This is a genomic window from Streptomyces sp. NPDC014676 (genome assembly GCF_043084105.1).
In the GTDB taxonomy this organism is placed as follows: Bacteria; Actinomycetota; Actinomycetes; order Streptomycetales; family Streptomycetaceae; genus Streptomyces.
The window spans coordinates 1-56718 of the sequence record NZ_JBIBZI010000018.1; the positions used below are offsets into that span (position 1 = coordinate 1).

Sequence of the window (56718 nt, forward strand, 5' to 3'; positions counted from 1 at the left end):
GGTCCGAACGAGGCGGAGGGCAACTGCTGCCACGTGCAGCCCGAGGTCGCCACGAACACGATCGCGGCCAGCACTTCGCGGTCACCGTGCCGACGTCGGCCACCGCCCTGAGGCCGCGATGGCGCCTCCGGCACTACACGCTGGAACAACTCCCACAACTCGTCCGGCACCAGCCGCTCAACAATCCCTGCCACGACCGGCAGCTTACCCAGCCAAATGAGATGACTTCTTAGGGCCACGCACGGAAGCGTGTGAGTATCCGCCCGTGGAGTGCGATGTATATGGAAGGCCGATGTGGCGATGGCCGGTGCAGCCGGCTGTGCTGCAAGAGGAGATCTGGTCCTGTTCCTGGTGCCATGCCGTCACGCATGTGGGTGGCGAGTGGTTCGAGATCTCGCGGCCGCCGTACTTGCCCGTGGGGATGCGCTGGGAGAGGGCCGTCGCGGACGGCCTTCCCGCCGATGTCTCCCACGCCTTCGGCGTCTTCGACAGGACGTTGTGCGGAATCCAGATAGCCGGTATGTCGCCTTCGGATCACTGGTGGCTGCCGGAGTGGGGGAACGCCTGTAGTGCCTGCCGGGAGGCGGCGGGTGTCATTGATGACCGCTGGCCGCAGGAAATGAGGGGCGAGGACGCGCGGGTCAGCGTGGCCCGGCGGCTATGAGTCCTTCCAGTTCGGAGTCGATTCTCGTGTGAGCCTGCGGCTCATCAGGTCGATCATCGCGATGCGGATCATTGCTTCGGAGCGGTGTGGGTGGGTTTCGTAGTCGCGGGCGAGGCGGCGGTGGTTCATGAGCCAGCCGAAGGTCCGCTCGACGACCCAGCGCCGTGGGATGACCTTGAAGCCTTTCTGGCCCGGGTCGCGGGGGGACCTCGACGTCGATGCCGAGGATGGTGCCGTGTTCGATGGCCTTGGTCCGATAGCCGGTGTCGGCCCAGGCTTTGGTGATCGTGGGGTGGTCCTTGGCGATGTGGGAGAGCAGGTGGATGCCGCCGGCGTTGTCGGAGACGCTGGCCGCGGTGACCCAGACCGCGAGGAGGAGGCCGAGGGTGTCGACGCCGATATGGCGCTTGCGTCCGGCGATCTTCTTGCCCGCGTCGATGCCTTGCCCGGCGGTCGGGACGTTGGCAGAGGTCTTGACGCTCTGGGCGTCCAGCACGCACGCGCTCGGTTCGGCATCCCGGCCCGCGGCCTCCCGAGCTAGTCGGCGAAGTTAGACGTTGTCTCATTTGGGTTCGTAATCTTGAGGCATGACGATCGTGGAGCGGCTGGTCCCGGACGGGTTGTGGGAGTTGTTCCAGCGGGTGGTGCCACCTGTTCCGACACGGCCGCAGGGTGGTGGGCGGCGCCGGTACGGCGACCGTGAGGTGTTGGCGGCGATCATCTTTGTGGCCACCTCCGGCTGCACCTGGCGGCAGTTGCCGCCGGTCTTCGGTCCGTCGGGGCCGACCGCGCACCGGCGTTTCACCGAGTGGAGTGCCGCCCGGGTCTGGGCGAAGCTGCACCGTCTGGTCCTGGACGAGCTGGGCTCACGCGGTGAGTTGGACTGGTCGCGGTGTGCGATCGACTCGGTGAACATGCGGGCCTTGAAAGGGGGGACCTGACAGGTCCGAATCCGGTGGACCGGGGCAAGAAAGGCTCGAAGGTCCACTTGATCACCGAGCGGACCGGTCTACCCCTTTCCGTCGGCATCTCCGGTGCGAACCTCCACGACAGCCAGGCCCTGAAACCGCTGGTACGGGGTATCCCGCCGATCCGGTCCCGCCGCGGCCCGCGCAGGCGCCGGCCCGCCAAACTCCACGGCGACAAGGGCTACGACTACGACGACCTGCGACGATGGCTGCGCAAGCGGGGCATCCGGCACCGCATCGCCCGCAGGGGCATCGAGTCCTCCACCCGGCTCGGCCGCCACCGCTGGACCATCGAACGGACGATGTCCTGGCTGGCCGGCTGCCGCCGCCTGCACCGCCGCTATGAACGCAAGGCCGAACACTTCCTCGCCATCGCCTGCACCCTCATCTGCCACCGCAGACTCACCAAATGAGACAACGTCTAAGCCGTTGAGCTGGTCGAACACGCCGTCCTTCTGCCAGGCGGCGAAGTATCCGTAGACGGTTTTCCACGGCGCGAAGTCGTGGGGAAGGTAGCGCCAGGGGATCCCTGTCCGGTCCACATACAAGACCGCGTCCATGATCCGACGCAGGTCGTGCTCGGGTGGCCGCCCGATGTCCAGGCCCTTCCCTCTCCGCTCGGCCCGCCAGGTCGACAGAATGGGCTCAAGCAGTTCCCATCGGGCATCGGACAGGTCACTCGGGTACGGCCGCTGTCGGGACACGTTTTGATAGTCCCGTCAGCAGACACGCAGCCACAGGGCGCAAACAGGGGTGACTGGGGGCGCCTTGGGATCAGACAGGAGCGAACGGGCGGAAACGTCTCCGGCAATCGAGTCAGCCGTCTCTCACGTCACGGATAGCGATCCTAGCCTCAGCCTCCCAGCCCGCTCGGCCACGCATACCGGAACCAGGCACCCCGACGGGACAAAAAGCTCTTTCAGGTCACTAGTATTCCAGCTGTAGATCGCGATCGAGGCGGAGAGCAGTTCGCCCCGGGACTTGAGGTCCAACCAGCAAGATTGCGATCTACAGCTGGAGTATTAAAAGCCCACGGTCAGTGTCTTCGCGATACTGTCCGCAGCGTTCCCCATCTCCTCTGACAAGCCCGGCACAGTCCACGACATGAGCAGCATCACCGCAGACTCGGCACCGGTCGGCACAACCCCGTATGTTAGTGATTCCATGAGGATTCCCGGGCTGCGACGTGAACGGGTATCTGCGGCAAAGTTCTGCCTGATGCGCACAGCGGGGCCGATCGGCAGGTCAGTGTGGGAGATCTCCGAGGGACCGAAATCGTCGGCGCTGAAGGTCTCTGCCAGCCAGTCGAGAGTGATCTCCGGGACTGTGTCGTCGGGATGGATTAGGTCGACTTCCAGGATCGCAAGGGCAAAGTCGAAACCGTTGGGGTAAAGAGCAAAGGCGTAGAAGGGTTCGCGGCTTCGACTGTCCTCGGCCCGGGACCGCAAATCCTTCCGCAGAGTCGCCCTGTCGAGGTCATAACCTGCTGCCTTGCTTCGATCCCGGAGTTCCGCCGCAGTGGCCTTGGACCAGCCTCGGACATCGTCCGACGGCTCAATCGGGAGTGGCACCCAGTCGTTTGGGACCACGATGCCGCATTCGCTGATGTCACTCACCGGTGCCATCACCGTCCATCCATGTCAGCGACCCTGCCACAGCGTCGAAGAGCTCAACCATGGCGTCGGCGATCTGTACCAGCGGCGTGGAGAAAGTCATGAGCAAGTGAGCCCCAGTTCCTGGCACCGGCAGTTGGTAGTCAAGCGTGACCGAAGGCAGCGCTTCCTCAGCTTTCCCCGGCAGGCCGGCCGGCGGCGCCTGATCGGGCCCACCTGTTGCTCGGCGAACGCGTATGGCTGTTCCCGCGGCAAGCTCGACGACCTCAGCCTCCGCCTGCCCGTCGGACGCCAGCCGAGTGGCGACATCCTCAAGGCTCGGGGTGGTTCCGCTGGACGAGGCCGGCAAGAAGGTGATCAGGAGGGAGGCCGGAATCGTCAGGGGTCCTGCTTGCTGCAAGCTGAGGTACAGCTCGATCCCGCCCTCGCGGAACGCAGCGGCTGCCTGTGCCAGCAAGTCCTGCCTCAATTGCCGTTTGATGTGCGGCACATGGTCCATGCCCTCGAAGCGACGGTTCACCAGGGCATCGACCGAACGTTCACGTCGCTCGGGGTCGATGTCCAGACGAAACCATCCCTCGGGCATGAGCAGGCGGTAATCAGAGGGCGGCGCCATGTGGCTGTCTGGGGGCATGGTCACTGGTGCTCCGTTGTCGTCAACTCGTATCACGTCTTGCCCTACTCCGCCTCAAGCGTTCTGTCGTACGAGATGCGGCTGACCAGCGCGCTCGCCGTGGCCGGTCCCAGCGACAGCATGATGGTCAGAGTGGACAGCAGACCGGCGAGAAACATTGACACCTCGTCGCTCATGAGCCCGACCAGCAGCAGTCCGCTGAAGAACGGGAGAACCAAGGGTTCGTTTGCACCGACGACCGAGCTGTACCAGCCGATTTGCTTACGAGCTACTTTGCCTTCCATCGGTGACATCTTGCGTGCGTCCCCCGCGAGTTCGTGACCCCGCCACCACGGTTGCGCAGCTTTTGACTGCTGACACTTCTCGTCCGAGAACGGCACTCCCAGCGCTGTTACCAATGCCGCACAGCCATCACTTCCCTGCGAGCCCGCGAACCAGGAACACCAGGGCAGTAGTGCCCGCGCTTCGCCCGTTTCATCCCTTACCTCGACACCGAGTGGCTCCCCAGTCGTGGTGTCGACCAACCGCACCAGCCGCGCCACTCCATGCTTGCCGGTGCGCCCGAGCCAGCGCTCCTCACCGAGCGCATTGGTCAGGATTAGGTCATGGGGGAGCACACGCACAGATGCTGTGCGCAAGAATCGCCGCGTCACTCCGCTTCCTGCTGCCGGAGACGGCCTGATCTCCGCCTTTTCGACAAGAAGGCCATGCTGTCTGTTGCGGTACCAAGCCCGAACGCGTACCACCGCATCAGCTGCTGGGAGGAGGAAGAGTGCCCCCGCAGCAACCGTCATGGCCCAGCTGAGGTCGGCAACAAAGCCGATCACGAGAGCGATGAACCACCCGACAAGGCCAACGCCTCTGACCCAGGTGTGCCATCGAGGCAATCCGGCATAGAGCACCCGATACGGCCTGTATTCCCGGCCGTCTGGCACTCCCAGGGCAGTGAGGGGCTGCGGGCTCTCCTCCAGGGGAATGCCGAGTGTTTCAACGAGCTCCCTAAGCCCAGTGCGGCTTAGGCATTTATGCGGCCGCAGATCCATGGCACCGATACTCCCCGCCTCTGGAAGCCACCCCGCGAGGGGCACGTGCAGGAGGTCCCGCCCGTTCTCCCCTTCGAAGACTAGGACACCCCAGCGGTCGGTCGGGCGCTTCTGTACGATTCCCCACACCTCTTGGGGCGTATAGAAGACCGCGCGTCGAATGCCGTCGGCACCAACGGCGTACCTACGCTCTCGGCATCGGGCGTCGCGTACGACCAAGTTCGGCCCGTCGGCGTACAGCCGAGCCCGGCGTACCACGTGAATGCTGTGCGGTGGCATGCCCGCTGGTCGTACCACCGGCTCGCCCGGCTGCCGCAGTACACCATTTCGGCCTGGTTGCTCAGACATCAGTCGCCCACTCGCCCATGGCTTGCCTCACTCACCCATCACTCGTCGTCGTGGCGTCCTTGACCCCCGTGGCCGACCAGACTCCGTCATCCAGCCCTTGTATCCCGGTGTGATCGCCCATCCAACCGGTGATCTCCCCCTTGTCGAGAGCGTCGGTGGTCGACGCGACGGCAGTCGAGCCGGCCCAGATCCGAGTCTGCGTCTGGAGCACGTCTGCCGCTCCCGTGACCGCACTCTCAGCCCGCAGAGCATCGGACATCTGATCGATACCTTTGGCCGCGTCGTTGATGCCTGGGTCACCCAGCTTGGCCCCTGCCCATGTATCAGATTGTCCGAGCTTCCGAACGTTGCTCCAACTCAAGTCCTTTACGCCCTTGAGGCTGTCGATCGAATCACGGTAAATCAACTTCGGATTGAAGGCGTCCGCCACCCGTTGAGCACCGGGGAACCACCCCTTCGGCGCCTTGGCGACAGCCTCGGCGGCAGCCTTTCCGCGCACACCGCCGCCACTGACAGCATTTGCCTTCTTCCATGCCTGATTGACGGCCTTGTTATAGGCAGCCGTGCCGGGCTTCGCCTTGACCCCCTGCATGAATCCCTTGTAGGCGGCCGAACGCCCAACGCTCTGCGCCGCGGCCGACGCTCCCTTCGCTCCCGCGAGGGCAGCCCGACCAATGCCGAGCGTCGCAAGGCCAACGACGTCGAGAGCGACATCGAACCAACTGCCCTTACCAGCCAGAGCCAGAAGGGTGTGCCCCACAAGCGACACCAGGGTGGCGGCCAGGGCGATGGTGCCGAGGATTCCTGCAAGCGCCTGACCGATGACCGGGATCCAACCGACCATGAGCGCCAAGGTGCCACAGAGGGTAGAGACCCAACCTGATACCTTGAGAACCTTCTCTATCCAGCCGGCGTTATCGTTCACCCAGTCCTTGAACTTGTCCCAGGTGCCGTCCTTCAACCCATCGTTCTCGATGGCGTAGCTAATGGACTCACGGGCCTTCTTGGCAGCCGCATCCCGGACATCCTTGGCGGCCTCAAGCGCCTTCCTGGCTCGCTCCATGGCTGAAGTCGCCTCTTCCTGGCGCTTTTTCAGCTTCTTGCGCTCAGGATCGTCGTCAGCCGTATCCTCGGGCAGCCTGTCAATGGCGCCACCGCTCGCCTTGTGCTCACGGTCGGCGTCCTGAGCATCACGCAACGCCTTGTCGGCCATTTTCTGTGCGCGATGAAGTTCCGAGGCGTACTCGGTGAAGGATCCGCCTTCCATCACCTTCTCGCCCAGGGCATCAGCAGCGGTGTCGTAACGCTTGTACGCCTTGCGTAGCTTGCCCTCGGCTTCTTCGGCCTGCTCGCGGAATTCCTTGGCTGCTTTGCTTTTCCACGCCTCAACCGACGAGAGCGCTTTGATCTCGTCCGCTTGCTTTCTGATGGATTCTGCCGTTTTTCGCAGATCTTTGCCGAGTCTGGCGACTTCCTCTGGGTCACCGGGGATCGGATCCCCGGACTCTCCTATGACTGCCCACTCGTCAGCTCTAGGACGCGTCACTTGGTTCCCCCGTCGGCACTGGGCTTCTTCTTGTCGGTTCCCCGGAGAGCCTCGGCAAGTTGGTGATCAATGTCCTCGTAAGCTTTGGCTGCCGTGGAGAGGATTTTCGACAGCTTCTCCAGTTCCTCCATGAGACGCTCACGGTGGATCTTCCAGTTGTCGCCAAAGTCGTCAAAGACCTTGACCAGGCTCTGGTCACCCAACGTGCTCACGCCCAGACCTTCCGCCGGGTTCGCCCGGTTCTTGAAGTCGCGGTGAATCTTGGAAAGAGCGCTGCCGCTCTCCTTGATACGCGTGAGGTCGGCAGTCTGATCCGACATTGGCCCCCCTATGACACACAATCATATCCGGTTGAGATACGGCTTCTCATACTGCCCTCAGAGACCACTGACCGAGGGGACGTGGCCTTCCACGCGGTGCTCACCGGCTCGGCCAGCGACCACTGCTCGCCAGGTGACGACAGAATGTCGATGTACTTACATACCGGCTCCCGAGTCAACCACCCAGCCTCAGCAGTCCCTTTGACGCTAAGTTGCGACGTCGAACGCCACCGTACTCGTCGGCCGAATTGCCATCGTCCTTGAACTATCGGTGAACGTAGTAATGGGACTTCGGAGCAAGGGGCGACATGCCCGAGCGCGGTGGGCCACTGCATGAAGCCCACCACGCTCGGACGGCTTAGTGGCCGCAGCCGACACCACTAGCCCTTGGCGGTCTTCGCCAGCTGCTGGTCCAGGTCCTCGTACGCCTTCTTGGCGTTGGTGAGGAACTTAGACAAACCCTCCAGGCCCTTGACTGTCTTGGCCGCACCCTTGGTGAAGTCCTTGATGGACTCGTCGTAGGCACCGGAGGCCTTCTGCGTGGTGAAGCCGTTGGTGACGAGTTCCTCGACGCCCTTCTCGATGGCCTTCAGCATGTCTTCCATCTCGCCCATCGCCTTGATGAGGTCGGTGGCCTTCTTCTCCATCTCGGCATAAGTAAGGTCTGCATCCTTGGCCATGGCAGCTCTCCCTCCCGTCGCCGCAGGGCCTTCCCCCGTGGCTTGACTGGCGCGGACCACCCGGTTGTCCACCGGCCGTCCGCATGAGCAAAGATCTTACGGGCGGGGCTCTTGGGGCGACAGGGATACCTAACAGCGGAAGCGTGAACCGGTGCACATCCCGGACCTGTGAAGGCGGTGTGCATCCCGTTGCACAAGGGCAAGGTACGGCGGCTAAGGTCACTCCACTGTGTTCAGCGTTCCGGGGGCGGCCTCAGCCCAGCGAGGAGGACGAACGTGCGCCTGAGTCTGACCGTCGTCGACCCGATCGGCGGAACCAGCGCCGATGTGGTGCTCGACGCCGATCCAGAGTCGTCGGTCGGCGACATCACTCGGGAGCTGGCTCGCCATGTCGGTGTTGCCGGTGGTGCAGAGATCATCCCCATCGGCGGGCGTCCCGGCCCCGGCGGCACACCGCAGGCCTTCGTCGACAACTACGCCCTCGATCCCGACGCCAACATCGTCGGCTCACCGCTGCGCGAGGGAGCTGTGGTCAGTCTGCACGATCCGGCCGGTTGCGTTCCCGGTGAACCGACCGGTGTCGTGGAGTTCCGCGTGGCCGGCGGTCCCGCCGCCGGTGCCGTGCACCGGCTGGGCGTCGGTCGGTACGACATCGGCAGCGGCCCCGCCGCACACATCCGCATTGACGATCCCGAACTCGCCCCACGCGCCGTCACTTTGTCCATAGCCATGGACGGCACTTGCGACGTTGCCCTTCACGGCGTCGAGAAGAAGAACACCGGGGTCAAGGAGGAGGAGGAGGAGAAAAAGAAGAAGCAGAAGGGGGAGGAGAAGGGGGAAAAGGAGGAGAAGGAGCACGACAGCAATCGTCCCCGGCTCGACGGTGATGACTTCGACGGCGGATCCTGGCCCCTCGGCTCCCAACTCGCCCTCGGCAACACACTCCTGGAGATTGACGGCTACACCCCTCCCGACGCCGCCCTGAAGTGGTCGGAAGACGGAGCAGGGCTCGACTACAACCGGCCTCCCCGGCTGCGCCCGGCAGAGCGCAAGACTCACTTCCGGCTGCCTTCTCCGCCTAATGAGTACGAAGCCCGGCCGCTGCCGTGGCTGATGGCTCTGTTCCCGCTGGTCGGCGCGGTCGTGTCCGTCATGATCTTCGGGCGCTGGTACTACATGATCATGGCTCTGCTGAGCCCGGTCATGCTCTTCGGCAACTACTTCATGGACAAGAAGCACGGACGCAAGTCCCACGCGAAGCAGGTCAAGGAGTACAAGGAGACCAAGGAGCGGATCGAGAAGGACGCTCAGGACGCCCTGCGGCTGGAGCGGTTCGACCGACGCAGCGCCATTCCCGATCCCGCCTCTGTGCTCGCCTTCGGCACCGGTCCCCGTACTCGACTGTGGGAGAGGCGACGCACAGACGCCGACCATCTGCTCCTTCGGGTCGGCACCGGCCGTGTGCCGTCCGAAGTCGTTCTCGACGACCCAGAGCAGGACGAGCACAAGCGTCAAGTCACCTGGGAGATCGAGGACTCGCCCGTCGCACTGCCTCTGAAGGACCTAGGCGTCATCGGTATCGCGGGGCCCGGCGACTCGGCACAGGCGCTAGCAAGATGGGCCGTGGCGCAGACCGTGGTGCTACACAGCCCGATGGATGTTCAGTTCTACGTGCTCACGGAAAACCACGCACAGCCGCGCTGGGACTGGATCCGCTGGCTCCCGCACGTCCGCCCTGCGAACGGCCAGGACGTCAACGTGTTGATCGGGACAGACTCCGAAACCGTGAGCGCCCGGGTCGGTGAGCTGACGCAATTGCTCGACGCCAGGCAGAAGGCTCTGAAGGAGAACAACCGGAGTGGCGCCGGTCCTGCCTTCTCCGACCCGGACATCGTCGTCGTATGGGACGGGTCGCGTCGGCTGAGGTCGCTGCCGGGCGTCGTACGACTCCTGCGGGAAGGGCCGGCGGTCGCCATGTACGCGATCTGCCTGGACGAGGAAGAGCGCTTCCTGCCCGGCGAGTGCCAGGCCTTCGTCGTCGCCGAACCGCTGCACCAGACCGACCCCGTCGCCGCTCGGCCCGGCAACTCCCCTCAGGCCGCCGCCGGTGGCTTCCCCTCCTTCCATGCCTGGTACCAAGGCTCCCCACAGCTCCAGCAGGCCGCCGAACGGGCCCTCAAACTGCGACTGCGCGTCGAGCAGACCGGCACCCGGCGCAGGTCCGGTGTGCGGCCCGACCTCGTCTCCCCTGCTTGGTGTGCCCGGCTGTCCCGGGCGCTGTCCCCCCTGCGTGACATCAGTGGCGAGACCGAGGACTCCGCGCTCCCGTCCTCGAGCCGACTCCTCGATGTGCTCCAGCTGGAGCCCCCGACACGCGACGACGTCGCCGCGCGCTGGCGCATGGGCGGACAGTCCACCATGGCGGTCATCGGTGAGTCGTACGACGGTCCCTTCGGCATCGACATCCGACGCGACGGCCCGCACGGACTCATCGCCGGTACGACCGGTTCAGGTAAGTCGGAGCTGCTCCAGACCATCGTGGCCGCGCTCGCCGTCGCCAACACTCCCGAGAACATGACGTTCGTCCTCGTCGACTACAAGGGCGGTTCCGCCTTCAAGGACTGCGTCAAACTCCCGCACACCGTCGGCATGGTCACCGACCTCGACGCCCACCTCGTCGAACGCGCCCTGGAGTCGCTGGGCGCGGAGCTGAAGCGCCGCGAGCACATCCTCGCCGCCACCGATGCCAAAGACATCGAGGACTACCAGGACCTGGTGCGCCGGGATCCGTCCCACGCACCCGTGCCCCGACTGCTCATCGTCATCGACGAGTTCGCGTCCATGGTCCGCGATCTGCCCGACTTTGTGACGGGTCTCGTCAACATCGCCCAGCGAGGCCGCTCTCTCGGCATCCATCTCCTGCTCGCCACACAGCGGCCGAGTGGTGTCGTATCGCCCGAGATCCGCGCCAACACCAACCTGCGGATCGCGCTGCGCGTGACCGACGCCGGTGAGTCGACCGATGTCATCGACGCTCCCGATGCCGGTCACATCGCCAAAAGCACACCGGGCCGCGCGTACGTCCGTCTCGGCCACGCCTCCCTCATCCCTTTCCAGTCCGGCCGCGTCGGTGGGCGGCGGCCGGGCGCCGCCGATCCGGCGGCGCTCGCCCCATGGGCCGGAGAGCTCTCCTGGCAGGAACTGGGACGGGCCGGGCTCACCAAGCCCAAGTCCAAAGTACGGGAGGACGACGAGCTCACTGATCTCAAGGTCCTGGTGGACGCCATCCGGGAGGCCAACGAGGCCCTCGGCATTCCGGCCCAACACTCTCCGTGGCTGCCCGCTCTGGACGAGTCGTTGCTGTTGGACGACATTCCGGAGGTGCACAGCCAGGGGACGCTTCCGGCGGCTCCGTACGGCATCGCGGACCTGCCGGCCGACCAGGCCCGCCGTCCGGTCGTCGTCGACTTCGCCACCTTCGGACACCTGCTCATCGCCGGTGGCCCGCGCAGCGGCCGCTCACAGGTACTGCGCACCATCGCGGGCTCCCTGGCCCGCACCCTGTCGAGCGCCGACGTCCATCTGTACGGCATCGACTGCGGCAACGGCGCGCTGAACGCACTGACTCGGCTGCCCCACTGCGGCGCGGTCGTCAGCCGTAATCAGCAGGAGCGGGTCATCCGGCTCTTCAATCGGCTCACTGGAGAACTCACCCGGCGACAGGATCTGCTGGCGGAGAAGGGTTATGCCGACATAGGGGAGCAGCGAGCCGCCGCGGCCGAGGACGAGCGACTGCCCCACCTCGTGGTCTTCCTCGACCGCTGGGAAGGCTGGCTGCCCACGCTCGGCGAGTACAACCACGGCGACCTCACCGACCAGGTGATGGCGATGATGCGCGAGGGCGCGAGCGTCGGCCTGCACCTGGTGATCACCGGTGACCGTCAACTGCTGGCGGGACGGATCTCCTCCCTCACCGAGGACAAGTACGGTCTGCGCCTCGCGGACCGCGGCGACTTCTCGTTGCTGGACATCAACGCGCGCAAGATCCCCGAGGAGATCCCGCCCGGCCGCGGCTTCGCAAGCGGGACGGCGACCGAGACCCAGTTCGCCCTGCTCGCCGAGGACACCACCGGTCAGGGTCAGGCCGCCGCGCTCGTCGCGATCGGCGAGGCGGCGACCGCCCGGGACGCTGGGCTGCCGCGCTCCCGCCGCCCGTTCCGCGTCGACGTCCTGCCCAGCCGGATCTCCTTCGCCGATGCCTGGGCCATGCGCGACCCGGCGGCGAGCACCTCCCTGCTGTGGGCGCTGGTGGGTGTCGGCGGCGACGAGCTCACTGCCTTCGGCCCCGACCTCGCCCAGGGTGTTCCGGCATTCGTGATCGGCGGTCCCGCGAAGTCCGGGCGCAGCACGGTACTGCTGAACGTCGCGCGCTCCTACCTCACCCAGGGCGTACGGCTCATTGTGGCGGCTCCTCGCCCGTCCCCACTACGCGAATTGGAGGGGACGGGAGGCGTCCTGAAGGTCTTCACCGGCCGGGACATCGACGAGGACGAGATGGAGGAGCTCATCGAGTCGGCCAGCCCCGAGCAGCCGATCGTCGTCCTGGTCGACGACGCAGAGGTGCACGACGACTGTGACGCCGAGGACATCTTCAAGCGCATCGTCGAACGCGGTGTGGAGGACGGCCTGGCCGTCGTCATCGCCGGTGACGAGGAGGAGATCTGCGACGGCTTCTCCGGTTGGCAGGTCGACATGAAGAAGGCTCGCCGTGGCATCCTGCTGTCGCCACAGGACAGCTCCGCGGGAGAGCTGATCGGCATCCGCACGAACCGGAGCATGGTCGGCGGCCAGGTCACTCCGGGCAAGGGCATGCTGCACCTCGGCAGCGGGGAGCATCTGACGGTCACCACGCCGATGTGATGGGCCCCGGCCGCCCGTCGTCCTCGCTACACCGCTGGCGGCACGTAAATCTCGTGGCTGTGCGTCGCCAGCAGCCGGTTGCCCGAGGGGGTGGTCTGCCACAACTCGCCGACAGCCTTGCTGTCGCTGTAGGTCCAACGGAGCTAGCCGGTCCGGGCCGGTGCCGGGCCGGGTGCTGGTGGCGTCTGCCATGGCGGTCCGAAGCAGCTGGTAGACCACGAGCAGGGTGCAGATTTCCTGGTCGATACCTTCGGGAGTGCGGGCGCGCAGGACACGGCCGCCGAGGATGGTGGACTTCAGCTCCAGGTAGGCGGCCCCGATCTCCCACCGCTGGTGGCAGGGGGTGGCCAGTTCGGCTGCTGGGTGGCGGCGGTGGTCGAGCAGGGTGGTGGCGAGCCGGTAAAAAGGCCTGTGTGCTGTCCCGCCGTTGTTCTGACAGTGATCTCGCAGTCGATGACGCGCACGGGTACCGGACCGAGGGTGTAGATGTAGGAGCCGTTCCGGTAGCGGGCCAGCACCGGCATGCGGCGGCCGTTCTTGAGCCTGACCAAGACCTCGGATCCAGCGTCTGCAATGTCTTTGACCAGTTTCTGGGCGGCGGAGTTGCGGTCGGCCAGCAAAATCATCTCGGGCTGTCGGCTGCGCGACATGCGCGGGACGTAGGTGGTCTCGCCCGAGGTGGTGGGTCCGAAGACGGCGTCGATGAGGGCGCGGGTGCTACAGGCCACCAGAGCCAGCAGGCGGACCTGCGGGTAGCCGGTCCCGCCGTGGTTACCTTCCTGCTTGGCGAACCCGGTCAGGACCGCGGGGCTGTCGGACACAGTCATGGTGGTGCCGTCCAGCGCGACCACCAGCAGCCCGCGCCGTCGTGCCCCGGTGTCCGCGGACCGGCCACGGATCCTTTCAACAGGTCGAACAGTCATTTCAGTGGTGCGGCGCCGATACGGCTGCGGGCCTGGGCCAATGCGCTCGCCGACGGCGTGGCGAGAGACAGACCGGCCAGCGCGCCGGTGAGCTTGCGTCACACCAGGAACGCGGCCAGCAGCAGGCAGACGACCACGCGGGACGGCAGATCCCGCAACCTCGACTGGACCCGACCGGTGGCTTTCAGTGCCTCGTCGACCATCTCGAAAGGTATGAGCCGGGTGAGCTCACCGATGTGGCCAGGGGCGAAGCGGGCCCCGGCCACCGCCCGCGACTGCCGTCGCCTTGTTGTCCATGGGGCGAGACCGTCTAACCGTCAGCCCCGTTCTGTCCCACTTCCTCCAACGGCATCTGAGGGGCGAATGCGCGCAGAGCGTTCACGAGACGTTCACGGTCAAGGGTCCACAGATTGATGTGCCTGCTCGCCAGGAACAGGTCATGATCAATGTGCGGTGCGAGCCGGGCCGTCTGGTCTCGGCTGAGCGATGCGTTCGGCCCAGGAAGCGCCGGAGCCCCCGGCCGACGACGCAGCCCCACGTAGCGCATGGGGGTCAGCGCGGCCGTTTCTTGCTGCCAGAGAACCACGGCGGAGACGTCGTGCCACGGTACGAACGCGGTCTGGTCGGCATGGCGTGCGGGCGCTCCGCCCAAGGTGACGCCCCGGTCGTCGACGCGGAACGCGACAAGTCGCCCCGTCCAGGCTCCGCCGAGGAGTTGAAAAGGTGTCCAGGGGTATCGGACTTCGTACACGGAGGATTCAGGTCCGGGCATGCGGCGATCGCCTCTCTTTACGATGGTCTTCTCCGCCTTTCATCACGGTATGCACCACGTCCTCAGACGGCGGGCAGAGCGTAGATCTCCGGTCCGTGGGTGGCCAGCAGCCGGTTGCCGGAGAGGGTCACCTGCCACGGTTCGCCGTTGTCCTTGGTGTCGTCGTAGACCCAGCGGACCTTGCCGGTCCGGGCTTCCAGTGCGACGACGCCGCCGCCGGACAGGCCGCCGGTCGCCCCGTACAAGGAGGAGCCGGCGCGCAGGAACGTCTCAGGTCCGTCGGCTTCCAGGTCGTCGCAGAGCCAGGTCCGCTTGCCCGTCTTGACGTCCACCGCCCAGACGCCGTCGTCGTGGTCGCTGACGTACAGCACGCCGTCGATCACCGAGGGGTTGCGGAAGGCCCGGCGGCCGTTGGAGGACAGGGTCCAGCGGGTGTCGCCCGTGTCGGCGTCGAGGGCCGTGAGCTCGTCGCCCGGCAGGAAGACGAGGCCGCCCGCGACCGTGGGCTGCCAGGTCCAGTCCTCACCGATCTTCCTGGTCCACAGCTGCGCACCCGTGGCGGTGTCCCGCACCGTGAGGTTGTGGTTGGAGTCGGCGTACACCAGGTGCTTGCCGGAGACACTGCCCTGGACGTCGTAGTCCTTGGTGCCCCAGTCCCGTCTCTGCAGCCACGTCTTCCTGCCGGTGGTGTGGCTGACGGCGGCCACGGCCGTGCGGTATTCCGTGGCGCTCCTGGACTCGCCGAAGTCCTTGGCCGTGACGTAGACGTTCTTGTCGTCGACGGCGATGGCGGAATCGACCGACAGGGACTCGCCCAGCCGGCTCCGCCAGACCTCCTCGCCGGTCTTCACGTCGAGGGCGACGAGCACTCCGTCGTAGCCGCCGTCGGCCAGGAACACCTTGCCGTCGTGGAAGAGAAGGGGCTCTCCCGGGCGGCACGCCTCCTTCTTCGACCAACGGGCCTTGCCCGTCCGTACGTCGTAGGCGACGAGCGGATCGCCACTGATCAGCAGCAGGCCCTCGTGGGTGAGCAGCGGCACGAGCGCGCTGGTGCTGTCCTCCGCCACCGACGTGTGCCACAGGGGCTGGGGCGCGACGCCGGGGGGCGGCGTGGTGAACCGTTCCCCGGCCGGTTCGGCCGAGCCGCCCCGGCCCGCCTCGTCCGTCGTGGAAGGGGAGTCGCCTCCGTCCCGCGTGAGCCACCAGGCCGCTCCGCCTCCGGCCACGGCGACACCGGCGGCGCCGAGCGCCAGGCCGAGTGCGTGGCGACGGGACCGGACGGTGCCGGTGCCCGGCTCGCCGAGCCGCACCGTGCCGGGCAGGGAGGTGCCCGGAGCGCCTCCGTGAGCGGGAGCGCCATGACCCGGTGCGGGCGCGCCGCCGTAACCGGGGGTCGGCGTGCCACCGTATCCAGGGGCCGGCGTACCGCCGGGGTGACTGCCGTACGCCTGGGCCGGGTTGCTCGCACCGGGCCCCGCCGTCATGGTCGGCGCCGGACCGAAGGACGCCACGGCCGGGGCCGATTCCGGGGCGTCGAGGTCGAGTATCCCCGCGGCGTGCGTCGCGATCGTCGACGCCACCGCCGACGGCAGCCAGTCGGTCAGGACGGGCCCGACTCCCTGCGGGGCCAGTGACGTCACGATCTGCGCCGGTGCGGGACGCTGTGCGGGGTCCTTCGTCAGGCAGGCGCGGACCAGGCCCAGCAGCGACTGCGGTACGCCGGTGAGGTCGGGCTCGCCGTGCACGATCTGATAGAGCAGCGCGGCGTGCGAGGAGGCGCCGTCTCCGTAGGCCCCCCGGCCGGTCGCCGCGAAGGCGAGCACCGCGCCCAGGGAGAAGACGTCGCCCGCCGTGCCGACGTCCTTGCCCTGCGCCTGCTCGGGGGACATGTAGCCGGGCGATCCGACCACGACTCCGGTCTGTGTCATACGGCTTCCGTCGACCGCCCGTGCGATGCCGAAGTCGATGACACGGGGGCCGTCGGCGGCCAGCAGGACGTTGGACGGCTTGAGGTCGCGGTGGATCAGACCCGCCGCGTGCACCTCCTGCAGTGCCGCGGCGAGGCCGACGGCCAGGGCACGGACCGTGCGCTCCGGCAGCGCGCCGTGCGCGGCGACCACGTCCGTGAGGTCGGGACCGAGCACGTACGACGTCGCCAGCCAGGGAAGTGACGCGTCCGGGTCGGCGTCCACGACCGGCGCGGTGTAGCGGCCGGACACCGCCTTGGCGATCTCCACCTCGTGCCGGAAGCGCTCCCGGAAGCCGGCGTCCGCCGCGAGATCCGGGCGCACCACCTTCACGGCGACGGTACGGCCACCGGGCGAACGCGCCAGGTACACCCGCCCCATGCCGCCGGCGCCCAGTCTTCGCAGCAGGCGGTAACTGCCCAGCTCGCGAGGGTCGTCCGGCTGCAGAGTCTCCATGGTGGCCTTCCCCGTCATGATGCCCGTGCGGCATGTGCTGCGCCTGGTGTCGTTCGCCGACGCAGACACATTAGTGAGTGCGGGGAGACGGACAGCGACCGGGAGGAGCCGAAGGGCACTTACTTGATCTTCGACAACCGGGCCTTCGGCGACCCCGACTCCTTGCTGTCCGACTCGTACACGAGGTCGTCGCCGGCCGGGGTGAGGCGGACCGTGTGCTCGGCCTGGTTGCAGACGTCGCGGTTGGACTTCGCGCCGACGGACGTCGTGACGAGCTGTTTCCTCGTGACCTGTTTCAGGGTGAGGACGTCGTCGCAGACGCCGCCGAAGATGTCCGTGTGGCGGAGGGTGCCCACCTGTTCGCCGATCTCCGCCTGTTCGAGGGTGACGCGGAACGTGCCGAGCGGAATGGCGATGCTCTCGCGGGAGTTGGCCTGGCCCTCCCAGGTGCCCAGGTAGGCGGCGGGGACGGTGACGGGGGAGGCCGGTTCCTCGGACTCGCCCCCGTCGTCGGACTGTGCGGCGCCGCCCTTGGAGCCGCCCGGCAGCAGGTCGAGTACGAAGACGGAGCCGACGGTCACCGCGGCCAGCGCGCCCGCCACCGCGAGGGCGACCGTGCAGCTGACGCGCCGGCCCCGGCCGCCGCGGTCGGGGGAGGAGGCGGCCGCGAAGGAGACGGAGAGTTTCCCGGGACCGCCCCGGCCGTCCGGGCCATCCGGGTCACCCGGGCTGCCCCGGTCCACCGGTTGGGTGGGCGGGTGCGGGGTCGCGGGGGCGTGGGACGGTGCGTCGCGTGGCTCGGGGACGGCGGCCACGCCCGGCCCCTGTGTCACCGGCATCACGGGCGGCGGGCCGAAGCCCCCGGACACCGCGCCGGCCGACGGGGAACCCCCCGGGGAACCCCCCTCGGACGGATCACCGAGGCCCCCGGCCGGCACGGAACCCCCCACATCCGGATCACCGAAGCCCTCGCCCACCGGAGCCCCGCCCGCCGGCTCCCCCACCGACGGCCTGCTGAACCCCACCGGCCCCGACGGCCCCTCCCCCGTCGCCTCCAGGTTCAGGAGTCGTACCGCGGCCCGGCTCACCTGCTCCACCAGGGCTCCCGGCAGCCAGCCGGCCGTCATCAGGCGGGCCGCGCCGCCCTCGGGGGCCAGGCGGCGGGCCAGTTCGGCAGGGGTGGGGCGGGCGGACGGGTCCTTGTCGAGGCACGCCGCGACGAGCTCGCGCAGCTCGCCGTCCAGCCCGTCCATCCCGTCCAGCTCGGGCGGCTCGTGCACGACCTTGTACAGCAGCGCCGCCGAGGAGTCGCCGGGGAAGGGCGGGCTGCCCGTCGCCGCGTACGCCAGGACCGCGCCGAGGGAGAAGACGTCCGCCGCGCCCGTCACGCCCTTGCCGAGGATCTGCTCGGGGGACATGTAGCCGGGGGAGCCGATGGACACGCCCGTCGACGTCAGGGACGCCGTGCTGTCCGTGGCGCGGGCGATGCCGAAGTCGATCAGGAGGGGGCCGTCGAGGGTGAGGAGGACGTTGGACGGTTTCACGTCCCTGTGCACCAGGTTCAGCGCGTGGACGGCGGTCAGCGCCTCGGCGAGGCCCGCGCCGAGCGCCCGTACGGTGGGCGCGGGCAGCGGGCCGGTGTCGGTGACCGCGGCGGCGAGGGACGGGCCGGCCGCGTAGGCGGTGGCGACCCAGGGGACCCGGGCGCCGGGGTCGGCGTCCAGGACGGGGGCCGTCCAGGCGCCGCCGACCCGGCGGGCGGCGTCGACCTCGCGTCGGAACCGGGCGCGGAACTCGTCGTCCAGCGCGAAGTGGGGGTGCACGATCTTCACCGCGACCGTGCGGCCCCCCGCGCTGCGGCCCAGGTAGACGCGGCCCATGCCGCCGGAGCCGAGCCGGCCGAGCAGCCGGTAGGGGCCCACGGCCGTGGGCTCGTCCGCTTCGAGCGGCCGCATGGCGTCCACCCCTCCCCCGTCACGCCCGTACGCCGGAATCCTCCAGCAGGGTAGTGGGCGGGCCGCCCGCGGCCTCAGGGCCGGAGCAGATCGACCTTCACGTCGGCCGGGAACCCGGTCGTCGGCCCGACCCGGCGGGCGAACTCGGCGACCGCCTCCAGCTGCGGGGCGCCGAAGCTGAAGTCGAGGGTGGTGAAGTACTGCGCCAGGGTCGCCTCGTCGAAGGCCTCCCAGCGGGCCGCCTGCTCGGCGACCTTGTCGACCTCCTCCAGGGAGAGGTTGCGGGAGGCGAGGAAGGCCTCGTGCACCTTGCGGGTGATGAGCGGCTCGCGCTCCAGGTAGTCGCGGCGCACCGCCCACACCGCGAAGACGAACGGCAGGCCCGTCCACTGCTTCCACAGGGCGCCCAGGTCGTGCACGTCGAGTCCGTAGCGGGGGCCGTCGAGCATGTTGGCGCGCAGGGCCGCGTCGCCGATGAGGACGGCGGCCTCGGCCTCCTGCATCATCAGGCTCAGGTCGGGCGGGCAGGTGTAGTAGTCGGGCCGGACGCCGTACCGCTCGGCGAGGAGGAGCTGGGCGAGGCGTACGGAGGTGCGGGAGGTCGACCCGAGGGCGACCCGTGCTCCGTCCAGCCGGTCCAGCGGGACCTGCGAGGCGATCACGCAGGACATGACGTCGCCGTCGCAGCCGACGGCGATGTCCGGGAAGGCGACGAGCTGGTCCGCGTGCTTGAGGAACTCGACGAGGGTGATGGGCCCGATGTCGAGGTCGCCCTGCACCAGCTTCTCGCTGAGCTTCTCCGGGGTGTCCTTCGTCAGCTCGAAGTCGAGGAGCGTGCCCGTTCTCGCGAGCCCCCAGTACAGGGGCAGGCAGTTCAGGAACTGGATGTGGCCGACGCGCGGCCGGGTGCGAGGATTGTCCACATCGTGAGGCTAGTCCTCGTCCCCGGTGGGCGGACCCTCACCCCCTCACCCCCTCGATCGCCCACATGTTCGATCGAACGCCCGTGACGGACGGAGTGTTCAAACATTCGGGTGACGTGATCTTGACCTCTATTGCATTCGGGAGTCTGCGTGCTAGGCTCGTCGCAAGTTGCAGTTTGGTTTCCCTTGCAGTACAGAGCCTGCGGAGCATGTGACCGCGGGCTCTCGTCGTTCTCAGACGGATGCACTTGTGCGGAATAGTCTTCACACTTGCTGGTTCTGGAGCAGGGCAACCCTTTGGGCCCAAGGAGGGCTTATGGCTACCGGAACCGTGAAGTGGTTCAACGCCGAAAAGGGCTTTGGTTTCATCGCCCAGGAAGGCGGCGGCCCCGACGTCTTCGTCCACTACTCCGCGATCAACGCGAGCGGCTTCCGCTCCCTTGAGGAGAACCAGCAGGTGTCCTTCGACGTCACGCAGGGTCCGAAGGGCCCGCAGGCGGAGAACGTCACCCCGGTCTGATCCTCGCCGATCCGGGAACGACTAGCAGTACCCAAGGAGCCCCGCGCCGTCAGGCGACGGGGCTCCTGCCTTTTCCCTCCCGCCCCCGATCCCGCCATCGAAATACCTCGGTGAATATTCGGGGAATTCCTCTCATACGTGCTGCATGATCAGTACGAATTTCGTACCGGCCTCCCACGCCTCGTACACGCGCCTCGTACGCGTGCGGCACATCCCCGCGGTACGTCATGCGGTCCTCCGGGCCGAGTTCCGCGCTCTCCCCACTCTCTCCGCTCTCCCCGCTCTCTCCGCCGGGCCCCGCCTTCACCCGTCCCGCGCCGACCACGATGTGCTCCACGATCCCCGGAATGTGCGGCTCGAAGGCGCGTACGGTCCCGGTTCCGGCCCCACCGCGCAGACGTCGCGCCCGTGCGTCCGGCGCGTGCCCGCCCGGCCGCGAAGAGCGCGAGGCCGGTTTCGCCCCATGCCCCCGGAGCTGTCGGTGGAGGCGAGTAGGGTCACCGCCCATGACCGCCACCGACGCCGATCACACCGTCGCCACCCGCACCTTCTACGACGCCATCGCCGAGGACTACGCCGCCCTGTTCCGTGACTCCCTCTCCGTCATGCCCCTGGACCGGGCGGTGATGGCCGGTTTCGCCGAACTGGTCGGTGAGGGCGGCCGGGTGGCCGACCTGGGGTGCGGTCCCGGACGGGTGACCGCGCATCTCGCCTCCCTCGGGCTCTCCGTCTTCGGTCTCGACCTGTCGGAGGGGATGCTCGCGATCGCCCGCCGCGAGAACCCCGGCCTGCGCTTCGAGCAGGGCTCGATGCGGAACCTGGACCTCCCCGACGGTGCCCTCGCCGGCGCCGTCTCCTGGTACTCCACCATCCACACCCCGCAGGACGAGCTGCCCGCCGTCTACGCCGAGTTCCGCCGGGTCCTGGCGCCCGGGGGCCATCTGCTGCTCGCGTTCCAGTGCGGCGACGAACCCCGCCGCCACGAGCGCCCCTGGGGCCACCCGGTCACCCTCGACTTCCGGCGCATGCGCCCGGAACGCGTCGTCGCGCTCCTGGAGGCGGCCGGTTTCACCCTCGTCCAGCACACGGTGCGCACCGCCGACACGGACCAGGGCGAGTCGACGCCCCAGGCGTTCCTGATCGCCCGCGCGGCGGCGGGGTGACCCGGGCCTACCCCCCGTACAGCCCTTCCACCTCCGCCGCGAAGTCCCGCAGGATCTCCTCGCGCCGCAGCTTCATCGACGGGGTCAGGTGGCCCGCCTCCTCCGTGAAGTCCACCGGGAGGACGGTGAAGCGGCGGATCGACTCCGGACGGGAGAGCATCTTGTTGGCCTCGTCGATCGCGCGCTGGAGGATCGCGTACAGCTCCTCGTCGTCGAGGACGAGTTCCGGCGGGACCGGGTGCTTGCCGTTCATACGGCGCCAGTGGGTGAGGCCGGCGGGATCGAGGGTGATCAGGGCGGAGACGTAGGGGCGGTTGTCGCCGACCACCATGACCTGGGAGATCAGCGGGTGCGAGCGGAGCCAGTTCTCCAGCGGGGCCGGGGCGACGCTCTTGCCGCCGGAGGTGATGATCAGCTCCTTCTTGCGGCCCGTGATGGTCAGGTAGCCCTCGTCGTCCAGTTCGCCGAGGTCGCCGGTGTGCAGCCAGCCGTCGGGGGCTGCGGGGACGATTCCGCCCGCCCGGGAGTCCCAGTAGCCGCGCAGCACGTGCTCGCCGCCGACCAGGATCTCGCCGTCCGCCGCTATGCGGATCCGCGTCCCCGGCAGCGGCCAGCCCACCGTGCCCAGACGGGGTTTCATCGGGGGTGTCACCGTCGAGGCGCCGGTGGTCTCCGTCAGGCCGTAGCCCTCGAAGATCTCGATGCCGGCACCGGCGTAGAACGCGGCGAGGCGGGGGCCGAGCGGGGAGCCGCCGCAGATGGCGTACCGCACCTTGCCGCCCATGGCGTTGCGGATCTTGCGGTAGACCAGCGGGTCGTAGAAGGCGCGGGCCGTCTTCAGGGAGCGGGACGGGCCGGCTCCCGCCCCCGTCTGGCGGGCCTCGACGGCCTCGCCGTAGCGGCGGGCCACCGACTCCGCGCGGTCGAAGGCCGAGAGCCGTCCGCCCGCCTCCGCCTTCGCCCGGGCGGTGTTGAAGACCTTCTCCAGCATGTACGGGATGGCCAGCAGGCAGGTGGGACGGAAGCTCGCCAGGTCGGGCAGCAGGTCCTCGGCGGCCAGGCTCGGCGCGTGGCCGAGGCGTACCCGGGCGCGCACACAGGCGACGGCGACCATCCGGCCGAAGATGTGGGACATCGGCAGGAAGAGCAGGACGGAGGCCTCTTCGCCGGTCCGGGCCTTGAAGACGGGGTAGAGCAGCTCGATGGCGTTGTCCACCTCGGCGAAGAAGTTGCCGTGGGTGAGGGCGCAGCCCTTGGGGCGGCCGGTGGTGCCCGAGGTGTAGACGAGGGTGGCGAGGGTGTCGGGGCCCAGGACGCCGCGGCGCACCTCCACCTCCTGGTCGGGTACGTGCGCGCCGGCTTCCGCGAGCGCGTCGACGTGGCCCTTCTCCACGACCCACACCCGCCGCAGGTCGGGGAGGTGCGCGAGCTCGGGGCCGAGGGCGGCGGCCTGTCCCGCGGTCTCCGTGACCAGGGCGACCGCGCCGGAGTCGTGCAGGATCCAGCGGGTCTGGAAGACGGAGGAGGTGGGGTAGACGGGGACGGTGACCAGTCCGGCGGCCCAGGCGGCGAAGTCGAGCAGCGTCCACTCGTAGCGGGTGCGGGCCATGACCGCGATCCGGTCGCCCGGCGTCAGGCCCTCGGCGATCAGCCCCTTCGCGACGGCCAGGACCTCGTCGGCGAATCGCCGCGCCGTCACGTCCCGCCAGTCGCCGTCCGCCGTCTTCCGGCTGAGCACCACCTCGTCCGGCGCCGTGCTCGCGTTCTCGAACGGCAGGTCGGCGAGCGACCCGTGCCGCACCTGCCGGGCGAACGGCGGTACGGACACTTCCCGTACGACGCCGTCCAGCCGCCGGATCTCCGGCTCGACCAGGACGGGTGCTCCGTAGACGTCGTCGTCGAGAGCGGAGGAATAGGCGGTGGACACGGGCGGCTCCTGGGACGTGCAGGGGGAACTGCGTGCTGCCACGACATACGTGCCTCGCACGCCGAGGCGCTCACCGGTGGCCGCGGGAGAAAGGGGTTACCACCGGTCGGTGCGGAGATCGTACGGCCCTGACGTGGAAGGTCTGTGCGGGTTCGGGGACGGTCCCGGGCCGGGGGTGTGCAATGTTGTGGGTTACGTGAGGGTCACTCACGTACGCTCCAGGATCGCCGTCACGCCCTGGCCGCCCGCCGCGCAGATCGAGATCAGTCCGCGTGCGGGGGCGTCCCGTTCGGCGAGGAGCTTCGCCAGGGTGGCCACGATGCGGGCGCCGGTCGCGGCGAAGGGGTGGCCGGTGGCCAGGGACGAGCCCGCCACGTTCAGCCGGGCGCGGTCGACGGGCGCCAGGCCGCGCTTCTCCCAGGCGGCCAGCGTGGCCAGCACCTGGGAGGCGAACGCCTCGTGCACCTCGATCAGGTCGAAGTCCGCCATGCCCAGACCGGCCCGCTCCAGCATGCGCGGGACCGCGTGGGCGGGTGCCATCAGCAGGCCGTCCTCGCCACCGGCGACGTCCCCGTGCACGAAGTCCACGGCGGCCGTCTCGTACGCGGTCAGATGGGCGAGGGGTTCCAGGCCGCGCTCCGCCGCCCACTCCTCGCTCGCCAGCAGCACCAGCGCGGCACCGTCGGTGAGCGGGGTCGAATTGCCCGCCGTCATGGTGGGTTCGGGGCCGTCGAGGCCGAACACCGGTTTCAGCGCGGCGAGTTTCCCCACCGTCGAACCGGGGCGCAGGTTCTGGTCGCGGGCCAGGCCCCGGAAGGGCACCACCAGGTCCTGGAAGAACCCGCGTTCGTACGCCGCCGCCAGCCGCTGGTGACTGGTGGCCGCCAGTTCGTCCTGCGCCTCGCGGGTGATGCCCCAGGCGCGTGCGGTGACCGCGGCGTGCTCGCCCATGGACAGGCCCGTGCGCGGTTCGGCGTTGCGCGGGATGTCGGGGACGAGGTGACCCGGGCGCACCCTCGCCAGGGCCTTCAGCCGGCCGCCGAGCGTCTTCGCCCGCCGCGCCTCCAACAGCACCTTGCGCAAAGCGTCGTTGACGCCGAGGGGCGCGTCGCTCGCGGTGTCGGCGCCGCCGGCGATCGCGGCCTCCGTCTGGCCGAGGGCGATCTTGTTGGCGGCGGCGATCACCGCCTGGAGTCCGGTGCCGCAGGCCTGCTGGATGTCGTAGGCGGGGGTGCGGGCGTCGAGCGCCGAGCCGAGGACGGTCTCGCGGGCGAGGTTGAAGTCACGGCTGTGCTTGAGGACCGCCCCGGCGACGAACTCCCCGACGGCGCCCGGCGCCCGGAGTCCGTACCGCTCGACGAGTCCGTCCAGCGCGGCGGTGAGCATCTCCTGGTTGGAGGCGGTGGCGTAGGGGCCGTCGGAGCGGGCGAAGGGGACGCGGCTGCCGCCGACGACCACGACGCGCCGGACGGCGGCGGGCTTGGAGGTGCTCATCTCGACCTGCTCCTCACCGTGACATAGTCTTACCTCCGGTAACCTTACTCCAGAGTAAGCACGCCTCGGAGCAGTCACGGAGGAATCCCCCATGGCCGACCGTTATCTCGGCTTCACCGGCACCGCGCCCGGCCGCTTCCTCACACGCCGCCTGGGCCTGCCCCAGCCGGCGACGCTGCGGCGCTGGTCACCGGAGCGGCCGGAGCTGGACGGCGGCCTGCTCCACCTGACAGCCGGGAAGTCCGGCCTCGACCTCGCCCCCGTACTCGCCCGCACGGGACCCGCCCCGGACGACACCGGCCGGCCCGCCGCCGTCGTCCTGGACGCCACCGGGATACGGGACGTCGACGGGCTCGCCGGGGTGCACGCGGCCCTGCACCCCGTCGTACGGTCCCTCGCCGCGAGCGGCCGGATCGTGGTGCTCGGCGCACCGCTCGACCCCGCCGACCACCATCAGGCCGCCGCCCAGCAGGCGTTGGAGGGCTTCACCCGCTCCCTCGGCAAGGAGACCGGCCGGGGCGTCACCGTGAACCTGGTCCGCCTCACCGACGCCCCCGCCGCCGAGTCCACCCTCCGCTTCCTGCTCTCCCCCAGATCGGCCTACGTCAGCGGCCAGGTGATCGGCGTCGGCACGCACGAGCCCCCCGCCCCGTACGACGTGGACCGCCCCCTGTCCGGCCGTACCGCCCTGGTGACCGGCGCCGCGCGCGGCATCGGCGAGGCGGTCGCCGGGACGCTGGCCCGGGACGGCGCCGAGGTGGTCGTCCTCGACGTACCGGGGGCCGAGGCGGACGCCCGGCGCGTCGCCGAACGGCTCGGCGGAAGGGCGCTCCCCCTCGACATCACCGCCGCCGACGCGGGCGCCCGCATCGCCGAAGCCCTCCCCGACGGCCTCGACGTCCTCGTCCACAACGCGGGCATCACCCGTGACCGGCGGCTGGTCAACATGCCCGCCGAGCGCTGGAGTCCGGTGCTGGAGGTGAACCTGGCGAGCGTGCTGCGCACCACCGACGCGCTGCTCGACGCCGGGACCCTGAGGCGCGGCGGGCGGATCGTCGCCACGGCGTCCATCGCGGGGATCGCCGGAAACGCCGGCCAGACCAACTACGGGGCGAGCAAGGCCGGGATCACCGGCCTGGTCCGCGCCCTCGCGCCGCACGCGCTCGCCGGGCACGGGGTGACCGTGAACGCGGTGGCGCCCGGGTTCATCGAGACGAGGATGACGGCCGCCGTCCCGCTGCTCATCCGCGAGGCGGGCCGCCGGATGAACTCCCTCGCCCAGGGCGGCCTGCCCGTCGACGTCGCCGAGACCATCGCCTGGCTCGCCCACCCGGCCTCGGGCGCGGTGAACGGGCAGGTCGTACGGGTCTGCGGCCAGAGCCTGCTGGGGGCGTGAGAGGGTTCATGACACCCACGATCGAACTCCCCGCACCCCCCGCTCTCGCACCGCTCCTCGCCCGCGGCGCCCTGCTCTCCCCCTTCAAGCGCCCGCGTCCCGAAGCCGGTTACCCCCGCACCCGCCTTGTGCTGCCCGCCCTGCGCGTCGACACCGCCCGGCTCACCGCGTACGAGCGGGTGTGCGGCTTCCCGACCGGCTCCGCGAGCCCCGGGGACGCGCTGCCGGTGACCTATCCGCACGTGCTGGGCTTCCCCCTCGCCATGCGCCTGATGAGCGGGCCGGACTTCCCGCTCCCGCTGCTGGGCCTGGTCCACACGTCGATACGGATCACCCGGTACCGGGCGACACCGGCCACGGGCGCGTACGAACTGACGGTGCACGTCGACGGGCTGGCCCCGCACCGGCGCGGCACCCAGGCCGCCGTGGTCACCGAGATGCGGGACGGCGGGGACGTCGTGTGGGAGTCACGGAGCACGTATCTGGCCCGCCACCGGACCGCCTCCGGACAGCGGAAGGACCAGGAGGGGGAACGCGAGCCCCTGCCCGCCGTCGACGAGTGGCGGCTGGCCGGGGACGTCGGACGGCGCTACGGTGCCGCGTCCGGCGACCGCAACCCGATCCACCTGCACCCGCTCACCGCCCGGCTCTTCGGCTTCCCCCGCGCCATCGCGCACGGCATGTGGACCGTGGCCCGCTGCCTCGCCGCCCACGGCACCCCGGACGCGGCACGGGTCCGCGCGGACTTCCGGGCGCCGGTGCTCCTGCCGGGGACGGTGACGTACGCGGCGCGGGGCGGACGCTTCGCGCTGCGCGGCGACGGCGGCCGGGTTCACCTGACCGGTGAGGTCAGCCCGCTCTGAGCCGTCCCCGGGACGGGCTCGTCGTCCGGCGGGGTCCAGCGGCGGCCGGCCATCAGGTCGCCGAGCCCCGCCCAGGCGAAGTTCATCAGGGTCGCCGCCGACTGCCGGGCCGTGACACCGGGGGTGGCGTTGGCCCAGTCCGCGAGGGACTCGGCGGCGCCGACCAGGGCCTCCGCGAGCCCCGAGACCTCACGCTCGGGCAGATCAGGGTCCCGGTGGGCGTCGCGGGCGGCGATGAGGATGAGCTGCGTCACGAACGCCACGATCTCCGCGCGCATCGCGGCGACCTCGGCGGCGAACACCTCACCGTGGGTGCGGGCCTGGAGGTGCAGCACCGCCCAGCCGTCGGGGTGCCGGGCGGTGTGCGTGAAGAACGCCGTCAGACCCGACCAGAGCTGGCGGTCGGCCGGCAGACCGGGGCGGGCACCGGCGCGCACGGCCTCGACGAGGGCCTTCGCCTCGCGCCGGATGCACGCGGTGAACAGGTCTTCCTTGGAGTTCAGGTACAGGTACACCAACGGCTTGGACACACCCGCCAGTTCGGCGATCTCGTCCATCGACGCCGCCATGTACCCCCGCTGTCCGAAGGTCCGTACGGCGGCGTCCAGCATCTGCTGCTCACGGACCGCACGCGGCATCCGCTTCGTCTTCACGGCACCCATGGGACACAGCGTACGGTCCGTCTCCTGCCGGATCATCGCTGTGGACCACGTGCGTCATGTGAGGCACGTGGTCCAGGTGATTCCACACCACCGGGCGGACGGGGACGAGGGGCGCTCCCAGCAACGGTCACCTGTCGGTGGTTGCCGGAAAGCGCCCCTCGTCCCGCCGGCGGATGTCAGCCGCACAGGCAGGGATCGGTCTCGTGGCCCAGGCCGATGACGTCGTGGTCACGCAGGGCGCCCGCGTACGCCTGGAGCTCGTCGACGTCGCCCTTCAGGTACTCGCCCCAGCCGTCGGCCGTGCGGGCGCGGCCCACCTGGAGCGGGCCGGTGCTCGTCCAGCCGTCGCGGAGGCGGGCGGTGGCCCCGGTGTTCGTGTAGCCGTCGGCGTACAGCTTGACCGTGTCGGTCGCGTCGTCGTAGACGACGGTCAGCTGCGTGCCGTAGCCGCTGCTGCCGTCCGGCCTCGTGACCTGCGAGACGACCTTCTCCGGCGCGCCTGCCTCGTCCCGTTCCGGCATGACCAGCTGCCAGGCGAACGCCGACGGGTCGTAGCGCAGCTTGAACGCGTCGGTGTGCTCACCGGCCTGTGAGAGGACCGTCATCGGCCGGGTGGCTTCGGCCTCCTCGATCTTGGCGACGACTCCGAGGGTGAAGCTGTCACCGGTGTCCACCACGGGGGTGTCGAGGACCGCGTGACCGCCTTCGCCGTCCAGCGTCAGGTGCCCCTCGCCGACCAGCGGGTACGGCTTCCACGGGCAGTCGGGGTCGAGGTCGGGGATACAGGAGTCGTCCGGACCGCGGTAGATCGACGCGCCCGCTGAGAGCCGCAGGGGCGAACCACCCTTGTTCTCGGGCGTGGTGCCGTCGTCGGCCGTGCCGAACGACCAGTGACCGAGCAGGTTCGGCTTGCGGTGGGCCAGCTCGGTCACCTCCTGCGGGACGACGAGGCGGTCGTACGCCCGGACGTCGCCGATGTCACCGTGCCAGCGCTGCCGGTAGCCGTTCTCGCCACGGATCCGGCCGATCTGGAACGCGCCGTCCGCCCTGACCGGAGCGGCCTCGGCCTTGGTGCCGACCTCGTGGCCGTTGACGAAGAGCTGGGCGTGCCCGGTCTCGGTGTCGTGGACGCCGAGCAGGTAGGCCCATTCACCGGCCTCGGGAGCGCCGCCGGTGACCTTCGCGTCGCCGAGGGTGAAGGACCAGGAGGCGGTCGCGTCCCGCGGGGCCTCCAGAGCCAGGGCGTAGGCCGTACCGGACGCGGTGTCCTGGCTCAGCACGGTCATGGGGCGGTCGTCCTCCGCCGGGCGCACCCAGGCGCCGACGGCGAAGGTCCTGCCGCTGTCGACGGCCGGGGCGTCCGTGGTGAGGAAGCCGTGACGGCTGCCGTCGAGGGTGGCCGCGGAGGTGAGCGGGACACCCGGGGGCACGGGACCACCGAAGGTCACGCCGCCTCCCGCCCGGGCCGGCTCACCTCCCTCGGCGGCCGCCGTGGTGGAGCCGGCCTCGTCATCGAGCTTCCAGCGGGAGACGGGCGCGCTCGCCTCCTTCGGGTAGAACGTGTAGTCGGTGCGCCCGCTCATCCGGCCGGAGCGGTCGAGGGCCTGGACGCTGAGGCGCTGCGGGGCGTTGCTCAGCGGGACGAAGCGGATGGTGGCCGGGCCGCCGGGCTCGGCGGGGCGGACGGTGCGCTGCGGGCCGCCGAGGAAGGTGTACCGGTACTCGACGACGTCCGCCGAGGGGGAGTCCATGGTGAAGCTGCCGTAGATGCCGACCCCGCCGACCCACCGTGTCTCCTCCGGGTACTCCGGTGAGCTCACGACGGGAGCGGCCGGGCTCTCGTCGTCGTGGACGAACCGGCACGCGGCGCCGGGTGCCTCCGAACTCCAGGGGGAGTTCGCCGTACCGTCGTTGGCCCGGACGTGCCAGGAGATGACCGTGTCGGACGGGATGTCGGACGGCACGGTGATGCGGTGGATCCGGTCCACGTAGGTCGGCTGGGTGGTGAAGGAGCGGCGCTGTTCAGTACCGTCCGGGTCCGACCACCAGATCTCGAACTCGGCGGTGACCCGCTCCGGGTATCCGATGCGGTCGTCCTCGGCCGGATCGGTCAGCCGGGCCGTGAGAACCGGAGGGCTCTCCACATAGGCCGGCTCGTCGCCCGCCGCGCAGTCCTCGAACTCGGTCCGCAGGTCCTGGACGGCGGGCGGCAGATTCGCCTGCTCCGCCGCGTACGCGGCGCCGGGCGTGACCGTCCCCGCCACCACCGCCGCAAGGCAACTGCCCAGCAGTAAAGCTCTCTTGCCCCGTCTCTCCGACATGAACGAACATCCCTCCCCGGATCACGCCCGACCCTCGAACAGTCGAGCGACAGGAGGCTAACAACAGCCACCGACATCGGCGATCAAGTTTTCCGACGGGTCGCCTGAAACGGTGCCGCGCGGAGAGGACACCGCCTCAGCACGGGAAGAGACGGGTGGGTGAGGTCCCCGGGTCCGCTTGTCCGCGGTCCCGGGGACGGTGACGGTCAGGCCGCCGCGGGGACCCGCCGGGGCTCGTCGGCCGGGGTCTCGTCGACCGGCGAGGAGTGGACCGAGTCGTACGCCTCCCGGTCGAGCAGTCCCTCACGGGCGGAGACGATGACCGGGACGAGCGCCTGGCCCGCGACGTTCGTGGCCGTGCGGATCATGTCCAGGATCGGGTCGATGGCGAGGAGCAGGCCCACGCCCTCCATGGGCAGGCCCAGGGTGGAGAGGGTGAGGGTGAGCATGACCGTCGCGCCGGTGAGGCCGGCCGTGGCGGCGGAGCCCACCACCGAGACGAACGCGATCAGCAGGTAGTCGCCGACGCCGAGCTGGATGTCGAAGATCTGGGCGACGAAGATCGCGGCGATGGCCGGGTAGATCGCGGCGCAGCCGTCCATCTTGGTCGTCGCGCCGAACGGGACGGCGAAGGAGGCGTACTCCTTCGGTACGCCGAGGCGCTCGGTGACCTTCTGGGTCAGCGGCATGGTGCCGACGGAGGAGCGGGAGACGAAGGCGAGCTGGATCGCGGGCCAGGCGCCCTTGAAGAACTGGATCGGGCTGACCTTGGCGACGGTCGCGAGCAGCGCCGGGTAGACGCCGAAGAGGACGAGCGCGCAGCCGACGTAGATGTCGGCGGTGAAGGTGGCGTACTTGCCGATCAGGTCCCAGCCGTAGGTGGCGATGGCGTTGCCGATGAGGCCGACGGTGCCGAGCGGGGCGAGGCGGATGACCCACCACAGGGCCTTCTGGAGGAGTTCGAGGACGGACTCGCTCAGGGTGAGGATCGGCTGGGCCTTCTCGCCGAGCTGGAGGGCGGCGATACCGGCGACGGCGGCCATGAAGACGATCTGGAGGACGTTCAGCTCGGTGAACGGCGTGATGACGTCGGTCGGCACGATGCCGGTGAGGAAGTCGATCCAGGAGCCGGTGTGCTCCGGCTCGCCACCGTCCGCCGGGGTGAGGCCGGTGCCGGCGCCCGGGTTGGTGACCAGGCCGATGACCAGGCCGATCGCCACCGCGATCAGCGAGGTGATCATGAACCAGAGGAGGGTGCGCGAGGCCAGCCGGGCCGCGTTGTTGACCTTCCGCAGGTTGGTGATGGAGACCAGGATCGCGAAGAAGACGAGCGGGGCGACGGCCAGCTTCAGCAGGCCGATGAAGGTGCCGCCGACCTTCTCCAGGGTGGTGACCAGCCAGGAGACGTCCTGGCTGCGGGCGAGCCAGCCGAGCAGGACGCCCAGGACGAGGCCGGCGAGTATCTGGGCCCAGAAGGGCGCGCGGACGGGCAGCTTGAACTGCGTGTTCGTGGACACGGACATGCTCCGTTGAGGGGACGCGTGAGGAATGTGACGGTGACGTGGAACGGGGGGACGCGGGTGGCGGCGGAGCGTCAGGGACGACAGTTCGCGGCGGTGACCCGGCAGAGGTCCACGTGCAGGCGCGCCACGAGCGGAACACTCCGGGGCGTGGGGAACACGGCTGCTGACTTCACCCGAGGACCGTAACACCTGAACTTTGGGATCCTCAAAGCCTTGCTTTGAGAGGTGGGGACCCAAAGGCGCCCACACAACGCAAAGCGCCCCGGTTTCCGGGGGTGTTCGGAAACCGGGGCGCCCGGGTACGGTGCGCGGGTGTGACGGACGTTACGAGGTCTGGCCCTGCGTGCGGGCGGTGTCGTCGGCCGTGTCCTCCATGGCGCGGTTGGCCTCCAGGCCGGCCTTGGCCCGGTCCACCCGCCGCACGATCCGCTCGGAGGCCCGGTCCCGCTCCTCGCGGAGCACGACGAAGCTGATCGGGGCCGAGATCAGCAGTGCGAGCAGCACGATCCACAGGCCGTTGGAGTCGCCGAGGCCGCGCGGGGCGAGGCCGGAGTAGACGAGGCCCCAGACGACCACGAGGCAGCCCACGAAGATCCCGAGGCGCATCAGTGTGTAGCGGAGCATCTCATCCACTCTTCCCTGCGTACGGTCAGAACGCCCCAAAGGGACGATGTCCAGTGAAGCACGACCGGGCGTGGATCTTTCAGCGGGGTGCGGGGCTCAGGTCAGCGGCAGCAGCATGATGATGTCGTCGCGGTCGTCGCCGGGGGCCACGCGGATGGCGTTCGGCACCCGGCCGACCTCCTTGTAGCCGCAGGAGGCGTAGAAGCGCTCCAGGCCGAGGCCGCCGCGGCAGGCGAGCCGTATCGCCTCGATGCCGTCGACGGTGCGGGCGGACCGCTCGGCGGCGGCGAGCAGGTCACGGCCGTAGCCCTTGCCCTGGTGGCGGGGGTGGACCATCACCGTGTAGAGCCAGAGCCAGTGGGTCATCAGGTGGTGGGTGTTGAAGGTGAGGAACGCCGTCGCCGCCACCCCGCCCTCCTCGTCGTGCCCGACGAGCAGGCGGGAGCGTTCCTCCGCCATCGACACGAACTGGCGCACCAGGCCGGGGCGGATGTCCTCACGGGTCACGGGCGGTACGAAGCCGACCGCTCCGCCGGCGTTGGTGACGTCGGTCCACAGGTCGAGGATGCCGTCGCGGAGTTCGGGGGTGACGACGGGATCGAGGGTGAAGGTAAGGGGCATGCGGCGATGCTAGCCCTTACCCGGGGGTGGCGCACTCAAGAAGGGGGTGGGCATGGGCCGGGGGCCAGGGGGCGGGAGCCCCCTGACGGGGCCGGAGGGGCGGGGCCCCTTCGCCTCACACCCGCATCGGCTGGGGGGACTCCCGGCGCGCCGGGTCGGGGCCCTCGTACTCCCGGATGATCTCGTACCGGGTGTTCCGCTCCACCGGCCGGAACCCCGCGTCGCGGATGAGGTCCAGCAGATCCTCACGGGTGAGCTTGTTCGGCGTGCCGAAGTCGTCCGCGTCGTGCGTGATCTTGTACTCGACCACCGACCCGTCCATGTCGTCCGCCCCGTGCTGCAGCGCGAGCTGCGCCGTCTGCACGCCGTGCATCACCCAGAACACCTTGACGTGCGGCACGTTGTCGAACAGCAGCCGCGACACCGCGAACGTCTTCAGCGCCTCCGCCCCGGTCGCCATCTGCGTCCGCGCCTGGAGCCGGTTGCGCACCTTGCCGTCCTTCATGTCCACGAAGTCGTGCTGGTAGCGCAGCGGGATGAAGACCTGGAAACCGCCGGTCTCGTCCTGGAGTTCACGCAGCCGCAGCACGTGGTCCACGCGGTGGCGGGGCTCCTCGATGTGGCCGTACAGCATGGTGCACGGCGTCTTGAGCCCCTTCCCGTGCGCCAGCCGGTGGATGCGCGACCAGTCCTCCCAGTGGGTGCGGTGGTCGACGATGTGCTGCCGCACCTCCCAGTCGAAGATCTCCGCGCCGCCGCCGGTGAGGGACTCGAGACCGGCGTCGATCAGCTCGTCGAGGATCTCGGAGGCGGACAGCCCGGAGATGGTCTCGAAGTGGTGGATCTCGGTGGCGGTGAACGCCTTCAGCGAGACCTCCGGCAGCGCGGCCTTCAACTCCCTGAGCGAGCGCGGGTAGTAGCGCCACGGCAGGTTCGGGTGCAGCCCGTTGACGATGTGCAGTTCGGTGAGGTTCTCCCCCTCCATCGCCTTGGCGAGCTTCACCGCCTCCTCGATGCGCATCGTGTACGCGTCCTTCTCCCCCGGCTTGCGCTGGAAGGAGCAGTACGCGCAGGAGGCGGTGCACACGTTCGTCATGTTGAGGTGGCGGTTGACGTTGAAGTGCACGACGTCGCCGTTCAGCCGCGTCCGCACCTCGTGCGCCAGCCCGCCCAGCCAGGCCAGGTCGTCCGACTCGTACAGCGCGATGCCGTCCTCACGGGTCAGGCGTTCGCCCGCCCTGACCTTCTCCTCCAGCTCGCGCTTGAGCCCGACGTCCATGCCGATCCCTCTTTTCCTCGTCAGACAGACCCGGTCAACCGTACTCCCCCGCCCTTCGGGCGGGAGGACCCCCGAACGGCGCTCCGCGCCCCGGCTACTCCACCTCTTCGGGCAGCTCACCGACGCGGTTCTCCCACTTGGTGGAGAGCACGATGGTGGTACGGGTCCGGGAGACGCCCTTGGTGCCGGACAGCCGACGGATGATCTTCTCCAGGCCGTCCACGTCGGTCGCCCGCACCTTGAGCATGAAGGAGTCGTCGCCGGCGATGAACCAGCAGTCCTCGATCTCCTTCAGCTCCTTCAGCCGCTGCGCCACGTCCTCGTGGTCGGCGGCGTCGGAGAGCGAGATGCCGATCAGGGCGGTCACGCCGAGGCCGAGCGAGGCGGCGTCCACGGTGGCGCGGTAGCCGGTGATGACACCGGCCGCCTCCAGCCGGTTGATGCGGTCGGTGACGCTGGGGCCCGACAGGCCGACGAGGCGCCCCAGCTCCGCGTAGGAGGCCCGGCCGTTCTCTCTCAGGGCCTGGATGAGCTGCCTGTCCACCGCGTCCATGCGATCGAAGCCTTCCGCTGAAGAGGTCTGAAGTTCTGCACGTGCTGGAATGCCGCCGAAGCGCTCAGTCGGGGCGGGATCCGCCGCCGAGCTCGCCCTTCCAGCGGCGGTAGAGCCGGTGCTCGACACCCGCCGCGTCGAGTACGCGTCCGGCGACGAAGTCCACCAGGTCCTGGATGTGCGTCGCGCCCGCGTAGAAGGCCGGCGAGGCGGGCACCACGGTCGCGCCCGCGTCGTCCAGCGTCACCAGGTGCCGCAGGGTCTGGCCGTTCAGCGGGGTCTCCCGTACGGCCACGATCAGCGTGCGCCCCTCCTTCAGGGTGACGCTCGCCGCCCGCTGCAACAGGTCCTTGGACAGCCCGAGCGCCACCCCGGCCACACAGGCCGTGGAGGCGGGCACGATCAGCATGCCCTTGCTCGGGTACGACCCCGAGGACGGCCCGGCCGCGAGGTCACCGGCGGTCCAGTGCCGTACGCCGTCGAGGTCGACGGTGAACGTGTCCGGCTTGCCGTCCGCCCCCCGGGACAGCCATTCCCGCAGGTCGTCCCGCCAGTGGGCGTCCCGGAAGGCGATGCCGGTCTCGTCCAGCAGGGTCAGCCGGGAGGCCCGGCTGACGACGAGGTCGACACTCTCCCCCGCCGCCAGCAGCGCACGCAGCACAGCGGCTGCGTAGGGCGTACCGGACGCCCCGGACACCCCCACGATCCAAGGCCTGCGCCGCGTTTCTCCTGCGTTCACGTCTTGAGCCTACCGGCGGGCGCCGGGCGTCCGCGCTCAGGACCGGTCGGGGGCACTAAAGGGCGGTTACATGGCCACCGGTCGGGCCTCGACCGCGTACCGCCGCGCCCCGGGCGGCTAGAGTGCCGGTGCGACGCGATGAGGGGGACACGGTGGCCAAGGTCAATATCAGTCTCGACGCCGAACTCGTGGTGGAAGTGATGGTCCTGGCGGGGGTCGGCTCGCCCCAGGACGCGATCGAGGTGGTCATACGGGACTACATCGCCCGCGGCCACCGCACGGAGGCCCGCACCGAACTCAGGGACCAGGGCCTGCGCGAGGTCGACGCCAAGCCGCAGGAGCCCCAGGGCTGAGTTCCCGGCCGCGCACCGGCGCTCTACACGGTCAGCCCCCGCACCAGCAGATCCAGCAGCGCGCACACGAACAGGGCGATGCCGATGAAGCCGTTGACGCTGAAGAACGCCCGGTTGAGACGGGACAGGTCGTTCGGGCGGACGATCGTGTGCTCGTAGACGAAGGCGCCGGCCACGATCAGCAGGCCGAGCCAGAAGAACGCGCCGGCACCGGTGAGGAGCGCGTACCAGACGAACAGGGCCGTCGTGACGGTGTGGCAGGCGCGGGCGCCCCGGATCGCGGCGGGGATGCCGAAGCGGGCCGGGACCGACTTCACGCCGATCTCGCGGTCGGTGTCGACGTCCTGGCAGGCGTAGATCAGGTCGAAGCCGCCGATCCAGACGCCGACCGCGAGGCCGAGGACGACGGCGTCCCAGGACCAGGAGCCGGTGACGGCCAGCCAGCCGCCGACCGGGCCCATGGCCTGGGCGAGTCCGAGGATGGCCTGCGGGAAGTTCGTGAACCGCTTGCCGTACGGATACACCACCATCGGGATCACGGCGACGGGCGCGAGGGCGAGACAGAGCGGGTTGAGCAGGGCCGCCGCGCCCAGGAAGACGGCGAGGGCGACGAGCGCGCCCGTCCAGGCGTGCCGGACCGACATCGCGCCGGTGACCAGCTCGCGGTGGGCGGTGCGCGGGTTACGGGCGTCGATCTCGCGGTCGATGATCCGGTTGGCGGCCATGGCGAAGGTGCGCAGGCCGACCATGGCGAGGGTGACCAGGAACAGCCGGCCCCAGTGGATGTTCTCGTCCCACTCGTACATCGCGGTGAGGGCGGCGATGTAGGCGAAGGGGAGGGCGAAGACCGAGTGCTCGATCATCACCAGGCGCAGGAAGGCTTTCGTGCGTCCCGGCTGCTGCGGGAGCGCTGCGGAGGCCGAGGTCACAGTCCGTACTCCTTCCAGCGGCGGTCGACGAGGGCGGCGGTGTCCGGGTCGGACTCGACCATGTCGGGCCAGCCGCCGTCGCGTGTGTACCCCTCCTCGGGCCACTTCCTCGTCGCGTCGATGCCCGCCTTGCCGCCCCAGAACTGCTGGTACGAGGAGTGGTCGAGGTGGTCGACGGGGCCTTCGACGACGGTGAGGTCACGGGCGTAGTCGGTGTTGCCGAGGGCCCGCCAGGACACCTCGTGCAGGTCGTGGACGTCGCAGTCGGAGTCGACGACCACGATCAGCTTGGTCAGGGACATCATGTGGGCGCCCCAGATGGCGTGCATGACCTTCTGCGCGTGCTTGGGGTACTTCTTGTCGATCGAGACGATCGCGCAGTTGTGGAAGCCCCCGGACTCGGGGAGGTGGTAGTCCACGATGTCCGGGACGATGATCTTGAGGAGGGGGAGGAAGAAGCGTTCCGTCGCCCGTCCGAGCGGTCCGTCCTCCGTCGGGGGACGGCCGACGACGATCGACTGGAGCAGCGGGCGCTTGCGCATCGTCACGCAGTCGATCGTCAGTGCGGGGAACGGCTCCTGCGGGGTGTAGAAGCCGGTGTGGTCGCCGAACGGCCCCTCGGGCAGCATCTCGCCGGGCTCCAGCCAGCCCTCGACGACGACCTCGGCCTGCGCCGGGACCTGGAGCGGAACGGTCTTGCAGTCGACCATCTCGATCCGCTTGCCCTGCAGGAACCCGGCGAACAGGTACTCGTCGATGTCGCCGGGCAGCGGCGCGGTGGAGGCGTACGTCACGGCGGGCGGGCAGCCGAAGGCGATGGCGACGGGCAGGCGCTCGCCGCGCCGGGCGGCCACCTGGTAGTGGTTGCGGCTGTCCTTGTGGATCTGCCAGTGCATGCCGATGGTGCGCTTGTCGTGGCGCTGGAGGCGGTACAGGCCGAGGTTGCGGACGCCCGTCTCCGGGTCCTTGGTGTGGGTGAGCCCCAGGTTGAAGAAGGAGCCGCCGTCCTTGGGCCAGGTGAACAGCGCGGGGAGCCGGTCGAGGTCCACGTCGTCGCCGGTGAGGACGACCTCGTGCACCGGCCCGTCCTTCACCTTCTTCGGCGGTACGTGCGTCATCGCGCCGAGCTTCCCGAACGCCTCGCGCACCCCGACGAACCCGTGCGGCAGCTCGGGCTTCAGCAGCCCGCCGATCTTCTCGGAGATCTCCGCGTACGACGTCAGACCCAGCGCCTTCAGCAGGCGGCGGTCCGTGCCGTACACGTTCATCGCGAGGGGCATGTCCGAGCCGCGCACGTTCTCGAAGAGCAGCGCGGGACCGCCGGCCTTCTGCACCCGGTCGACGATCTCACCGACCTCCAGATACGGGTCGACCTCGGCCTTGATGCGCTTGAGGTCGCCCTCGCGCTCCAGCGCCCTGAGCAGGGAGCGAAGATCGTCGTAAGCCATGCGGTCAAGTATCCCCGAGCGGTTACGCTGGCCCTGTACCGCCCACCGCTTTCGCTGGAGAGGCCCATGCTGCGGGTGCTGATGTTCCTCGTGCCACTGGCCCTGAGCGTGTACGCGTTCATCGACTGCATCAGTACGAAGGACGACGACATCCGGCACATGCCCAAGCCGCTGTGGGCGATCCTCGTGCTGCTGTTCCCGCTGGTCGGTTCGGTCTCCTGGCTGATCGCCGGCAAGAAGCGGCATCCCGCGGGCGGCTCCGCCGGTTCCGCCTGGGGCCGGGGCGGCGGCCGGCAGCAGTGGGTGGCCCCGGACGACAACCCGGACTTCCTCAGGTCGCTGGACGAGGACAAGGACGACCGGCCGGGGGACGGCGGGCGCGGCGGGGCGGGCTGACCGCCTCCGCCCTCGTCAGCTCCTGGTCCAGCTCTGGGTCGCCGTCCCCTCGCACACCCGCACCATGACCATGCCGCTCGGCCGGGAGTGTTCCAGACACCTGCCGGTGTTCGTGAGGATCACGGTGCCGCCGGAACCGAGACGCCATTCCTGAGCCGTGTCCGCGCCACAGGACGCGCTGTGCGTCGAACCGTAGCCGGACAGGCAGTTGCCGGACGCCCGGTGGACGATCCGGTAGGTGCCGGACGAGACGCTCCGCAGGCTCCAGCCGGCCGCCCCGGCGGTGCAGTCGCCCATGGAGACGCTGCCGTAACCGGCTCCCCCGGAGGCGGTGAGGCACCGCCCGCTCGATCCGTTGCGCAGGGTGAAGCCGTCTGTCGACGGGGCCCCGGCCTCCGTGTCCGTGTCCGAGGAGGAGTCGTCCCCGCCGCTGCCGCCGCCCTTCGCGGCTCCGTCGTCCGCGTCCGGACCGGCGCCCGTGCCCTCCGCCCCGGCCGCGGCCGGTGACTCCCGGGAGCCGGATCCCGGCTTGTCCGAGTTCTTCGCGTCCTCGGGGTCCTTCGGGTCCTCGGAGTCCTTCGTGGCGGACGCGTCGGCGGACGGCGACGGCTTCCCGGACCCGCCGGCCGTCCCCGACGGCGTCGCGATGGCGGAGACCGTGACCGACGCGGAGGGGGTGGGTCCCGCCTCGTCGCCGGTGTCGAAGGTGTACGGCAGGAGCGTGAAGGCGAGGGTGGCGCCCGTCGTGACGACGACGGGGATGACCACGGGGATCACCCGGGTCCGGCGGCCGCGCTTCTCCCGCGCCGGCCCGGACACCTCGGGCGCCCGCGGTTCCTCGGGCTTCGCCGGTACCGCCGGTACCGCCGGTCCCGCCGGTCCCGCCGGCTCCTCCGGCTCCTCCGGGAGGTCCGGGACGGTCGGCGTCCGTTCCGCGAACGCGGCCCGTTCGGCCAGTTGCGCGGTGACCGCCTCCGGCCACAGGGGCGGGGTGAACGGACCGTGCCGGTCGGCGAGTCCGACCAGTTCGGCGGCGGTGGGCCGGCCCTCGTAGTCCTTGTCCAGGCAGGCCGCGACGACCTCGGCGAGCTCGGGGTCGAGGGCCCGTACGGCGTCGAGGTCGGGTTCCTCGTGCACGATCCGGTACAGCACGCCGTGCCCGGACTCGTCCCCGAAGGGCGGCCGGCCGCTCGCCGCGTACGCGAGGACCGAACCCAGCGCGAAGACGTCGACGGCCCCGGTCGACCTGCGCGCCCCCGAGGCCTGCTCGGGGGACATGTAGGCGGGGGTGCCCACCACCATGCCGCTGATGGTGATGTTGCTCTGCTCGGCGGCTCGGGCCACCCCGAAGTCGATGAGGGTGAGGCCGTCAAGGGTGAGCATGACGTTGGACGGCTTGATGTCCCGGTGCACCATGTCCAGCGCGTGCACCGCGGCGAGCCCTTTCGCGGCCTCGCGCAGCAGCAGCCACAGGGCGGCGGCGGGCAGCGGCCCCCCGTGGGCTTCGAGGGCCTCGCGCAGGGTGAGGCCGGGGACGTAGGCGGTGGCGAACCACGGGGGCCGGGCGGTGCGGTCGCCCGCGAGCAGCGGGGCGGTGGCGTGTTCCGGCAATCGGGCCAGGTTGTCCAGCTCGTGTCCGAAGCGGCGCAGGAAGTCCTTGTCCTCGGCGACGACCGACGGCAGCAGTTGCTTGACCGCGGCGTACCGTCCCTCGTGCACACCGAGGTAGACACGGCCCATGCCGCCGGCTCCGAGCCGTCCGACGAGCGGGATCGGTCCGATCCGTCGCGGGTCCTCGTCCTCCAGCGGCTCGGCGCCGCTTCCGCCCAGCTCGATCACGCCTGCCCCGTCGTCGTGTTCCGTCACCGCGCCACTGACGGCGGCCCGCCCGTTCCCCCGTGCCGGGCGGACCGCACGTCGGCACGGGTCAGTCTGGACCAGCGCGGGCTAGGATTGGAAGGAAATTCTAGAAATTCACTCCAGAAGCGCCTGGAAGGTACAGCGACCCTGCGATGAGCCCCAAGCAGCACCGTGGTGAGGTCACCGCCGAACAGCTTCTGGACGCGGCGCTGCGCGTCTACGGGGAGTCGGGTGAGCAGGGCCTCACGGTCAGCGCGGTGACCGCGGCGAGCGGTGTGAGTCCCGGCAGTCTCTACCACCACTTCGGCAGCATGGACGGCCTGCTGACCGCCCTGCTGACGCGCTGGCTGGAACGGCTGCTGGTCCGGATGGTCACGGCCCTGGAGCAGTCGGACTCCGCCCGGGCCGGCGTCCACGCCCTCGTGGAGGCGTATCTCGCGTTCATCCGCGACCACCGGGACGCGGGCCTCCTCCTGCACTCCTCCCGCGCCGACGAGATCGGGATGCGCCAGGCGAGGCAGTTGCGGGACGCCCAGGAGGCCCGGCTGTCACCGCTGTTCGCGTGGGTGAGCCGGCACGTCGAGTCGGGCGAGGTCGCGCCCCTGTCGGTGCCCCTGCTCGAGTCCATGGTCCTGGGACCGGTCGTCGGGGTCAGCCGCCGCTGGCTGACCCTCGGTGACGTGGACCTCGACGAGGCGGCCCGTGTCCTGCCGGACCGGATCTGGCGGTCGATCAGCGCGGACCCCGGGTGAGCGCGGGTGGGCGCGGGTGGGCGCGGGCAGGACGCCGGGCGGGTCAGCCGACGAGGTTCTTGATCCGGGCGGCGGTGAGGGCCCGGTCGAAGACCCGCACGTCCCGGACCGCGCCGGGGAAGAAGTCGACGGCCTGACCGCCGTACGACGCCCGGCCGATGATGAAGGGACCGGTGGCGGATATCGGGTTGGTGTCCTCGGCCTCCGCCTCCTGTACGCCGTTGACGTACAGCCGCAGGGTGCGCGCCGGGCCGTCGCAGACGCCGGCGAGGTGGGTCCAGACGTTCACGGCGGGCTCGCTGCGGCCGGCGGCGCGCAGGCCGGGGCGGGAGAGGGCCCAGCGGTTCTCGTCGACGGCGTACTGGAGGTAGAAGGCGCTGGCGTCCCCGGCGTCCTGGCTGACGGCGGTGGCCCAGCCCCCCGGGGCGGCGGAGAGCCGGACCCAGGCGGCGATCGTGAAGTTCCGGCCCTCCCCGGTCTCCACCACCGGTCCCCCGGTCATGATCTGGCCGCCCTGCCCGTCGAAGACGGCTCCGCCTCCGCCGGGCACCCAGGTGACGCCGGTCGCGGTGCCGTCGTGGCCGCCCGCGGTGTCCCGCGCGACCGTGCCCGAGGTCTCGTCGAGGGGCCAGTGCCCGATGGGCCGGGCGGGCTGCGGGGCGGCGGCGGATGAGGACGAGGGGGAGGCCGAGGAGGGGGGCGTGGCCCGGTCCCGGTCGGCGGCGGCCGACCGGTTGAGCCAGAACCCCGCTCCGGTGCCGGCCGCGGCGACCGCGCCCCCGCCGATGCCGAGGAGCAGGAAGGCCCGTCGGCTGCCACCGCGCTCCCGGCCCGCCCGGCGGCCGGTGGGCTCCGTCGCGGCGGGGGCGTGCTCCGGGGTGGCACCCACCCGGGTGGCCTGGTCGTGGAAGTGCGGCGCCACCATGGTCGCCTGCTGTGGGAGGGCGCCGGGCCCGGCGTCGCGCGGCAGTACGTTCGTCGGGGCCCCCGGGTCCGTGGCACGGGCACCCGGGACGGGCGTACCGGCCGGAGTCGGGGACCCGGCGGCGTTGCCCTGCCGCGGCCAGGGGCCGGGGTGCCGCAGGGCCATCGTGCTCTCGTTGCCCAGTGCGCCGACCCGGGCGAGGATCTCGCGCGGGGTGGGGCGGCGGGCCGGGTCCTTGGCGAGGCAGTCGCCGATGAGGGCGTGCAGCGCCGGGTCGGTGACGGCGCCGACGTCGGGGGTGTTGTGCACCACGCGGTAGAGCAGCGCGGGGGTCGGTCCCTCGCCGAAGGGATGGGCGCCGGTCGCCGCGAAGGCCAGCACCGCGCCCAGGCAGAAGACGTCGCTGGCCGGGGTGATCGTGTCACCGTTGACCTGCTCGGGCGACATGAATCCGGGCGAGCCGGCCACGAGGCCGGTGCCGGTGATCGAGTCGGCCTCGACGCTGCGGACGATCCCGAAGTCGATGACCCGGGGCCCGTCCTCGGCGAGCAGCACGTTGGAGGGTTTGAGGTCGCGGTGGACGAGGTTCACGGCGTGGATCGACACCAGCGCCTCGGCCAGCCCGGCCGCCAGCGCGAGGACCGCCCCCGCCTCGAACGGCCCCCGCTCGACGACCGCCTGCTCCAGTGAGGGACCGGCGATGTAGCTGGTGACCAGCCACGGCAGGGGCGCGTCCGGGTCGGCGTCGACGACCGGGGCGGTGAAGGCGCCGCTGACCTTGCGGGCCGCCTCGACCTCGCGGCGGAACCGGTCCCGGAACTCGGGCCTGCGCACCAGCTCGGCGTGCACCACCTTGACCGCGACGAGCCGCCCGCCCGGGGAACGCCCGAGGAACACCTGGCCCATCCCGCCCGCGCCCAGCCGGCTGATCAACCGGTATCCCCCGACGGAGCCCGGGTCGTCCGGCTCCAGCGCTGACACAAATGCCTCCCGGCGTGCGATCTCGGCCCATGCGGGCAGGGCCAAGCATAAAGCCAATCGCACCCGTGTTCGTCGAAGTGCCGCACGCCGTACGGCACTTCGACCATCGCCCTCTTCCTGAACGCCGCGCTGCGCCTCCACACGGAGCCGGGCGACCAGGGAGTCAGCGTCACTCGAAGATCTCTTCGGCCTTCGGGGCGGTGACGGCGCGGGTGAGCCAGCGGCGGAGGAGGTCGGGGTCGCCGCAGTCCGTGACGCGGCTGCGGACGTCGTCGGAGATGTCGAGGCCGCGCTGCTCCAGGACGAGCAGGACATCCTCGGCAGCGCGGCGCGCCTCGCCTTCGACACGGCCTTCGACACGGCCTTCGACACGGCCTTCGACACGGCCTTCGACGCGGGCTTCCGCGCGGGCTTCTTCTCGGATCTCTTCGACGAGGTAGGACTTGTAGAAGGAGAGGTCCACAGCCACCAGGTTCCTCCAGATGTGCTTGGCCGGGTGCTTGCCCAGGCCCTGTGCGGTGAATTCGACGATGGGGTCCGCGATGTTTTCGGGCACGTCCCGCAGTGCGGTGGAGAGGGCCTTCAGTATCGCATTGACGGCGGGTTCGGCGGCGTGTGTGATGGCCGCGAGGCTGGTCAGGACGAGGTCGGCGCGGGCCTCCTCGGGGTCGGTGATCACGGGCATGTTGTGCGGACCGGCGACCACGGGGCGCAGGGTGAGGGTGGGCAGTTGGGGCGGTCCGCTGCTGACCGTCCGCTGGGCCCATTTGGCGGTGGCGTGGTCCTGGCAGACGACGAGGAGCGCGGTGGGCAGCCGGTACTTCGTCCACAGGTAACTGGTGTAGTACGCCCAACTCGCCGGCTTGTCCGGGTCCCTGCCGCCCTGGGCCTCGATGGCGAGGAGGAAGTCGCCCTGCTCCGCGGTCTCGAACCGCAGGACCGTGTCGACCCGGCGTTCGACGGGGCTGGTCTCGGTGAGGTCGGTCGGCAGGGGGGTGGCCTTGACGGGCCTCGGGATGTCGACTCCGAGGAAGCGTGAGACACGACTGAAGAGTCCGGGATCGTGCTGGAAGATGCGGTGCATCGCCTCATGGGGCGGCTTGGCCATGGGTCTCCTTCATGTCAGCCCCTGAAGGGGAGTGACATATGTCGGCGGCATGTGCGCCAAACGTAAGGAAAGCGGGACCCCGAAAGCGGGCAAACCAGTGATGTTCACCCACGCGAGTGAATCGGACGCCGCGTGCGAGGAGCGCTGCCACGTTCCGGCCGACCGACGAGGGGCCCCGGTTGAGTGAACAGCTTGGTCGATTCCGTTGATGCGGCGCTCAGATGTGAAGGGCGTGAGCACTTCCATGGAAAGTGCTCACGCGTTTTCGACGAGGTGGCTCCGCGGGCGCCGCTCCCGGGGGGTCAGCGCAGGCGGGACGAGGACAGGATCGACAGCAGGTGGGCCGGGACCATCACCCAGGTGATGACGGCGAGCGCGCCCAGCGCCCAGCGGGTCGGCTCGATGCCGCCGGTGACCGCGTCGGCGATCGCCGCGACGAGCAGGACGAGGGATGCCTCGATGCCGTTGGTGACCCGGTGGAGCTTGAACGCGGCGGCGATGCGGCGGACCGTGGCGACGCCCTCCGAGCGCGGGCGGGTGGACTCGTCGTCGGCGACGGCCAGGCCGCGGCGGGCGCGGGCGACGTCCACCAGGTCGGTGGAGGCCTTGAGGAGGACGACGCCGAGGGCGGTGGCGATGCCGACCGACAGCCAGCCGCCGACGCCTGACTCGGCGGCCCGGTAGCCGGCGCCCGCCATCAGCGCCGCGTCCGCGAGATACGCGCCGAGCCGGTCGACGTAGATGCCGGCCGCGCTGTTCTGGCCCTTCCAGCGGGCGACCTCGCCGTCCACGCAGTCGAAGAGCAGGAACAGCTGCATGAGGATCACGGCGAGGACCGCGCCGGTCAGGCCGGGGATCATCAGCGCGGCGCCGGAGGCCACTCCGCACACCACCATGGTCCAGGTGAGCTGGTCGGGGGTGACGGGGGTGCGGACCAGGTGGCGGGTGGTGCGCAGGGAGATCTTCCGCATGTAGAGCCGGCCGGCCCAGTGCTCGCCGTTGCGGCTGTCCATCTTGGCCCGCGGCTGGCAGACCTCCCGCAACTCCTCCAGTACCGGCGCACCCATGACGTTCCTCCCAGCCCCGACCAGCGCCCGCGCGGCGATGATCGGGCCAGGGTACAGAGGCGCCCGGCCGGGTCCGGCGGGGGCCGGGCGACCACGGGGACCGGTCAGCCCCCCAGGTAGACCTGGAGCTCCTCGTACCGGCGGGCCGCCATGTCCTCCGGCGTCCCGGCGAGGGCGACGTCGAACGGACTGCCGCAGATCGGGTCGCCGAAAACCGAGAGGAAGTGGGTCAGTCCGTCCTCCTCCGGAGGAATCTGGAAGTAGCGCGAGTGCCCACCGATCCGGATGCTCGCGAAGCGGGACGTGTCCAGGAGGGCGTCCAACCCCCTGTTGAAATCCTCCAGTGCCACCAGCCCCGAGGGGTCCCGCTCCATGAACTCGTGCGCGAGGGGGAGGCTCTCCCAGTGGTCGTCGAAGCTCGGCACGACCACGGCATGGAGCGGCATCGGTTCGTAGACGGTGACGTCGTGGGAGTCCCCGTTCTCGTCGGTGATCCTCGGTCCCCGTTCGACGGTCCCGGAGCCGGCCGGGACGTACCGCACGGCGGCGGAGCCGTCGGGGTCGACGACGTCGGCGAACACCAGCAGGTGACCGTCCTCGGGCAGCGCGATGTCCAGGACGTTCCTCGGCAGCGCGGCGCAGTCGATGGTGGCGATGTGCGCCTGCCAGTCGGGCCATGCCATGTCCTCGGGCATCCGGGGCAGTCCGCCCAGCCTGGCGGCCGGCGGAGCGTTCTCGTCCTGTCCGGGCGCGTCCGGGCACAGCCGGACGGAGGGACGCAGTCGGAGCAGGACCTCCTCGACCACGGGTGCGGGAACACCGGTCCTGCGCCCGAGGTCGTCCATGGCCGTTCGCAGTTTCGAATCCATGATCGGAAGTGTGCCGGGCACCACTGACAGCGGTGCCCGGCACACGCGGACCGGCCGTCTCCCCGGCCCCTTCCCCTTCCTCTGCCGTAGGCCCGCCCCGGCTCCACCGAGCCGGGACCGCGACACCGGATGCCCGGCAGCCTTCTAGGGCCGCTCGCCCCGCTCGTCCACGACCGCGCGCTCCAGGACAGCGGTGCGGCCGGTCATCTCGCCCTTCTCGTAGCCCCACGGAAGGTCCTCGACAGCCACCTCCCGTGAACCGAGGAGTTCCTTCGTCCTCCTGTCGAAGACCAGTTCCACGCGCTCTCCGGCGTCGACCCGGGCGACCGCCACGCCGTGCCGCCCAGCCGCGTCCACGGTGTCGTCGATCACGAAGACGCCGGGGATCTTCGCCGCCGCGCGGTAGAGGGCGGCGCCCTGGGCCGGCGGCATCAGGGACTCGGAGGCGAGGTCGCCGACGAGGGCGAAGGTGGCCTCGGCCTTGCTGCTGTGGCCGGAGCTGTTGTCCTGCAGCCAGTCGAACATCTCGTCGGGATCGGTCGGCAGTGTCTGGAGGTGACGGTAGTTGCTGTTGGACGGGATGCCGGGGGTCTGCTTCTCCAGCAGTTCGTGGTCCGCCCTGACGACGGGGTCGTGCAGCATGCTCTGCTGACTGCCGTCGACCGAGAGCCACACCTCCCGTTGGTGGAGCGGCTCCAGCTTCGCGGGTCCGTCGCCCTCCTGCTCGCTCCAGCCGACCCTGCTCCTGATGTACACGAACTGGTCGTCGCGGATGTCCTCCGGCACGTCCGCGTGCTCGGCCGCCAGCGCGATGTCCTCCAGCAGGGCCACGGCTTCCTCGGACGCGGCCGGTTCCGCCCGGCCGGAAGGCACCGCGACGGTGACGGCGACCGCGGTGACGGCCGCCACGGCTCCCACGATCAGCGCGGGGCGCAGCCACCTGGTGCGGGTGCGCGCGGGGGTGAGCTCGTCTCGCCGGATCTCGGTCATCAAATGCTCCTTGAGGAGTCGGTGACGGGCCGGCGGAAGGTCTCTCTCCGGGAGTTCGGGGAGCTGGTTCATCGGTTTTCCTCCCTCAAGGGCCCGACCGCTGTGATGCGGTCACCTCTCATCTGTCCGCGGGACACGGGCGGTTCCTGCTTCTTGAGTTGTTTCGCGAGCTTCGTCCGGGCACGGGAGAGGCGGGAGCGGACGGTGCCGACGGGCACGCCGAGCGCCTGGGCCGCGGCGGCGTAGTCCAGCCCGGACCACACGCACAGCACCAGCACCTCGCGCTCGGGGCGGCGCAGCGCGGCGAGGGCGGCGTGGACGAGGGCCAGCCGGCCCGCGTCGTCCAGGCGCCCGGCGACCTCATCCGCGAAGTCCCGTACGGCCTCGTCGCGCGGGAGACGGGCGAGCGCGGCCGCGTGCCTCCGGGCGGCGCGGCGGGTGTTGCGGGTGACGTTGGTGGCGATGCCCAGCAGCCAGGGCCTGAGGGACCCGCCCTCCTCGTCGAGCTTCCCGCGCAGCCGCCAGGCGTCCAGGAACGTCAGGGACACCACGTCCTCGGCGGTGCTCCACTCCCCCGTGAGCCGGTAGGCATGGTTGTAGACGGAGCGCGCGTACGCGTCGAAGAGGTCACCGAAGGCGTCGTGGTCCCCCACGCGGATGCGTCTCCGCAGATTCGTGTCCACGTCCTTCTGCCTGTCCGGACGACGAAGGCCGGTTCCCGTGACTCAGGTCACAGGGAACCGGCCTTCGTGGTGCGTGGGTTCAGAACCCGACGGACCCCAGCGCGCCCAGGCCGACGTCGGCGTACGAGTGCTTGCCGGAGACGAAGATGTTCACGCCGTAGTAGTTGAACAGCCAGCAGCCGAAGGCGAGCAGGGCCAGGTAGGCGGCCTTGCGGCCCTTCCAGCCGGCGGTGGCGCGGGCGTGCAGGTAGCCGGCGTAGGCGACCCACGTGATGAAGGACCAGACCTCCTTGGGGTCCCAGCCCCAGTAGCGGCCCCAGGCGTCACCGGCCCAGATGGCGCCCGCGATGATCGTGAACGTCCACAGCGGGAAGACGGCCGCGTTGACCCGGTAGGAGAACTTGTCGAGGGACGCGGCGGCGGGCAGCCGCTCCAGGACGGAGGTGGCGAAGCTGCCGGGCTTGCCGCCGCTCGCGAGCTTGTTCTCGTACGCGTCCTTGAACAGGTAGAGGATCACGCCGACCGCGCCGACGTAGAAGACCGCGCCGCACAGGATCGCCGTGGAGACGTGGATGTACAGCCAGTACGAGTGCAGGGCGGGGACGAGCTGGTCGCTCTCGGTGTAGAGGACGGTGACGGCCAGACCGAGGTCGAGGAGGACCGTGGTGGTGAGGAACAGGCCGAGCCAGCGGATGTCCTTCTTCAGCGCCAGCAGCAGGAGGTACACGCCGACCGCGGTGGTGGAGAAGGTGATGTTGAACTCGTACATGTTGCCCCACGGCGCCCGCTCCACGGACAGTGCGCGGGTGAGCACGCCGCCGAAGGAGAGGCAGAACGCGAGCACGGTGAGGGAGACGGCGATCCGTCCGTAGAGGTCGCCCTTCTCGTCGCCGCCGTGCGCCCCGGGTCCGTCGGGCACGTCGCGGGAGCCGGTGGCGGCGCGCACGACGACCTTCGGCCGCTCCAGTACGGCGGTGCCGCCGGCCTGCTTCACGGTGACGGCCGGTGCCTTCCCCTCCTGGGCCCCCGCCTTCGGGCTGAGGGCTGCGGCGGTACGGGCGACCTTGCTGCGGCTGCCGAAGGTCCACTCCGCGATGTACGCGAAGAAGGCGAGGGTGTAGACCGCCATCGCGGAGTAGATCAGCACGTTGCTGATCTCCGCGAGGTTCTCGTTGGCCGCGGCGGCCAGATCTGTTGCGGCGGCGAGAGTCATTTCTCAGCCCCTTCGGCAGGTACGGCTTCGGGATCGGTGTCGGTGTCGGTGGGACCGGTCGGGTCCGGGGAGGGATCGGGCGCGCTCGGCGCCCGGTCGTAGAGGATTCCGGCGAGGTCACCGAGTTCCTCGGGCACCTTCGCGGACTCGCTGCGGCCGAGGCCGGCCATCTCGACGACGGTCACACCGTCGTCGCCGCGCACCGCGCGCACCCACACGCGGCGGCGCTGGATGAACAGGGAGCCGGCGAGGCCGGCGATCGCGGCGACGGCGGCGCCGAGCGCCCAGCCGCCGCCCTGTTCCTGGACGACCTGGAAGCCGGCCCACTCCTTGACGTCCTTCTCGAAGGTGACCGAGCCGGCGCCGTTCGGGAGCGTCATGGTCTCGCCGGGCGTGAGCAGCTTCTTGAACAGCTCGCCCTCGGAGTCCTTGAACTCCTTCATCTTGGTCTTGTCCATCTGGTACACGCTCTGCGGAATGCCGGAGTCGGCCTTCAGGTCGCCGTGGTAGGCGGAGAGCGCGAGCACCGGATAGTCCAGCGCGGGGAACTGGGAGAGCATCGTGCCGGTGGCGGAACCGCCGAAGGTGGGCACGAAGAAGGCGTTGAAGCCGAGCTGTTCCTTCTCGCCCCCGGGGTTGCGGTAGCCGTCGAGGACCTTGACCACGCCGGAGGAGGTGACGTTGGCGTCGAGCGGCAGCATCGGCACGGCGTCCCGGTAGACGACCTTGCCCTTGCCGTCGCGGACGGTGATGACGGGCGCGTAGCCGTGGCTGACGAGGTAGACCTTGGCGTCGCCGATCTCCAGCGGCTTGTTCACCTTGACGAGGGCCGTCTTCTCCTCGCCGTCGGCGCCCTCGGTGTAGGTGAGCTCGGTCTCGTACGTGCGCGGGGTGCCCTTGTTGGGGCCGGTGCGCTCGTAGGTGCCGGTGAACTCCTTGACGTCGAAGCTGAACGGCTCCAGGTCGTCGTTGGTGAAGAGGCTGCCGGACTTGAAGTCGTCGTACTGGGTGAGCGTGTTGGCGAAGCCGTCGCCCTCGACGATCAGCTTGTTGCCCTCGGACTTGAAGAGCTGGCCCCAGCCGAAGGCGATCAGCATCACGATCAGCGCGATGTGGAAGAGCAGGTTGCCGACCTCGCGCAGATAGCCCTTCTCGGCGGCGACGGCGTCACCGGCGAGGTGGGCGCGGAAGCGGTGCTTCTTCAGCAGGGCGAGCGCGGCCTCGCGGACGGCTTCGGGTTCGGCCTCGGTGCGCCAGGTGGTGTGGGCGGGCAGCCGGGTCAGCCGGCGGGGCGCGCCCGGCGGGCGGCCGCGCAACTGGCCCACGAACTGCCAGGTGCGGGGCACGATGCAGCCGATGAGGGAGACGAACAGCAGGATGTAGATCGCGGAGAACCACACCGAGCTGTAGACGTGGAAGAGCCCGAGCTTGTCGTAGAGGGGCGCGAGGACGTCGTGGCGCTCGCGGAAGTCGGCGACCGCCGTCTCGTCGATGCCGGTCTGCGGGATGAGCGAGCCGGGGATCGCGCCCAGCGACAGCAGCAGCAGGAGCAGCAGCGCGACCCGCATGGAGGTGAGCTGCCGCCAGAACCAGCGGGCCCAGCCGATGACGCCGAGGGAGGGCAGGTTCGGCGCGTCCTCCGTGGGCGCGGTGGACAACTGGGAGCCGGCGGCGCCGAGGTCCTGGTCGTCGGCGGCCCGGGAGGTGTCGTCGGCGGCCCGGTGGGAGTCGTCGGTTGTCGTCTTGCTCATCGGGTCAGATCCCCACAGTGAAGCCGTTGGACCAGGTCTGCATCTCCGCCACGAGACTGTCCCACGCGCCGGTCAGCAGCAGCACACCGGTCGCGATCATCATCGTGCCGCCGACGCGCAGGACCCAGACGTAGTGCCGCTTGACCCAGCCGAAGGCTCCGAGCGCCTTGCGGAAGGCCACGGCGGCGAGCACGAAGGGCACGCCCAGTCCCAGACAGTACGCGACGGTCAGTATGGCTCCGCGTCCGGCGCTCTCCTGCTGTGCGGAGAGGGTGAGGACGGAGGCGAGGGTGGGGCCGATGCAGGGGGTCCAGCCGATGCCGAAGAGGGCGCCGAGGACGGGGGCGCCGACCAGTCCGGCGGCCGGCCGCTTGTGGAAGCGGAACTCGCGCTGGGTGAGCCAGGGCATCAGGCCCATGAAGAAGACGCCCATGAGGATCATGAGGACGCCGAGCACCTTGGACAGGACGTCCGACTGCTCCTGGAGGGTCTGTCCGAAGTAGCCGAAGAAGGCGCCGCCGGAGACGAACACGGCGGTGAAGCCGAGCACGAAGAGGGAGGCGCCGATGACCATGCGGCCGCGCCGGGCCTCGGCGAGGTCGGTGCCGGAGACGCCGGTGACGTAGGAGAGGTAGCCGGGGACCAGCGGCAGGACGCAGGGCGAGAAGAAGGAGACGAGCCCGCCGAGCAGCGCGATGGGCAGGGAGACCAGCAGGGCGCCGTTGAGCACCGTGCCGTTGTAGCCCGCGTCGGCGGCCAGGGTGAGCACCGTGCCGTTGTGGCCGGCTTCGGCGGCCAGCGTGTGCAGAGCCGTCACGTCACTTCTCCGCGACGACCGGCTTGAGCATCTTCAGCAGCCGCTCGTCGTCGAGCTGGGCCAGCGCGCGGGCCGCGATCTTCCCGTCCCGGTCCAGGACCAGGGTGGAGGGAACGGCCTGCGGGTTGAGGGTGCCCTTCTCGAAGCGGAGCATCAGCTTGCCCGTGGGGTCGTACAGGCTCGGGTAGGGGATGCCGAAGTCCTCCTCGAAGGCGAGGGCGGCCGTGGTGCTGCCGTCGCGGGTGTTGATGCCGACGAACTGCACGCCCTGGTCGGCGTACTCCTCGGCCACCTTGGCGAAGTACTTGGCCTCCGCGCGGCAGGGGTTGCACCAGGAGCCCCAGACGTTGAGGACGACGACCTTGCCCTTGTAGTCGGCGACGTCGAGCTGCTTGCCCTCGAGGGTCTTCCCGGACAGGTCGGGCGCGGCGGCCCGCTTGCCCTGGGGGACGGTGGAGATGCCGTCGCCGCCGGTGACGAAGTTGGTGTTGCCGCCCCCGCCGGACGTTCCGCCGGAGCCGCAGGCGGAGACGAGCAGCGCGGCCGCGGCGGCGCCGGCGGCCAGGGTGGCGCGGCGGCGGGCGCGCGGGGCGCGGAGGGCGCGGTCCGGGCTGTGAACGGCTCGGTTCGAGCGCTGGGGGGCGCGGCTGGCGGCACTCATGTGAAAAGTTTCGCATGCCCGTTCTGGGGATCTTGCGCACCCCCCGTGCGGGCGGAAACCCGCATTTCAGGCGCCGTTGCCGGGGCCCGTTCCGGTCGCCCCGCCGGTGTCCTTCGCGAACGCCTTCCAGCCACCGGCCGGTTCCTGGCCGACGTCCAGGGTGCGGAACCGCTCCAGGACCTCGGGCTTCTGCGCGTCCAGCCAGTCGGTGAACTGCCGGAAGGAGACGAGCCTCACGTCGCCGCCCTTCTCCTTCTCGCGCGCGATGTGCTTGAGGGCCTCCTCCACGGCGTCCATGTAGATGCCGCCGTTCCACTGCTCGAAGTGGTTGCCGACGAAGAACGGCGCGCGGTTCGTCTCGTAGGCCCGCTTGAAGCCGGATATGTACGCCTGGGCCGCCTGCCGGCGCCAGCCGGGGTGGTTGTGGGCGGGCGCGTTGGTCGAGTTGACCGACTGGTTGGCGAGGATGTTGTAGTCCATCGACAGGACCTCGAAGGAGTGGCCGGGGAACGGTATCTGCTGCAGGGGGAGGTCCCATATGCCCTGCTTCTTCGACGGCCAGACCTGGCGGCCGCCGGGCGAGGAGGAGTCGTAGCGCCAGCCGAGCTCGCGGGCGGTGGGCAGCAGCTTGTCCTGGCCGAGCAGGCAGGGCGTACGGGCGCCGACGAGCTCCTTGTCGTAGTCGAAGGGGAGCGGCTCCAGGTCGGTCCAGCCGGAGTTGGTCCGCCACTCCTTGACGAAGGACTTGGCCTGCTCGATCTCGCTGCGCCACTGCTGCGGGGTCCAGTTGCCGACGCTGCCGGAGCCGCCGCAGAAGTGGCCGTTGAAGTGGGTGCCGATCTCGTGCCCTTCGAGCCAGGCACGGCGGACGTTCTTCAGCGTGTCCTTGATGTGACCGTCGGTGAGGTAGCCGATGTCGGAGGCGCCGCGCGGGTTGTTCGGGGGGTCGTAGAGGCGCTTCTTCGACTCGGGGAGCAGGTAGAGGCCCGAGAGGAAGAAGGTCATGGACGCGCCGTGCTCCTTGGCGAGGTCCAGGAAGCGCGGGAAGAGGCCGTTGCCGACCTCGCCGGCCCCGTCCCAGGAGAAGACGACGAACTGCGGCGGGGTCTGGCCCGGCTCCAGCGGCACCGGCGCCTCGGGCTGGTGGGGCTGCTTGCCGGTGAAGGAGGTCGAGCCGTCGCCGATCGGGCGGGCCGTCTTCGTCGGCTTCGGGTCCGGTTTCGGCTCCTGCGCGCCGGGCCGGTCGCCGGCGGGACGGGACCCGCCGGGGCCGTCCGCGTCCTTGTGGCCGCCGCACCCGGCCAGCGAGGCGGCGGCAGCGGCCCCCGCCCCGAGCCCGAGCATTCCCCTACGGGTGAGACTGCGCATGGCAACCCCGTTCGTCACGTCCTCTGGTGGTCACTCACTCAGAGGACGCGACGGAGGCGGGGGTTCCCGGACGGATGCGAGGGTTTCGCAACGATTTTCGAAAGCGTGGTTCCCGCCGGGCACCGCGTCACGGTGCCGGACGGGCGTGCCCCCGGTCCCGCACGGCAGGTGTCGCGCCGGCCCCGGGCGGGCGTGCCCCCGGTCCCGGACGGGCGCAGCGCCGGTCCCGAGCGGCGGGTGCCGCGCCGGGCCCGGACGGGCGCAACCCCGGCCCCGGACGGCGGGCGTTACGCCCCGAAGGCCTTGCTCTTCCCCTTCACCGGCTTGGCGCCCGCGAGCAGATGCGCGGGGACGAGATCGCGGGCCGGCTCGCTGTAGCCGACGGAGACGATCCTGTCGCCCTGGTAGGTGAAGGTGGTCAGCGAGGCGAGCGTGCACTGCCGCTTGCGCGGGTCGTGCCACAGCCGCCGCTTCTCCACGTACGACCGCACGATCCAGATCGGCAGCTGGTGGCTGACCAGCACCGCCTCGTGTCCGCGCGCCGCGTCCTTGGCCGCGTTCAGCGCGCCCATCATGCGGATGACCTGGTCGACGTACGGCTCGCCCCAGGACGGCTTGAACGGGTTGACGACGTGCTTCCAGTTCGCCGGGCGGCGCAGCGCGCCGTCGCCGATGCCGAAGGTCTTGCCCTGGAAGACGTTCTCCGCCTCGATCAGCCGCTCGTCGGAGGCGATGTCCAGGCCGTGCGCCTTGGCGATGGGCTCGGCCGTCTCCTGCGCCCGCTCCAGCGGGGAGGCGACGACATACGTGATGTCGCGGGAGGCGAGGTGCTCGCCGACCCGGTCGGCCATGCGCCGGCCCAGCTCGGAGAGGTGGTAGCCGGCGAGACGGCCGTAGAGGACCCCGTCCGGGTTCTCGACCTCGCCGTGCCGCATGAGGTGGACGACGGTGACGTCGTCGTTCTTCTTCACGGTGCTCACGCGGTCGCCTCCGCTGCCGCTCGGGCCGCCGCCGGAAGGGCGTCGGCGATCCGCTGGACGGCCCGCTCGTCGTGCGCGGTGGACACGAACCAGGACTCGAAGGACGACGGCGGGAGGTAGACGCCGTTCGCGAGGAGGGAGTGGAAGAACGCGGTGAAGCGGAACGACTCCTGCGTCTTCGCCTCCTCGTAATCGCGCACCGGGCGGTCGGTGAAGAACACGGAGAACATGTTGGAGGCGTTCTGCAGCGTGTGCGCGACACCCTCCTTGGCCAGCGCCTCGGTGACGAGGGACTGGATCTGCCCGGAGACGGCGTTCACCTTCTCGTACGCGGCGTCGTCGAGCAGCCGCAGCTGGGCGAGCCCGGCGGCGGTGGCGACGGGGTTGCCGGAGAGGGTGCCGGCCTGGTAGACGGGCCCGGCCGGGGCGAGGTGGGCCATCACGTCGGCGCGCCCGCCGAAGGCCGCGGCCGGGAAGCCGCCGCCCATCACCTTGCCGAAGGTCATCAGGTCGGGGCGGACGCCGTCGACGCCGTACCACCCGGCCCGGCTGGTCCGGAACCCCGTCATGACCTCGTCGGAGATGTACAGCGCGCCGTTCGCGGCGCACGCGTCCTTCAGCCCCTGGTTGAACCCGGGCAGCGGCGGTACGACGCCCATGTTGCCCGGCGACGCCTCGGTAATCACGCAGGCGATCTCACCGGGGTGCGCGGCGAACGCGGCGTGCACGGCGTCGAGGTCGTTGTACGGCAGCACGATGGTGTCGCCGGCCTGGGCGCCGGTCACACCGGGCGTGTCGGGCAGCGCGAACGTGGCCACCCCGGAGCCGGCGGAGGCGAGCAGCGAGTCGACGTGCCCGTGGTAGCAGCCGGCGAACTTGACCACCTTGGTGCGCTGCGTGAAGCCGCGGGCGAGCCGGATCGCCGACATGGTGGCCTCGGTGCCGCTGGAGACGAGCCGCACCTGCTCCAGCGGCTCGATCCGGGCGGTCATCTCCTCGGCGAGCGCGACCTCGCCCTCACCGGGCGTGCCGAAGGACGTACCGCGCGCGACGGCCTCCTGTACGGCGGCGATCACCTCGGGGTGCGCGTGCCCGAGGATCATCGGCCCCCAGGAGCAGACCAGGTCGACGTACTCGCGTCCGTCGGCGTCGGTCAGGTACGGGCCGGTGCCTGACACCATGAACCGGGGCGTGCCGCCGACGGCGCGGAAGGCGCGCACCGGCGAGTTCACGCCGCCGGGCGTGACGGCCGCGGCACGGTCGAACAGCGCCTGCGAGGCTCGGGCTTCGTATGAATATGGCAGTTCGCTCATGACCTGCGACTTCTCCGACCTTCTCCGACATTCCGGGGGCTTCCCGGCTCCGGGTGCGTATGACGTGTCCAGGGTAGGCCAGGGGCGGCCTGCGGCATCCGGCCCCCGTTCGGCCATGATCTGCGAAACTGACGTCTGATACACACAGCTCACACGGCCGGAGCCGGCCGGAGGCTGCGGACACCCCGCGGGCAGATGCTTCACCGCACGTTTCGGCGGGCGGCCGTGGGGGAGGTCACTGACACGATGATCGGGTTGCGCGGCGGGGGCCACGCGTCCTAGAAAAGCAGTCGGGTGGAGATATGCATCGCGGTGGCGGACTGGGCGAGGGGACTGATGACCTGGGTCCTCGGCGCGCCCGGCGGGGAAGGCACCGGCGGCGCGAGGCGGAGGACACGGACGAGACGCGCCGCGCGCGCGGCGAGCCGGAGCGGATCGACCCCCTGAGGGGGGCGGGGAGCGGGAATGGTGGTCGGGTGGGGGTGACGTACAAGTACTTCGGCGCGCCGGACGGCGCCACCGCGGCCCGCGTCCCGATATCGATGCGCCCCGAGGAGCTCGGCGGCGACGAGCTCGGCATGGGCGGCATGTTCACCAAGATCAAGCCGGAGACCATGGCCGCGATGGTCCTCACGGGCATCGAGGGCGTCCCCCTGCACAAGGTCCCGCCCCTGGAACTGGTCGTCCTGCACCCCGACTACGCGGTCGTGAAACTCCCCATGACGGTCGTCGACCCCCTGCGCGGCATAGGCGAGGAGGCGGTCGGCGCGGCGGCCTTCATCTGGTCGACGGTCCCGGACCGCGGCGGCCCGCGGGACGCGTTCAACGTGTACCAAC

Annotated in this window: 49 protein-coding genes and 2 pseudogenes (1 of these 51 only partly in view); 10 read left to right on the forward strand and 41 right to left on the reverse strand. The window is 70.2% G+C overall.

Translation table 11 applies throughout. The features are described from left to right. Both ACF1DX_RS34010 and ACF1DX_RS34015 read right to left on the reverse strand, forming a co-directional pair. Positions 1-203 (reverse strand): transposase (locus ACF1DX_RS34010; RefSeq protein WP_391795146.1); only part of this gene is annotated, 203 nt, incomplete at its 3' end. Between the two features lie 455 nt (positions 204-658). After that, positions 659-1214, reverse strand: a pseudogene (locus ACF1DX_RS34015) (IS5 family transposase); the annotation flags it as partial. Positions 1215-1251: 37 nt separating this feature from the next. On the opposite strand from ACF1DX_RS34015, the gene ACF1DX_RS34020 reads away from it, so the two are divergent. Then, a protein-coding gene (locus ACF1DX_RS34020; protein ID WP_391795023.1) for an IS5 family transposase occupies positions 1252-2045 on the forward strand; the annotation gives its coding sequence in 2 pieces (ribosomal slippage) (positions 1252-1593 and positions 1596-2045; 792 coding nt in all). A gap of 9 nt (positions 2046-2054) precedes the next feature. On the opposite strand, the pseudogene ACF1DX_RS34025 reads toward ACF1DX_RS34020, so the two are convergent. The 7 genes and pseudogenes from ACF1DX_RS34025 to ACF1DX_RS34055 form a co-directional block, all read right to left on the reverse strand. Further along, positions 2055-2336 (reverse strand): annotated as a pseudogene (locus ACF1DX_RS34025) (transposase); the annotation flags it as partial. 318 nt (positions 2337-2654) lie between these two features. After that, positions 2655-3248: a hypothetical protein gene (locus ACF1DX_RS34030; protein WP_391795024.1), complete on the reverse strand. Its 594-nt coding sequence runs from the start codon at positions 3246-3248 to the stop codon at positions 2655-2657. Further along, the gene (locus ACF1DX_RS34035) at positions 3241-3879 is read right to left on the reverse strand and encodes a hypothetical protein (RefSeq protein ID WP_391795025.1); all 639 of its coding nucleotides are present in this window, start codon (positions 3877-3879) and stop codon (positions 3241-3243) included. Before ACF1DX_RS34035 ends, ACF1DX_RS34030 begins: the two co-directional genes overlap by 8 nt. Before the next feature lie 44 nt (positions 3880-3923). Then, positions 3924-4496: a hypothetical protein gene (locus ACF1DX_RS34040; RefSeq protein ID WP_391795026.1), complete on the reverse strand. Its 573-nt coding sequence runs from the start codon at positions 4494-4496 to the stop codon at positions 3924-3926. 805 nt (positions 4497-5301) lie between these two features. After that, positions 5302-6816 carry a putative T7SS-secreted protein gene (locus ACF1DX_RS34045; RefSeq protein WP_391795027.1) on the reverse strand — a complete coding sequence of 505 codons (1515 nt, stop codon included), beginning with the start codon at positions 6814-6816 and terminating at the stop codon, positions 5302-5304. Further along, positions 6813-7136, reverse strand: a complete 324-nt coding sequence (locus ACF1DX_RS34050; RefSeq protein WP_391795028.1) for a hypothetical protein — start codon at positions 7134-7136, stop codon at positions 6813-6815. Before ACF1DX_RS34050 ends, ACF1DX_RS34045 begins: the two co-directional genes overlap by 4 nt. 380 nt (positions 7137-7516) lie before the next feature. Next, on the reverse strand, positions 7517-7816 hold the full coding sequence (locus ACF1DX_RS34055) for a WXG100 family type VII secretion target (RefSeq protein WP_391795029.1): 300 nt from the start codon (positions 7814-7816) through the stop codon (positions 7517-7519). 276 nt (positions 7817-8092) lie between these two features. On the opposite strand from ACF1DX_RS34055, the gene ACF1DX_RS34060 reads away from it, so the two are divergent. After that, positions 8093-12736 carry an FtsK/SpoIIIE domain-containing protein gene (locus ACF1DX_RS34060; protein ID WP_391795030.1) on the forward strand — a complete coding sequence of 1548 codons (4644 nt, stop codon included), beginning with the start codon at positions 8093-8095 and terminating at the stop codon, positions 12734-12736. 296 nt (positions 12737-13032) lie between these two features. On the opposite strand, the gene ACF1DX_RS34065 is transcribed toward ACF1DX_RS34060, so the two are convergent. From ACF1DX_RS34065 to ACF1DX_RS34085, 5 genes are all read right to left on the reverse strand, one after another. Beyond that, a complete protein-coding gene (locus ACF1DX_RS34065) occupies positions 13033-13587 on the reverse strand; it encodes a transposase (RefSeq protein WP_391795031.1) in 555 nt (184 codons plus the stop codon). A 170-nt stretch (positions 13588-13757) separates the two neighbouring features. Continuing rightward, positions 13758-13862 carry a transposase domain-containing protein gene (locus tag ACF1DX_RS34070; RefSeq protein WP_391795032.1) on the reverse strand — a complete coding sequence of 35 codons (105 nt, stop codon included), beginning with the start codon at positions 13860-13862 and terminating at the stop codon, positions 13758-13760. Positions 13863-14493: 631 nt separating this feature from the next. After that, positions 14494-16854, reverse strand: a complete 2361-nt coding sequence (locus ACF1DX_RS34075; protein WP_391795034.1) for a PQQ-binding-like beta-propeller repeat protein — start codon at positions 16852-16854, stop codon at positions 14494-14496. A gap of 119 nt (positions 16855-16973) precedes the next feature. Then, positions 16974-18809 carry a protein kinase gene (locus ACF1DX_RS34080; protein WP_391795035.1) on the reverse strand — a complete coding sequence of 612 codons (1836 nt, stop codon included), beginning with the start codon at positions 18807-18809 and terminating at the stop codon, positions 16974-16976. 74 nt (positions 18810-18883) lie between these two features. After that, the gene (locus ACF1DX_RS34085; RefSeq protein ID WP_391795036.1) at positions 18884-19732 is read right to left on the reverse strand and encodes a menaquinone biosynthetic enzyme MqnA/MqnD family protein; all 849 of its coding nucleotides are present in this window, start codon (positions 19730-19732) and stop codon (positions 18884-18886) included. A 316-nt stretch (positions 19733-20048) separates the two neighbouring features. Here ACF1DX_RS34085 and ACF1DX_RS34090 point away from each other — a divergent pair, with 316 nt between their 5' ends. After that, the gene (locus ACF1DX_RS34090; protein WP_003992177.1) at positions 20049-20252 is read left to right on the forward strand and encodes a cold-shock protein; all 204 of its coding nucleotides are present in this window, start codon (positions 20049-20051) and stop codon (positions 20250-20252) included. Between the two features lie 506 nt (positions 20253-20758). Continuing rightward, on the forward strand, positions 20759-21415 hold the full coding sequence (locus tag ACF1DX_RS34095) for a class I SAM-dependent methyltransferase (RefSeq protein WP_391795037.1): 657 nt from the start codon (positions 20759-20761) through the stop codon (positions 21413-21415). A gap of 7 nt (positions 21416-21422) precedes the next feature. On the opposite strand, the gene ACF1DX_RS34100 is transcribed toward ACF1DX_RS34095, so the two are convergent. Together ACF1DX_RS34100 and ACF1DX_RS34105 are read right to left on the reverse strand one after the other, a co-directional pair. Further along, on the reverse strand, positions 21423-23342 hold the full coding sequence (locus tag ACF1DX_RS34100; RefSeq protein WP_391795038.1) for an AMP-dependent synthetase/ligase: 1920 nt from the start codon (positions 23340-23342) through the stop codon (positions 21423-21425). A 207-nt stretch (positions 23343-23549) separates the two neighbouring features. Next, the gene (locus ACF1DX_RS34105) at positions 23550-24836 is read right to left on the reverse strand and encodes an acetyl-CoA C-acetyltransferase (protein WP_391795039.1); all 1287 of its coding nucleotides are present in this window, start codon (positions 24834-24836) and stop codon (positions 23550-23552) included. A gap of 91 nt (positions 24837-24927) precedes the next feature. Here ACF1DX_RS34105 and ACF1DX_RS34110 point away from each other — a divergent pair, with 91 nt between their 5' ends. Continuing rightward, complete coding sequence (locus tag ACF1DX_RS34110; RefSeq protein ID WP_391795040.1) at positions 24928-26232, forward strand: 3-oxoacyl-ACP reductase; 1305 nt, start codon at positions 24928-24930, stop codon at positions 26230-26232. 8 nt (positions 26233-26240) lie between these two features. Beyond that, positions 26241-27095, forward strand: a complete 855-nt coding sequence (locus ACF1DX_RS34115; protein ID WP_391795041.1) for a MaoC/PaaZ C-terminal domain-containing protein — start codon at positions 26241-26243, stop codon at positions 27093-27095. Here the strand turns inward: ACF1DX_RS34115 and ACF1DX_RS34120 are convergent. The 9 genes from ACF1DX_RS34120 to ACF1DX_RS34160 form a co-directional block, all read right to left on the reverse strand. Beyond that, on the reverse strand, positions 27065-27757 hold the full coding sequence (locus ACF1DX_RS34120) for a TetR/AcrR family transcriptional regulator (protein WP_391795042.1): 693 nt from the start codon (positions 27755-27757) through the stop codon (positions 27065-27067). The two genes, ACF1DX_RS34115 and ACF1DX_RS34120, sit on opposite strands and share 31 nt — an antisense overlap. A gap of 176 nt (positions 27758-27933) precedes the next feature. Then, a complete protein-coding gene (locus ACF1DX_RS34125) occupies positions 27934-30078 on the reverse strand; it encodes a LamG domain-containing protein (RefSeq protein ID WP_391795043.1) in 2145 nt (714 codons plus the stop codon). A gap of 206 nt (positions 30079-30284) precedes the next feature. Continuing rightward, the gene (locus tag ACF1DX_RS34130; RefSeq protein WP_391795044.1) at positions 30285-31601 is read right to left on the reverse strand and encodes a dicarboxylate/amino acid:cation symporter; all 1317 of its coding nucleotides are present in this window, start codon (positions 31599-31601) and stop codon (positions 30285-30287) included. Between the two features lie 71 nt (positions 31602-31672). Beyond that, positions 31673-31774, reverse strand: a complete 102-nt coding sequence (locus ACF1DX_RS34135) for a putative leader peptide (RefSeq protein WP_311709939.1) — start codon at positions 31772-31774, stop codon at positions 31673-31675. 151 nt (positions 31775-31925) lie between these two features. Beyond that, on the reverse strand, positions 31926-32225 hold the full coding sequence (locus tag ACF1DX_RS34140; RefSeq protein WP_391795045.1) for a DUF4229 domain-containing protein: 300 nt from the start codon (positions 32223-32225) through the stop codon (positions 31926-31928). Positions 32226-32321: 96 nt separating this feature from the next. After that, positions 32322-32846, reverse strand: coding sequence for a GNAT family N-acetyltransferase (locus ACF1DX_RS34145; protein ID WP_391795046.1), 525 nt, complete (start codon positions 32844-32846; stop codon positions 32322-32324). 115 nt (positions 32847-32961) lie between these two features. Beyond that, positions 32962-34125: an aminofutalosine synthase MqnE gene (gene mqnE, locus ACF1DX_RS34150; protein WP_391795047.1), complete on the reverse strand. Its 1164-nt coding sequence runs from the start codon at positions 34123-34125 to the stop codon at positions 32962-32964. Between the two features lie 94 nt (positions 34126-34219). After that, entirely contained in the window at positions 34220-34678 is a 459-nt protein-coding gene (locus ACF1DX_RS34155; protein WP_391795049.1) for an Lrp/AsnC family transcriptional regulator, read from the reverse strand. 64 nt (positions 34679-34742) lie between these two features. Further along, positions 34743-35417, reverse strand: a complete 675-nt coding sequence (locus ACF1DX_RS34160) for a UbiX family flavin prenyltransferase (RefSeq protein ID WP_391795050.1) — start codon at positions 35415-35417, stop codon at positions 34743-34745. 152 nt (positions 35418-35569) lie between these two features. Between ACF1DX_RS34160 and ACF1DX_RS34165 the strand changes: the two genes are divergently transcribed. Then, a complete protein-coding gene (locus tag ACF1DX_RS34165) occupies positions 35570-35770 on the forward strand; it encodes a type II toxin-antitoxin system VapB family antitoxin (RefSeq protein WP_391795147.1) in 201 nt (66 codons plus the stop codon). Between the two features lie 23 nt (positions 35771-35793). Here the strand turns inward: ACF1DX_RS34165 and mqnP are convergent, their stop codons facing one another. Together mqnP and ACF1DX_RS34175 are read right to left on the reverse strand one after the other, a co-directional pair. Further along, complete coding sequence (mqnP, locus tag ACF1DX_RS34170) at positions 35794-36699, reverse strand: menaquinone biosynthesis prenyltransferase MqnP (RefSeq protein WP_391795051.1); 906 nt, start codon at positions 36697-36699, stop codon at positions 35794-35796. Beyond that, on the reverse strand, positions 36696-38147 hold the full coding sequence (locus ACF1DX_RS34175) for a menaquinone biosynthesis decarboxylase (protein ID WP_391795052.1): 1452 nt from the start codon (positions 38145-38147) through the stop codon (positions 36696-36698). The genes mqnP and ACF1DX_RS34175 overlap by 4 nt, the downstream gene beginning before the upstream one ends. Positions 38148-38213: 66 nt before the next feature. Here ACF1DX_RS34175 and ACF1DX_RS34180 point away from each other — a divergent pair, with 66 nt between their 5' ends. Next, positions 38214-38543 (forward strand): PLD nuclease N-terminal domain-containing protein, encoded by a 330-nt coding sequence (locus ACF1DX_RS34180; RefSeq protein ID WP_391795053.1) that lies wholly within the window; start codon positions 38214-38216, stop codon positions 38541-38543. Positions 38544-38558: 15 nt separating this feature from the next. On the opposite strand, the gene ACF1DX_RS34185 is transcribed toward ACF1DX_RS34180, so the two are convergent. Further along, complete coding sequence (locus ACF1DX_RS34185) at positions 38559-40382, reverse strand: protein kinase (protein ID WP_391795148.1); 1824 nt, start codon at positions 40380-40382, stop codon at positions 38559-38561. Positions 40383-40555: 173 nt separating this feature from the next. Between ACF1DX_RS34185 and ACF1DX_RS34190 the strand changes: the two genes are divergently transcribed. Next, positions 40556-41155, forward strand: a complete 600-nt coding sequence (locus tag ACF1DX_RS34190; protein ID WP_391795054.1) for a TetR/AcrR family transcriptional regulator — start codon at positions 40556-40558, stop codon at positions 41153-41155. Positions 41156-41198: 43 nt separating this feature from the next. On the opposite strand, the gene ACF1DX_RS34195 is transcribed toward ACF1DX_RS34190, so the two are convergent. The 13 genes from ACF1DX_RS34195 to hemL form a co-directional block, all read right to left on the reverse strand. Further along, positions 41199-43061 carry a LamG-like jellyroll fold domain-containing protein gene (locus ACF1DX_RS34195; RefSeq protein ID WP_391795055.1) on the reverse strand — a complete coding sequence of 621 codons (1863 nt, stop codon included), beginning with the start codon at positions 43059-43061 and terminating at the stop codon, positions 41199-41201. A 169-nt stretch (positions 43062-43230) separates the two neighbouring features. Then, on the reverse strand, positions 43231-44169 hold the full coding sequence (locus ACF1DX_RS34200) for a hypothetical protein (protein WP_391795056.1): 939 nt from the start codon (positions 44167-44169) through the stop codon (positions 43231-43233). Between the two features lie 302 nt (positions 44170-44471). Then, on the reverse strand, positions 44472-45236 hold the full coding sequence (locus tag ACF1DX_RS34205; protein WP_391795057.1) for a CDP-alcohol phosphatidyltransferase family protein: 765 nt from the start codon (positions 45234-45236) through the stop codon (positions 44472-44474). A gap of 104 nt (positions 45237-45340) precedes the next feature. Continuing rightward, positions 45341-46105 carry a DUF1963 domain-containing protein gene (locus ACF1DX_RS34210; protein WP_391795058.1) on the reverse strand — a complete coding sequence of 255 codons (765 nt, stop codon included), beginning with the start codon at positions 46103-46105 and terminating at the stop codon, positions 45341-45343. Positions 46106-46249: 144 nt separating this feature from the next. Beyond that, positions 46250-47167 (reverse strand): CU044_5270 family protein, encoded by a 918-nt coding sequence (locus ACF1DX_RS34215; protein ID WP_391795059.1) that lies wholly within the window; start codon positions 47165-47167, stop codon positions 46250-46252. Then, positions 47164-47766: an RNA polymerase sigma factor gene (locus ACF1DX_RS34220; RefSeq protein WP_391795149.1), complete on the reverse strand. Its 603-nt coding sequence runs from the start codon at positions 47764-47766 to the stop codon at positions 47164-47166. Before ACF1DX_RS34220 ends, ACF1DX_RS34215 begins: the two co-directional genes overlap by 4 nt. A gap of 91 nt (positions 47767-47857) precedes the next feature. After that, positions 47858-48991: a c-type cytochrome biogenesis protein CcsB gene (ccsB, locus tag ACF1DX_RS34225; protein ID WP_391795060.1), complete on the reverse strand. Its 1134-nt coding sequence runs from the start codon at positions 48989-48991 to the stop codon at positions 47858-47860. After that, complete coding sequence (locus ACF1DX_RS34230) at positions 48988-50742, reverse strand: cytochrome c biogenesis protein ResB (protein WP_391795061.1); 1755 nt, start codon at positions 50740-50742, stop codon at positions 48988-48990. The genes ccsB and ACF1DX_RS34230 overlap by 4 nt, the downstream gene beginning before the upstream one ends. Positions 50743-50746: 4 nt before the next feature. Further along, on the reverse strand, positions 50747-51559 hold the full coding sequence (locus ACF1DX_RS34235; RefSeq protein WP_391795062.1) for a cytochrome c biogenesis CcdA family protein: 813 nt from the start codon (positions 51557-51559) through the stop codon (positions 50747-50749). A gap of 1 nt (position 51560) precedes the next feature. After that, a complete protein-coding gene (locus ACF1DX_RS34240; RefSeq protein WP_391795064.1) occupies positions 51561-52220 on the reverse strand; it encodes a TlpA family protein disulfide reductase in 660 nt (219 codons plus the stop codon). Positions 52221-52286: 66 nt separating this feature from the next. After that, on the reverse strand, positions 52287-53564 hold the full coding sequence (locus ACF1DX_RS34245) for a hypothetical protein (protein ID WP_391795150.1): 1278 nt from the start codon (positions 53562-53564) through the stop codon (positions 52287-52289). Between the two features lie 311 nt (positions 53565-53875). Next, positions 53876-54523: a histidine phosphatase family protein gene (locus ACF1DX_RS34250; protein ID WP_179166985.1), complete on the reverse strand. Its 648-nt coding sequence runs from the start codon at positions 54521-54523 to the stop codon at positions 53876-53878. A gap of 41 nt (positions 54524-54564) precedes the next feature. Beyond that, complete coding sequence (gene hemL, locus ACF1DX_RS34255) at positions 54565-55881, reverse strand: glutamate-1-semialdehyde 2,1-aminomutase (protein WP_391795065.1); 1317 nt, start codon at positions 55879-55881, stop codon at positions 54565-54567. A gap of 302 nt (positions 55882-56183) precedes the next feature. Here hemL and ACF1DX_RS34260 point away from each other — a divergent pair, with 302 nt between their 5' ends. Beyond that, positions 56184-56718, forward strand: partial view of a hypothetical protein gene (locus tag ACF1DX_RS34260; RefSeq protein WP_391795066.1) — the 5' portion only. It continues 77 nt past the right edge of the window; only the first 535 of its 612 coding nucleotides appear in the window; it begins with the start codon at positions 56184-56186; its stop codon lies beyond the right edge, outside the window.

Excerpts from the sequence above, each read along its gene's own strand:
- ACF1DX_RS34035 (WP_391795025.1), bottom strand. The coding sequence starts at position 3,879 with ATGCCCCCAGACAGCCACATGGCGCCGCCCTCTGATTACCGCCTGCTC.
- ACF1DX_RS34050 (WP_391795028.1), bottom strand. The coding sequence starts at position 7,136 with ATGTCGGATCAGACTGCCGACCTCACGCGTATCAAGGAGAGCGGCAGC.
- ACF1DX_RS34055 (WP_391795029.1), bottom strand. The coding sequence starts at position 7,816 with ATGGCCAAGGATGCAGACCTTACTTATGCCGAGATGGAGAAGAAGGCC.
- ACF1DX_RS34070 (WP_391795032.1), bottom strand. The coding sequence starts at position 13,862 with ATGGTCGACGAGGCACTGAAAGCCACCGGTCGGGTCCAGTCGAGGTTG.
- ACF1DX_RS34075 (WP_391795034.1), bottom strand. The coding sequence starts at position 16,854 with ATGGAGACTCTGCAGCCGGACGACCCTCGCGAGCTGGGCAGTTACCGC.
- ACF1DX_RS34080 (WP_391795035.1), bottom strand. The coding sequence starts at position 18,809 with ATGCGGCCGCTCGAAGCGGACGAGCCCACGGCCGTGGGCCCCTACCGG.
- ACF1DX_RS34090 (WP_003992177.1), top strand. The coding sequence starts at position 20,049 with ATGGCTACCGGAACCGTGAAGTGGTTCAACGCCGAAAAGGGCTTTGGT.
- ACF1DX_RS34095 (WP_391795037.1), top strand. The coding sequence starts at position 20,759 with ATGACCGCCACCGACGCCGATCACACCGTCGCCACCCGCACCTTCTAC.
- ACF1DX_RS34105 (WP_391795039.1), bottom strand. The coding sequence starts at position 24,836 with ATGAGCACCTCCAAGCCCGCCGCCGTCCGGCGCGTCGTGGTCGTCGGC.
- ACF1DX_RS34110 (WP_391795040.1), top strand. The coding sequence starts at position 24,928 with ATGGCCGACCGTTATCTCGGCTTCACCGGCACCGCGCCCGGCCGCTTC.
- ACF1DX_RS34115 (WP_391795041.1), top strand. The coding sequence starts at position 26,241 with ATGACACCCACGATCGAACTCCCCGCACCCCCCGCTCTCGCACCGCTC.
- ACF1DX_RS34120 (WP_391795042.1), bottom strand. The coding sequence starts at position 27,757 with ATGGGTGCCGTGAAGACGAAGCGGATGCCGCGTGCGGTCCGTGAGCAG.
- ACF1DX_RS34125 (WP_391795043.1), bottom strand. The coding sequence starts at position 30,078 with ATGTCGGAGAGACGGGGCAAGAGAGCTTTACTGCTGGGCAGTTGCCTT.
- ACF1DX_RS34130 (WP_391795044.1), bottom strand. The coding sequence starts at position 31,601 with ATGTCCGTGTCCACGAACACGCAGTTCAAGCTGCCCGTCCGCGCGCCC.
- ACF1DX_RS34140 (WP_391795045.1), bottom strand. The coding sequence starts at position 32,225 with ATGCTCCGCTACACACTGATGCGCCTCGGGATCTTCGTGGGCTGCCTC.
- ACF1DX_RS34145 (WP_391795046.1), bottom strand. The coding sequence starts at position 32,846 with ATGCCCCTTACCTTCACCCTCGATCCCGTCGTCACCCCCGAACTCCGC.
- mqnE (WP_391795047.1), bottom strand. The coding sequence starts at position 34,125 with ATGGACGTCGGGCTCAAGCGCGAGCTGGAGGAGAAGGTCAGGGCGGGC.
- ACF1DX_RS34155 (WP_391795049.1), bottom strand. The coding sequence starts at position 34,678 with ATGGACGCGGTGGACAGGCAGCTCATCCAGGCCCTGAGAGAGAACGGC.
- ACF1DX_RS34175 (WP_391795052.1), bottom strand. The coding sequence starts at position 38,147 with ATGGCTTACGACGATCTTCGCTCCCTGCTCAGGGCGCTGGAGCGCGAG.
- ACF1DX_RS34180 (WP_391795053.1), top strand. The coding sequence starts at position 38,214 with ATGCTGCGGGTGCTGATGTTCCTCGTGCCACTGGCCCTGAGCGTGTAC.
- ACF1DX_RS34190 (WP_391795054.1), top strand. The coding sequence starts at position 40,556 with ATGAGCCCCAAGCAGCACCGTGGTGAGGTCACCGCCGAACAGCTTCTG.
- ACF1DX_RS34200 (WP_391795056.1), bottom strand. The coding sequence starts at position 44,169 with ATGGCCAAGCCGCCCCATGAGGCGATGCACCGCATCTTCCAGCACGAT.
- ACF1DX_RS34205 (WP_391795057.1), bottom strand. The coding sequence starts at position 45,236 with ATGGGTGCGCCGGTACTGGAGGAGTTGCGGGAGGTCTGCCAGCCGCGG.
- ACF1DX_RS34210 (WP_391795058.1), bottom strand. The coding sequence starts at position 46,105 with ATGGATTCGAAACTGCGAACGGCCATGGACGACCTCGGGCGCAGGACC.
- ACF1DX_RS34215 (WP_391795059.1), bottom strand. The coding sequence starts at position 47,167 with ATGAACCAGCTCCCCGAACTCCCGGAGAGAGACCTTCCGCCGGCCCGT.
- ccsB (WP_391795060.1), bottom strand. The coding sequence starts at position 48,991 with ATGACTCTCGCCGCCGCAACAGATCTGGCCGCCGCGGCCAACGAGAAC.
- ACF1DX_RS34230 (WP_391795061.1), bottom strand. The coding sequence starts at position 50,742 with ATGAGCAAGACGACAACCGACGACTCCCACCGGGCCGCCGACGACACC.
- ACF1DX_RS34240 (WP_391795064.1), bottom strand. The coding sequence starts at position 52,220 with ATGAGTGCCGCCAGCCGCGCCCCCCAGCGCTCGAACCGAGCCGTTCAC.
- ACF1DX_RS34245 (WP_391795150.1), bottom strand. The coding sequence starts at position 53,564 with ATGCTCGGGCTCGGGGCGGGGGCCGCTGCCGCCGCCTCGCTGGCCGGG.
- ACF1DX_RS34250 (WP_179166985.1), bottom strand. The coding sequence starts at position 54,523 with ATGCGGCACGGCGAGGTCGAGAACCCGGACGGGGTCCTCTACGGCCGT.
- hemL (WP_391795065.1), bottom strand. The coding sequence starts at position 55,881 with ATGAGCGAACTGCCATATTCATACGAAGCCCGAGCCTCGCAGGCGCTG.